A 57,671-nucleotide genomic window follows, 5' to 3' on the forward strand; every position below is an offset into this window, starting at 1 on the left:
AACGCGCAGCACCGCATGTTCGTACGCTTCATCCAAATCTGTATTTACAAGGAAATCCGCAAGATGCGTCGCAGGCGTCGCATACAAATACACGTCGCGGAAAATACCGCTCATCCGCCAAAAATCCTGATCCTCCAGCCAGCTCGCATCGCTCCAGCGGTATACTTCCACCGCAAGTTTGTTCTCGCCTTCAACCAGGTATGGCGTCAAATCAAAATCCGCTGGCGTAAACGAATCCTGGCTGAAACCGACGAAATCCCCATTCACCCACACGTAAAAAGCGGACTCTACCCCTTGGAAGCTGATGTAGACCGGCTCATTTTCCCAACTTGCAGGCACCGTGAAGTTGGTCGCATAGGACCCTACCGGATTATAGTTCACCGGTGCAAACGGCGGCTTCAAATCCTCATGGCCAACCCATGGATAAATGACGTTCGTATACTGCGGGTAGTCGTAGCCTTGCAACTGCCAATGGGAAGGCACCTCAATGTCCTTCCATTCGCTGCAATCGTAATCGCACTCATAGAAGCTTTGCGGTCTGCCCTGTGCATTCTCCGCCCAGTGGAACTTCCACTTGCCGTTCAAAGATTGATAGCGGCGCGAAGTTTCACGAACGCCAGCCAAAGCTTCTTCTTCCGTATCGAAAGGCATTAACGTGGCATGCGCAGCCACTCGGTTCAACTGAAAAATCTCGGGATTGTTATTCCATTCCGGATACCCGTTCACAGGGGGTGTATATACAAATTTCTTCGCCATTTTATTAATTCCTCACTTTGCTGGTTAATTGCATATTCTGCGCCAATACCCTTATTGTACAAGACCGTATTTTCAAATAATATATAAGATACGACGCATCCCATATCAAAAAATGAAAGTGATGATGGCGCCAAATGACACTGGATTACCGCAAATTTTTCGTAATTACCGGCAGTGACCGCAAGCTTCCCTTAATTCTGGAAACGATCGGTTTTGAAAACCACCAACAAGACATGGCTCGCGAGGAAGGCTATCCTTGCTTTCATTGGCTCCAGACCGTGAAAGGCACCGGCGGACTCCAGCTGAAAAGCGGCCCCGTCAAGCTCGGCGAAAATCAAGGCATGCTCCTGCCCGCAGGCGTCCCTCATGTATACAATGTTCCCGATACGACATGGTCGACGTGGTATTTAACGTTTGATGGGGCGCTTGCCGCCTCCATCGTCATGGCGCTCGAGCTGCCGCTCTCCACGCCGATATCCTGGGGAGCCGATACGCCGCTGGCCTCCATTCACGACTACTATTACGACAAATACCATGACAGCCACGATTTCACCGGCACCAGCGGCTCCATGGAGGTGTACCAATTCCTGACGCTGCTCAAAAAACACGGCTACGTCAACCGCAGCGCCTCGATTTCCCAAAATCACGAGCGGCTGCTGCCCCTTTTGCAAGCCTTGGAACACGCCTACGCGCTGCCTGAAACCGGACTCGCCTGGATGGCTGAGCAGCTCGGCGTCTCCCCGCAGCACATGAACACCTTGTTTCGTCGTGCGTTCGGGCTCTCACCGTACCAATATCTTCTCCAGCTGCGTCTGCAAAAATCGAAAGAAATGCTCATCGCGCAGCCCGGCCTCACGATTCGGGACATCGCCGAACGCACCGGCTTTCTGGACGCGTCGCATTTCATCTCGACCTTCCGCAAGTCGGTCGGCCTGACACCTGATTTGTTCAGGAGCCAGTACAGCAAGTGAGGCTTGTACTAGGAACTGGGAAGGCCCTCCGCTTGGGCATCAAGCCTGCCAAAAAGCAGGAATTTGCCTCTTCCTCCGTCGGATTGGATGAGATGCCTGCGAATGCGCAGGCATTTTCGGCGAGAGCCCTCTTTTGGAGCTAATTCGGCCTAAAAACCTGCCTTATCGCAGGCATTTTGGTAAAAACGCTAATTTTTTGAAATATGCCTGCCTATTCGCAGGCTTTTGCCTGATCTCCTGGGCAAGTACCTGATTAGCCAATCATGCCGCTGCGTAACACCCACGATGGATGGAACTTCGCGCGGCGACCGCTCGGCATCGAGCTATGTCCAGGGGAGTGACGCAATCGGCAGAAATCAAATTTGTCGTGTACAGCTCTCACTCTTAATCTGACGACATTGACGAGCTCCCTCCCCCACCTTGACACCAAAAAAGGCGCGCACATCGCTCCCGCCATGTGCACGCCTTCCTTTAACCGCTTATTTATACTTCTTAATAAACGCAATCGCCTTCGCAATGTCCGCTTCCGGCTGGTCGCCCACTTCCCGCTCAATCGTCAAGTAGCCCTTGTAGCCGATGTCCTGCAGCGCAGCAAAATACCGATCAAAATCGACGCCGCCCTCGCCAAGCGCCAGCTCGCGGTACGAGCTGCCCGCCGCCGCTTCCTCCGCAATCGCCTCATGGCTCATCGGCTTGTAGCCGAGCGCGCCGTACACCTCGCGCGGGTCGACTTCGCGCAGGCGAATGCCGTCCTTCACGTGCGTATGAACAATGTAATCGCGCAAGGTGTAGACGCCCTGCACCGGATCGTCGCCGGTCACCATGACCATGTTCGCCGGGTCAAAATTGACGGACACGCCCTTGGTGGACAAATTGTCCAGGAAGCTTTTCAAATGGGCCGACGTTTCCGGCCCCGTTTCCACCGCAAAGTACGCGCCCAGCTTGCTCGCGTACACGCCAAGCTCCTCGCATGCTTCGAGCATCGTCTGATAGACACCGTCGCTCTTCTCCTGCGGAACAACGCCAATGTGCGTCGTCACGACGTTCGTACCGAGCTCGACCGCAAGATCGAGAATGCGCTTCGACTTCTCGACTTTCGCCGCGTTCGCTTCGCGATCCTGGAAGCCATGGCCGCCGAGATCGCCGCACAGCGCCGAAATATGCAGTCCGAGCGATTCGATATACGCTTTCAGCTCTTTGCGCGCCTGCGGGGTCAAATTAGCCGGATCCATCTCGCCGGAAACCGCATAAATTTGCACGCCGTCAGCGCCCATCTCCTTGGCTTTGCGCAAGCCATCGCGCAGGCCAAGCTTCAAACTGTCTACCATAATGCCGATTGGATTCGAAATCATCGCACTCTCTCCTTCTCCACTGTGAAATTAGCCAAGCTCAGCCCAAATTCTGCGAATATTGTCCAGCCCGATGCGCGTGCCCGTTCTGCATTCTTCCATGCCTTCGAACTCCAGTGAGATGTAGCCGTCGTAGCCGGAGTCCTTCACCAAGCGCAGCACATCCGCCATCGGAATGTCGCCGTGCCCGGCAATGGCGCCGCGCAAATAGGTGCCATGCGTGGAGCGGAACCAGCCTTCACCGAGCGGACTGCCCGCAGGGCGAACGTAGAAATCCTTCACATGTACGATGGACGCGAACGGCAAATTGTTTTGTACGGCAGCGACAGGTTGCTCATCCACGCACAGGAAATTGCCGATATCGAGCGTCGTCTTGAAATTGTCGCGGTCTACTGCATGAATCAGCGCCTGCACGCGATCGCTTTGCTGAATGAAGAACCCGTGATTCTCGACAGAGGTCACGATGCCATACTGCAACGCGTAATCCGCGATCTGACGGCAAGCCTCCGCCAGCTTCGGCAACACTGCGTTGAAATTGCGGATGGACAAATCTTCGCTGCGCGCGACGTCGTGCCGCATTTTCTTGACGCCCAGCCGAGCGGCGATGTCGACTTCTTTTTTAACCCGCTCGATCTCCTGCAGGTAAGCCTCTTCCGTATCCGTCAAGAAATTTGCGCCGATCGCATAGTTCGAAATATCAAGCCCTCGCGAAGCCGCCTTCTCCCGAATCTGCTCCGGCAGCTCGGGACTTCCGATCAAATCAAAGCCAAGCGGCACGATCTCAACATGCTCGCCGCCTTGGTCCGCGATCCAGTCGATTACGTCCATAATCGTCATTTGTCCTGATTTTAACGCTTGAAATAAACTGTATGAGCTAACGCCAAGCTTCATGCGAAACTCTCCTTTTCTGTTCAGTGGATGGCTCCGCTACAGGCGGATTTCCTGTCCTTTCGCAGCCGATTCATAGATGCCGCAAAGGATTTTCATCATATTAATCCCATCTTCGACCGGGCTGATCGGCGTTTCGCCGGAAAGCACACACGAAACGAAATGCGAGATTTCATTTTGGAACGCGCTGTTAATCTCAATGGATTTATTGTTCGTTTGCGGCGACACGTTCGTAATCGTATCCAGCACCTCGGTCACAAACGTCAGCTCCGGCTCCAGCTCCACGCCGCCTTTATCGCCGTACAGCTTCACGGAAATCTCGTCCTTTTTCGCATGCAGTGTAAAGCTGACGTCGATCATGAGCGACGCGCCATTCTCAAAGCGGATAAGCGCATTCGCCAAATCCTCCACCGTGTTGTGCTCGGCATCGTAATCCGCTGCTTTATAGAAATTCAAGTTCTTGATGTTGGCGCGGTTGCCGAGCTGACGATACGTATTGCCGCTGACGGATACCGGCTTCGGTCTACCCATCAAATACCAGCACACGTCGATCACGTGGACGCCAATATCGATCAGCGGGCCGCCGCCGGAGCGCTCCACGTCCGAGAACCAGCCCCCGGGATTGCCGAGGCGGCGCAAGCAGGACGCTTTGGCATAATAAATACTGCCGAGCTGACCGTTGTCAATAAAATGCTTCGCCAACTGCGCATTCGTATCGTAGCGGCGAACGAATCCGACTTGCAGCGTTTTGCCTGTTTCCTGCACCGCCTGCCCAATTTGAAGCGCTTCCTCAACGGTTTTGCACAGCGGCTTTTCCACTAATACATGCTTGCCCGCGCGCAGCGCCGCGATGCTCAGCTCCGCATGCGTGTTATTCCACGTGCAGATGCTGACCGCATCGATCTCCGGATTCGCCAGAAGCTCACGATAGTCTGTATAAATATGCGGAATGTTATACTTGGCCGCCTTGCCCTCCGCCCGCTCTCTGTTCAAATCGCACACGGCGAACAGCTCCGCCTGCTCTTCCTTCACATAAGACGCAAAATGCAAATCGGAAATGGAACCTGCCCCAATCACGCCAATCTTCAGCTTGTTATTCATCGGAAAGTGTGCCTCCTTCATTCATTTACTCTTCTAAGGTAGCACGTCCTCTCGGAGAGATGAATACATAGAATACGCAGGTTCATGGACTATATATCTAAAAGCATTTTAAAACAATCGTTTTGTGCTATTCATAATCGATTTGAGATCTAACTTGCATAGCTCGCAGCGCTTACAATATAAGTATGAAACATAACGAAACGGCAGACAAACACACTGCCGACCTGGAGGGAATTGCGATGATTACGAAAGGAAACCCATTCTCGCTCGACCAATATCAAAAAGAAGGCTACAGCGGCCCGATGCAAGGACTGACCCTGCAAGAAGCGGACACGTACTATCAGCATTTTTTCGATGTGCTGGAGCAGTCCAAATACGAGCCGGGTCCGACCAAAATGAATCTCTCGGCATGGCACCAACGCCATCACTGGGCGTACCAGCTCGCTACGCATCCGAGCATTGTCGGGGCGATGAAGCAAATTCTCGGCGACGACATCGTGCTGTGGGCGATGCATTTCTGGTATAAAGAGCCGAATAACGACAAGTTCATTCCATGGCATCAAGACATCAATTATTGGCCGATGGAGCCGGCGATCAATGCCACCGCCTGGGTCAGCCTCGGCTGGTCGATCCGGGAGAACGGCTGTCTGCGCGTCATTCCGGGCACGCACAAATCGATTGTCGAGCATGTATCTACCGGCACCAATGCCAGTGCATTTGAACAAGGCTTGCCGGCAGACGCGATCGACGAGTCCAAAGCGGTCGATTTGGAAATGTCCCCTGGACAAATTGCCTTTTTCAATGAAGCAACGTTCCACGGATCGGAGACGAACCGCTCCAACATTCCGCGCGTCGCGTTCTCTGTCCGCTATACGACGCCGGAAGTCAAGTTCAAGATGGACGAGTGGGGCGGCGATACGACCCGCATTCGCACTTATCTCGTCAGCGGCGAAGACAAATTTAAATTAAACGAGGGCATTCAAGGCATAGTGCCTGTACCTGAAAGTTAAGCAAACGTGCTACAATAATGGATATGCTCATTATTAGACCAAGTGCGAGGTGGCTGTTTCATGAACTCTTTTCAACTGATGATAGAATCTCTGGCGATCCGATTTCTGCACATCATTCAATATCCGCTGGACTATCGCTGGGGGAGCAGCCGCCGCACGCTTCGTCATACCGTGCTTTGGTACGTTCATCGTGGGAGCTTTCACCTGGAAATAGGCGACACGGCCTATCGCTGCGCCGAAGGGCAGGTATGCATCCTTCCGGCCGGCAGCCTCATCTCCTTCCGTGCTGTCTCCGATGAATTGCTGCTCACGAGCATCAACTTCGACGCGGAAGTGACGATGGTCAGCCACCGCAGCTGGGCGCAAGTGATCAACGCGCCTGTGCTGTTTGAAGGAACGTACCGCCACTTGGAACCGGTGCTGCAAGAAATGCTTCTGCACGCGGATAAATCAGCGCCATACGTGCACCTGCTGCAGCAGTCCGCGCTGCTGCGCATCCTGTATGAACTGCTGCACACCAGCACTGCCGGGGAATCTTTCTTCGCCTATACGCATGCGGACACCCGCATCCATACGATCATTCACTTCCTGAATGCGCATCCGCACCGCATGCCAGAAATTAAAGAGCTTGCCGAGCTTGTGCAGCTTAGCGAATCGCATCTTCGCAAGCTGTTTATCAAGCAAACCGGACAAGCTCCGCTTCATTTTGTACATAGCCTCAAAATCGAACAAGCGAAAAAGCAGCTGACGGCCAGCTCTAAACCCGTATCGCAAATCGCCTACGAGTTGGGCATCGACAACGCCAACTACTTCTCTCGTATGTTTCGTTTAAAAACCGGCCTCACCCCGTTGCAATACCGCCAGCAGTTCGGTCTGTGGCTGAACGATTAGCCGGTACTAGCGCGCCGTCCCGCCGTTTTCCAACGTCATCGTAAAGCTCGATTGCTTCCCTGTCTCCGCCGCCGTCAAATCGATTAAAAAGACGCGCTCACATTCGTCGTGATGACCGGCATGCTCCTCCATGGAGATTGACGCCTTCAGCTTTGCGGCATCATAGCGCAGCACGCGGCTTTTTCCCTCGGCTTCCAGCCGAATCTCCCCTTCTGCGGCAATGACCGGCTGCACAAGCGTGACAAAGCGTTCCGTAATCGCAGCCCCCGGCGTGCTGAACGTGAACGTATCCGTCAGGGTCAGCTTGCCTTCCACTTTATCCATCGCAAACTCCCGCTCCAAACTTTCCAGGCCATGAACCGTATACGCTTTACTGATGTCCAGCTTAAATCGGTCCTCGGTATCCGAAAGTGCGACGTTCAGCACTTGACCGGCATATGCCCGTCCCGCCTGTTGGAGCTCGCCGTTAATGATCGGCACGTTATGCCCCGCCGAGCTGTTGCATAGAATCGAATACCGCTCCGGTCCGAAATAGGCTTTCGTATATCGCCCCGATCCCAGATCGTCAAGCCATCTCACGCCGTCCGCCAGCCAAATGAAGTTGCCAATATCGTTATGATTATGCGGCTCGTCATTATGACCGCCTTTCGCTGCAAAGCTGACGGTCTGCTCGCCGGACTGCCATCTTGCGATCATCCACTGAGCTTCCGGCAGGAAGTCCGTGCCGAGCGCCATCCCTTCCCGCTCCCTCAGCAGCGGCTCATTCAGCCAAGCCACGCTGCGTAGCGTCTTGGCATAACGTCCGCAATGGTCGATCGGCGCTGCCAAAGGCTCAAGGGCAGGTACCCGGATGTCTGCAAACTGCTCGCCCAAGCGGCTGAAAATGCCCGGCTCCACGCCGCCGGTCCGCGAGCAGTCCGAGAAGTTCGCCACCTGATTCCCTTGCAGGAAGCAGCGCTGCGGAAACAGTGCAATGCGGCGAACTTTATCTGAAGTCTGCAGCAAATCCACCTTGCCGCCTGTCCGCTGCTTAAGCAGCTCCGAGAAGTAAACATAATAACCGAACCCGTAATACCAGTAATTCAAGCCTTCCAGGCAGGCGCCTTCATCGGTGAAGCCTTCCAGGAAGCACTCCATCGCATCCATCACCCGGGTCAAAATCGGCATCAGCACCTTGGAATCCGGAAGCAGGTAGATGGCGGCCATGCCCACGCTGCCGGCGCACACGGCCGACCAGTTAATGTCGCTCGTTTCCCACCAATACGCGCGTTTGACGCTCATATACGGAGTAACGACTCTGCGCATCGCTTCCCTGCGCGCACGGTTTACGACTTGCGGCTGCAGCCGGTCGCCAAGCAAATGGCACGTTTCGCTAAGCGCATGCGCCGTCTCGGCGGCGAAAAGGTCGATATGCTTGTCCTCTTCTCCTTCAAGGGCTGCATCATGGTTGCCCAGATGGGCCGGCAAACACCAGGTGAACTCGTCGCATATCGCCCAAATTGTATCTTCCAAGGCCGCAATATACGTATCTCCCTCATCTTGAAGCGCAGCGACAGCCAGCGAAGCCAAGCGGCGGCGGCGGTCGAAATACACGTGCTCAAATTCAATGCGCGTTCCCTGCGTACGATACAAATCAAATAAACGAAAAGGCAGTGCCTTAATCGGCTTCGTGACATAACTGTCTGCAATCGGCAAAATCTCGTCGTAAACAGCGGCAAGCAGCGGGCTTGCGTCTCCCGCCTGACGATTAGAACGTTTCAACTTTGCTTCTTGAAAAAGTGCAGCATGCTCCGCTTCATGAGCAAGCAGCGCTTGCAAGAATGATCGGCTGTTCATGGGCATCACCTCGAAATTTTTTCAGTCCTCTCTTACTATAATCCGATTCCAAGGAATTCACTAGCGTTAATTTTGACACAAATGTACGCAATTTTAACTTCTATCCCCCCTGCCTGCTTTGGGTCATAGTCGCCATCAAAAAGAAAAGCCGAGCCTCACAAGCTACCTCGTGATCTCGGCTTTGTTGCTTATGCAGTTCGAACGAGCGTTAATTCGTAATAGGCATTTAACAGTTTATCCAGTTCAATTGAAAGTTTCAAAACAGTTTCAGACAAGAGTCCATAAACGCGATAGGCAAGATTCAGCTCGTTACGCTTTGCTTCAATCTTTTGTTCCAAGTCACCCATTTGACCCATGTTGATCCCTCCGTATTTGAAATTTCCTTCCCGTGGATAAGTTAACCGTTATGTTGCCTATATCATAACTTAATATTGTTAAGAAAATATTAGCAAATGCTGAAAATTACCTATATTTGAAAATTTATTTAATGCCTGCAATTTTACCAACCGTTCACTACAACGCAGATGTCAGGTTGACAATTGTACGACTGCGCCTCCAGGAATCTCGACAGCATCGCCTTCCGCGCTAATCCAGACGGAAGTGGCCGACGGATTGTGAACGATTCGGCTGTCCGCGGAGAAACGAAGCCTGCCAAGCGCCTGCATATACGCTGCAATCTCGGCATTGGTCGCATACCAGATGTCAGCTTTGCCTCCTACTTTTTCCCCGAAGTGATCGATAAGCTCCCAATTGTTGTCATTCTCGAATTCGTAGCTGTGGCCCCATACATAGAACAGTGCCATGCGGGTATGCCGCTGCTCAAGCTGGACAAACTTGTCTGCAAGCTCAACCATCATCTTGTGATGGCAAGTCGGGTGCCAGCGGAGAAAATCTTTCGGCATATGGAAGCCTTGATGACTTTCCACGGTACGCGCATATTCGATGCCAAGCGTCGGCAGCATGGCGACGACTGCGTCGGAATGCGTGCCGAACGGATAGCTCATGCCGCGAACAGGATACCCGACAAGCGCCTCAAGCGCAGCACGGTCGTTCGAAATCTCATGAACGACCTGCTCCGCTGGCGATTGCTCCAGAAAAGGATGATCGATGGTGTGGGCCGATACCTCATGGCCTGCAAACAACGACTTGACTTCTGAAGCGGATATATAGCCTTCTTTACCTAAAAAACCGCTGTTCAAATGAAACGTTCCTTTCAGTCCGTATTCATTGAACTTGTCAACTAATCGGCGATCGTGGATTCTTCCGTCGTCGAAGCTTAACGTCAGTGCTTTCGTCAGCCCGTTCGGAAACCGATCAAAGCGAATACGCAGCATGTAGATTGCCCCCTTGAAACGTTTTAAGACCGATTCTCTCAGTCTACCAAAAATTTCATTTCAAGGGTAGCTGTTTGGGATAAATTATGAGAGCCACGCCGCCAAATGCTGTTTCACAAACTCGTCGTCATTCAGTTCGGGATAGTCGCGGTACATGCGGTCGATTTCTTCCGCTTGGCCTGGTGAGAGCTCCTCGTGCGGATTCAAGCACCATGTGCCTTTCATCAGTCCTTGACGGCGCAGCACTTCATGAATGCCCGGGATGCAGCCGGCAAAGCTGTGCGACGGATCGAAGAACGCGGCGTTCGTTTCCGTGACGGCGATGTTCCGCGTCAACCACTCGCGGTCAAGTGAGGCGTTGTCGCGCACCTGCTTGATTTCTTCCAGCAGTTCAACCGCTCTGCGCGTCCAGACAGCCCAGTGGCCGAGCAGGCCGCCGACGATGCGTTTTTCCACCGTTTGGCCATCCACTTGGAATTTATAGACCGTGAGCAGATCGTTCACGATGTTGTCGTCGTTGCCTGTGTACAGCGCGATCTCATCGCGTCTTGGCGAATAGCAGACCGCGCGCGCGACGTCGATGGTCTGGTAGCGGTTGAACGGCGCCATCTTGATCGCGACAATGCCCGGGATGCGGGCGAACTCTTTCCAGAAGTCGAAAGAGTAGATTTTGCCGCCGACCGAAGGCTGGAGATAAAAGCCGATGACCGGCATTTTCTCTGCGATGCGCGCGGTACGCTCGAGAATTTGCGCTTCGCTGTAGGCATTAAGGCCGCCCATGGACAGGAGGCCAGCGTCATAGCCAAGCCCGATTGCCGTATCGGCTTCGGCGATGGCTTGCTCGGTCGGGCCGCAGATGCCCGCCACTTTAATAAACGGGCGAGCCAGCTTCGCGCGATCGACCTCTTCGGAAGCCATGCGCAGCACGGTTTCAAACAGATTGTGCTGCGGCTCGCGGATTTCGAATTGCGTCGAGTGCACGCCGACTGCAATGCCGCCGGATCCCGACGCCATGTAGTAGCGGGACAGCGCGCGCTGGCTTTGCTCATCGAGCTGCCGATCGGCGGTGAGTGCCAGCGGATGCGCCGGAATGACAAGCCCGCCGTGCAGCGCTTCGAACTGCGATTGTGAGAGTTCTGGTCGCTTGGTCATTTAAAATTTCCCCTCCCGCTCCTGGAAATGCGTCGGCTTGTTGATCGTGCTGCCGCCATTCAGCGTCCACTCGGCAATCCAGTCCAGCATCTGGCCAAGGGATACGCTTGGATAGCCGAATTCCTGCATGCATTTCGACGCATTGCTGAGCAGCGCGGTCTCGGACTCTTGGCCGACGAACGTCGGCTCGATGCCGAGACGCTTACCGAGCTGCTCCGCTGCGTAGCGTACGGACACGGTCTCCGGCCCCGTTACGTTCAGGAAGTTCGCCGGGCTTTGCGCTGCGGCCAAGGAACGGATCGCGATTTCATTGGCATCCCCCTGCCAAATGCAGTTGAAGTGACCCATCGCCAGATTGATGGCGCGGCCTTCTTTGAGCGATTTGGCGAGCTCGAGCAGGACGCCGTATCGCAGGTCGATCGCGTAATTCAGACGGTAAATCAACACCGGTGTGCCGTTCTTGTGGCTGTAGTGCTCGAACATCCGCTCGCGGCCCAGACACGACTGGCCGTACTCGCCGATCGGCGCAGGGCTCATGCCCTCGTGCGCACCGCCGTAAGTAACCGGCGTAAACGGATACACGTTGCCCGTCGAGAACACGACGATGCGGGAGTCTTTATATTTTTCAGCGACACGTCCTGGCAAATACGCATTCATCACCCATGTAAAATGCTCCTTGCCCGTCGTCCCGAACTTCGTTCCCGCCATGTAGATCACATTTGGCACGTCAGGCAGTGCTTGCAGCGCAGCATCGTCCAGCAGATCACAAGCGATCGTCTCTACGCCGTAGGCTTGAAGCTCATCTTTGAGACCCGCTTCGGAAAAGCGTGAGACGCCAATCACTTTCTTATCGACGCCCGCCTCGCGAATCGCATTCATGGCAAGTCTCGCCAGGCTCGGTCCCATTTTGCCTCCGACGCCAAGCAGCATAATATCGCCTTCCAACTCTCGCATAAACTGAACCAGTGCCGCCGACGGCTTTGACATCGCCGCATCCAAATCTTCCAACGTTCTCATCGTTATCGTCTCCCTCTTCTGTATCAAGTTCGTGTGCTCTGAAATTAGTATACCTACGGCGAATGTTAAAAGACAAATCTTTAAAGTGTCTTTTAATGAGGGCGTGATGAGGGGAAGGGTGGAATGATTGAAGTTTGGAGACACGCTTCGGTGGCAGCTGGCTGGGGGCTGGGGGCTGGGGGCTGGGGGCTGGGGGCTGGGGGCTGGGGGGCGTGGATTCGATGGCTTCTGAGGGGCATGGGCGTTTCTGTGGCGGTTCGATAGTTGCTGCGGGGGCATGGGTTCGATGGTGGATGGGGGCATAGGCGTTTCTGTTACGGTTCGATGGTGGATGGGGGCATGGGCGTTACTGTGACGGTTCGATGGCGGCTGGGGGGCATGGGCGCTACTGTGACGGTTCGATGGCGGCTGGGGGCGTTACAGTGGTCTCCAACTAATCAAGCGTGAGAACCTACAAAACCTGCAGGTAAAATGCTTCAAACAGGGCGAATCGGAGCAAGATCCTGCAAAAACTACAGCAAAAAATCGAGGCCGCCCCCTTTATCCGAGCTGTTTTCCTCAATTTCAGCAAAAAGACATGTACAAAATGCAGGTCATGCTTTCATTTCGGCGTTAATCTTCCACATTTGCTGTAGGAAATGCAGTTCATCGCATGAGGAGAGGCCGGCTGCCGCCTCCAAGCAATGCCACAGCAGTGCGGCTGCGGGGCAGAGAGCAGTACTGCTGCTTGGGCGGATAGCCACGCGTACGCGGGGTGGACAACGGCGCGACTGCAAGCGGCAGCAGCACGGACTCCTCCCACGGCGACTACTCGCGCCAGAGATGAGCACGTCGGCTCACACCTGCTCGCCGGTGAACTTCTCCAGGAAGATGAGCCGGAACGTCTGCTTCGGCCGGCCTTTCGGCACTTTAATATAGCCAGTGATCGTGATCAAGCCATGGTCGATCCACTGCAGCAGCAGGCGATGCGTGCTTCGAACGGTGATGCCGAGGATGCTGGCGAGCTCATGCACCTCGAAGTCGAGCTTGCTGGTTCGGGCGACGGTCGCCATGAGCCGGCTGAGGTAGGAGGAGGTCATGCCGGCGTCCTCCGCGCTTTTGAGCAGAGCGGGATCGGTCACCGACAGATCCCGCGCGAGCGGGTCCGCCATCTCCAGCGGACCGATGAGGGTCTTGTCCTCGCGCACGATGAAGCACGTGTTGCCGCCCGCCTCCTTGCAGCGGCGGAGCGCAAGCCGCGCGTGGGTGCCCGCCTCGTTCGCGCTGCGCCCGAACCCGATGCCCATGCTCAGCGACAAGCCCATCGACTTCCACACTTCGCGCGCGAGGGGCACGGATTTGTAGCCGACGGTTTCCCGTTCAAAGATGCCGCGTGTCGTAAAAAACAGATACTCATCCGCCCCCAGATGCGTCAAATAGCCGTCAAGCGACTCGACGTAGTCGATGAGGTTGCGGTGAATGTCCAGCTTGAAGCGCTGAATATCGTGCTCAGAGCCTTGCTGCTGCAGCTTTTTGCCGAAATCGTCGACGTTCAGCATACCGACGAGAATTTGCGCTTCCTTGCTGCGGCGGGTTTCCGTAGACAGCAGCGCCCGCTCCAACGCAACGGTGATGTTCCCTTCCGTGGGCGTGATCCATTCGCACGGCACGTTGTCTTGCGCGAGGCGGTCTGCCACTTCTTTTTCCGTAGTCATCGCGCCTGCGCTCTTCCCGCTGCGGTACGCGTCCAGGTGAAACGCGATCAGGGATTCGGCCGACGGATAAGGCCCGCTATCAAAAACGAGAAAATTCGCGGGATTTTCGCCGATTTCTTTGACATGCTTGGCGATAGCCGAAGACGTGAAGGAATCGATCGTAAACTGCATGACGCCGGAGCTGCCTGCTTGCGCGCTTTTGAGCCTGTACAATGCACTGTACAAGCCCGTATCGGTTAACGGTAGCATATGGACGGGGAGCGAAGTCAGCACATGATCTTTGACTTTGCGATACAGGCCAGGCCCCGTTACGAGGAGCACCTCTACCTCGGTGAGCAGCTGCTCCGCCGCCATCGGCGCCTCCTCCGTGGAACACACCTGCGGGACGGGATGCAAGGACGGAAACGACGTGGCAATGACGCCTAACACTTTATGGACAAGGGCATCAGGCCCCACAAGGCCGATCGCAATCCGATTGGGAATATCCATGAACATACGCTCCTTATGTACGAGGGTAGCCGAGAACCAGCGGACCCGCTGCCCGGCTCAGATATGTCCAGTATACGCTTTTGGCCAACTAAAAGACAATTCTTTTTCACGTCTTTAAATGAATAGGAATGCCCCGCCTGCGCGTCTCTTTCAGGGAGGCGAGTTGGCAGATGGCATAAAGCCGATTCGAATGCAGACGTTCCGAAACGCGCCGAAAAAAACGCCGCCTATCATGAGGCGACGTCTAACGGATTATTCAGTTGACTTGAACATTTTGGACACGGCGCCGATCGACCCCAGCGTGCTGACGACGTCGGTCGGCAGAAAAATGGTAGAGGCGCTGCCTTTGGCCATTTCGGACAACGACTCAAACGATTTGTACGTCAGCACCTGCGACGTTAACCCCGCTTCGTTCAGCGCTTCGATCCGCGAGCGCTCCGCATTCGCGACGAGGCGGATCGCTTCGGCGCGCCCCATCGCCTCAAGCTCCTGCGACTTCTGCTTCGCCTCGGCGTCGAGAATCTGTCGACGCTTCTCGGCTTCCGCAGCCAGGACAACAGCGGACTGCTGCGCTTCCGCACGGAGCACGGTCGCTTGCTTTTCGCCTTCCGCCTGCAGGATGCTTGCCCGTTTTTCCCGCTCCGCACGCATTTGCTTTTCCATCGAGGTTTGGATGTCAATCGGAATCTCGAGCTGAAGAATTTCGACGCGGTCGATGCGGACGCCCCAATTCTCGGACGCGTTGTCCAGCGCTTGCCGCAGCTCTGCTTGAATGCGGTCGCGGTTGGACAAGATTTCGTCCAGCTCCATCTTCCCGATCGTCGAGCGCAAGGCGGAAGCGACGATATTATGAATGCCCTGCACGTAATTGGCGATGCCGTAAGTTGCCAGCTTCGGATCGACAACCGAATAGAACGTTGCCAGTTCAACGCCGATCGCAACGTTGTCTTTGGTAATCACGGATTGCGAAGGCACTTTTTCCTGCTGGATGCGCAGGTCGTGCCGGCTCCGGATGCTATCGATGAGCGGAATAATGATGTTGATGCCCGCGTTCAGCGTTTTGTGGAATTTGCCGACGCGCTCGACAATCGCCACCGTTTGCTGCGGAACGATACGAATCCCTTTGATCAAGAAGACGCCGACCAAAATAATGAGAATCAGAACCACAATTATGCCGACCATGCTACACCTGCCCTTTTTTCACATAGAGTTTGGACACTTTGACTTCCTCAATCGTCACAACTTCCCCTGCCGCAATCGGCTCTTCGGCAAACGCGCTCCACAACTCCGTATTTACTCTGACAAGTCCGCCTTCCCCTGGTACGATTTCGCGAATAACATGCGCTTTCTGCCCGACCAACTGACTAACGCTCGGCAGCGTTTCTTTGGACGCGGGAATGAGCTTGCGGCCCAAGGGCATTGCAAACGCATACAGCAGGAAAGCCGACACAGCGAATAGACCAAGCTGCACCCACACGGGTGCATGGAGAAGCGACGCAGCCATTCCCAGCAGCCCGCTGATACCGAGCACCAGCATGTAGAACGTGCCTGTAAACAGTTCCAAAATGACAAAGAACATAGCGACAATCAGCCAAATCAACCAGAGCACCTTGCAGGCCACCTCCCTTGTTCAGCAACAAGTCCACACTTACAGGTGTATGATGGGAAAAGGAGGAGTATGTCTGGGTTGGCGGCGTAAAGCGCATGATAGCAGCTAGCGTGCAGTGGAGATGTCGGGGAATGCTGAGAGGAACGTCATGTCGCTATTTGCACAGATTCGGTTGATTTGGGCAGCAGAGGGAGTGAGACGACCTTAATTGCGTCATTTTAAGCGAAATGGACGGCCCGGAGCCCGAATAAGATCACCTCGTTCCGCTTCTGGCTGGATACTGTGAATTTGACTGAAATAGCGGCATGTCGTTCCGTTAGTCCGCCTATTGGGAAAGAACTGGCCCGGCTCACCTCGATGCGCAAGCACGAAGACCGTTACTCACTCGAATCGCATAGGCATTTACCCCAAAGATAAACGACTTCGTCGTCCTCAACGGGACGGGAGCGTTTACGGATGGCATAGAACAACTTCGAGGATACGCTTTCCGATATGCGCAAAAAGACCGCCCTTCACACGAGGACAGCCCACTTAACGCTTGCCAAACCGCCTTTCAGCCCAGCTCCGCCTGGGCAAACGCCATAAAAGCGAGCAGCTCCGGATCGCTCGCGAACCCGCCTTGCGCCAGCTTGTCGCTGCCGCCGCCGCTGCCGCCAAAGCCTGCCAGATGCGCTTTGAAAAACGCGCCGCAACCCACTGCGCCCTTGCCGTTATGGGCGAGGACAATTTTATGGTCCAGCTTGGTCGCCAGCAGGACAACCTGATCCGTCATTGCGGTCATCTGCTTCGCCAAGCTCTGCAAATCCTGCAGCGAGTGATCTTCGAAGACGCGAGCGACTAGCCGTGCACATTGCGCCTCCTGCAGCAGCTCCTTCGCCATGTAACCGTGCAGCCCCTCTTTCAAGCGGGCAAGCTCGGCTTCAAGCGCTTTCTGCTCCCGCTCCCACTTGTCGAGGCGGCTTTCGATTTCGTCTTTGCCGGTTTTAAATCTCGCGGAAATCGCTTGAAGAATGCGCTGACTTGCCGTGAATTCCGCCAAAGCGCGGTGCCCGCAGAGGAAATACAGCCGCAGGTTCCCTTTCTGCTTCTCCGTCTTGAGCAGCTTGATCAAGCCGATCTCCCCGGTAGACGACACATGCGTGCCTCCGCAGGCGTTGTACTCCACGTCCTGCATCTCGACGATGCGGATGTTCGCCGTCAATTTCGGCGGCTTGACGACCGGCAGCTGCGCCAGCTCTTCCTGCGAAACGAAATAGCTTGAGATCCGCAAGTTGCGATAAATACGCTGATTCGCCTCCGCTTCGATCGCCGCCAGGTCGCCGGCCGTCAAGTCCAACCGATCTACATCGATGGTGCAATAATCAAGCCCGAGGTGAAAGCTGACCGTCATCGCCTGCACCAGATCCCGGCACACGCTGGAGAGCAGATGCTGCCCGCTGTGCTGCTGCATATGATCGAAGCGCAGCGGCCAATCGATCCGGCAATCCACATCCGTCTCCGCAGGGAAATGCGGCACGAGATGCAGCACGTCGGCTCCTTCCAAGCGCACGTCCAGCACAGGGACGCCTTGAATTTCCCCGCGATCACACGGCTGGCCGCCGCCATGCGGGTAAAACGCCGTCCGGTCCAGCACTACAAAAAGACCGTCGTCACGGGTTATTTTTTGAGCAATGACAGCCTTCCATGCCGTCGTATACGCAGATTCGTAATAAAGCTTCGTTGTCATGCGAATTTCCTTTCCAGTCGGAGACATGAGGGTTTGCTTGCCTATGTCCTACCATCATTCCATCTTCCGAAAAGGTTGTCAAATTCGCACCGTCAAGCTTTAACGAAGACGGTTTTAATTTCAGTATAAAACTCAATAGCCGCCTGTCCCTGCTCGCGGGAGCCGGATGAGGAAAATTTCATGCCGCCAAACGGCGCTTGCAGCTCAACGCCTGCGCTTTCCGCATTCACCCGCACCAGACCGGCATCCATGTCCTGAATGAAAGTGAGCATTCGTCCAATATCCCGCGTAAAGACCGAGGCGCTAAGGCCGTACTGTACATCATTGGCAAGGCGTAGCGCTTCCTCAAAGGAATCGACTTTCATGAGCGCCAGCACTGGGCCGAAGATTTCCTCCTGCGCAATCGTCATCTCGCTCGTGATGTCTTCAAAGACGGTCGGCTCCAGGAAATAGCCGTCTTCCAGGCCTTGAACCTGCCCGCCGCCGACCAGCAGCCGCCCGCCTTCCTTAACCCCTGTACGAATGTACGACAGCACGGTGTGGAACTGCTTCTCGCTGGCGCATGGCCCCATCCAGGTATCGCTCGCAAGTCCATCGCCGACTCGAATTCCCTCGACCTTCTGCAGAAGCTTCCGCTTGAACTCGTCATAAACGGCGCTGTGCACGATGACGCGGCTTGTTGCAGTGCACTTCTGTCCGGTCGAGCGCAAACCACCGCTGACCGTTGCTTCGACGGCAAGCTCGAGATCGGCGTCCTCGGCCACGATGATAGGATTTTTGCCGCCCATCTCCAGTTGGTATTTGGCCCCTCGGGCCAGTGCGGCGAGCCCGACTTGTTTCCCGACGCGACCCGAGCCGGTAAATGTAATCCCGTGGATGCCCGCATGCGCCGACATCCCACTTCCAATCGCTTCCCCGTCGCCGGTCACCAGATTAAGCACGCCGGCAGGCAGCCCTGCGGTGTGGAAGCATTCGACGAGCAGCGCAGCGGTCACAGCGCTTTCCTGCGCCGGCTTAAACACGACCGTGTTGCCGAAAATCAAGGCCGGCGCGATCTTCCACACCGGAATCGCCACTGGGAAATTCCATGGCGTAATCACTCCGACCACGCCGAGCGGCGCACGCGTCGTGAACATCAATGCCGCGCTGTCCGTAGACGGAATGACGTCTCCATTTCGGCGCATGCCCTCGCCGGCGTAATAACGCAAAATCGCGACGCCGCGCGCGGTCTCGCCTTTCGCCTCCGGCAGCGTTTTGCCCATCTCGCGGGTCATTGCTTCCGCGATTTCGTCCAGGCGGCGTTCCAGCTCATTCGCCGCCTTGAACAGCAGGTCCCCTCTCGCGGGACCTGCGAGCTTGCGCCACGGCAGCCGCGCAGCTTCGGCGGCGTTCACCGCCGTGTCCAGATCGGCGGCGGACGACTTTTGCACGCAGCCGACGATGTCATGTCGGTTCGCAGGGTTAAAGCTCGACTCCGTTTCGCCGGTGGAAGCCGACTGCCACACACCGCCGATATAGTTGAGATAGGTTCTCACCTGAGCATCTTGCGCCATCGCTTAGTACCCCCTGCCGTTATACTCGGTGACTGCGGCCAGCAGCGCTTTGACATAGCCAACCGCATAGGACCAACCGACCCAGCCGATGCCGGATGGGGAGGAATTATACGGGGCGCGGTCCATCTCGAGCGTTGTAATATGATCGGGGTTGATGCAGCCGGTATAGCCGACTTTGTGCAGCGCCATCAAAATTTTTGGCATATTCATATGCCCTTCGTCCAGCAGCGCCTCCTCAAATGCGCCCGCTGTCGCCAGGCTGCCGCGAATATTCCGGAAATGAACGAGGAAAATACGGTCTTTGCGTCCGTAGTGGAAAATTTCATCCAGGACAAGCGGCGTCCCGCCAGCTTCCCCGCGCGTCCCTACGCAGTACACGAGCCCTACGTTACGGCTCGGGAACGCATCGATCACCCGATTCAAGCCGAGACCGCCAAACGTCGTATTCGGATGCGGCGTGTCCGAAGGGTGGACCGCCAGCTTCACGTTGCAATCCTCCGCAAGCGGCACAAGCTTGGCATACACAGCGTCAAAACGCTGCCACCACGTTTCAAGCTCCGCCACACTCGGCGGCTGCTCGCGAGGGTTCCGCGCTTCCCCTCGCACAAGCGCACCACCACGATGCACAGCCGTATAGTCTTCGGACATACGCGGAAACACATCGCCGGCAAACCGCTGCCGCACTAGCGTAATCCCTGCTTCGCCGAACGCTTTGATCGCGTTTGCGCCATGTTCGAGTTGGATCTCCGCGTCCGGCTCGCCCGCCATAAAGCTGCTGGAAATGTCCGGCAGCGTCACCCGGTTGATCTCCATGCCGAAGGAGCGGATTCGCTTCCTGAGCTTCAGCAGACCGTCAAGATCCGGAAAGCCCATCTCTTTCACACCTGGAAAAGAAGAGCCGCGCGTAAAATCGATGCAATCCACGCCAAGCTGGCACATTTGTCGCAAATCGCTGTCTGACAGCTCGGTCGTCGGCACTTGAATGGATACTTTCATCATGATTCGTTCCTCCTATGCGTTAGTAATAGCGATAAGCTCATGACTGCGCTGAATGATGGCTTCCAACTGCGCATAATGCGCTCGTTCAACTGGAATCAGCGGAGCGCGAACGGTCAACCCGACAGGTATGCCAACAATTTCCATGCCGGCTTTAATGAGCGAGACCGCGTAGCCTTTGCGCTGTTGACGAATCCGATGAATCGGCAAAATGATTTCCTGGTAGATCTGCTGAAGCATCGCCTCGTCGCCAGCCAGCAGACATTCGTAATATTTACGAGAAACATGCGGGATATAGTTGGAGATCGCCGAAGAGTACGAACGGTAACCGATCGCGGAATAGGCCGGCATCGTCAGTTCGGCGAGCGGCATGCCGTTCATCCACTGGAGCCCCTTTCCGATGACCTGCACAAATTCAAGATTCAGCTCAAAATTGCCAAGACCGTCTTTAAATCCGATCACATTCGGGATTTGCGCCAATCTTTCCAACGTAGACAGCGTGAATACCGCATTGTCGCGCTGGTAGACGATGACCGGCAGGCTCGTAGAGCCGGCAATCGTCTGATAGTACTGAAACAGCCCCTCTTGTTCAGGTATAATTAAATAAGGTGGCAGCAGCAGCAGGCCGTCGGCACCGAGCTTCTCCGCCAATTGCGCGCGCTCCACCGCATCGCGAATGTTGCCGCCTGCGCCTGCAAACACGGGCACCCTGCCGTTCGTTTCACTAATCGCCGCTGTGAGAAGCTGTGCGTATTCGTGAACCGTCAGTGACTGAAATTCACCGGAGCCCGCGCCGACAAATATGGAATCCAAGCCATGGCTGACGAGGAATCGGACATTCGCCTGGAAGGCATTTTCATTTACTTGCTCCCGATTGTCAAACGGGGTAACCGGAAATCCCATAATACCGGCGAGCGAAATCGTATGTTCCTGATTCAATGCAAACAGCCCCTTTACAAGTTTTCTATTTCATTATAGAAAACCCTTTCAAGGGGCGTCTTTATAAAATCATGCCGTATTTTTTAAAAATTCCGTGCTATAATGAACGTCAATCTACCCAAGGAGCGAATCGTCCCATGCTGAATCCTACCGTATGTTCCCGCAGCAATCTGTATTTGAACCAGCATCTGGTGCAGCTCAAAGGCCAAACCGCTTCGCTGTTCATTCACTATTGGGGGGCCAAACCTCAGCATAAGGGCAATAGCCCGCATACACACTCTTTTTTTGAAATTTGCTACGTGCTGGACGGAGCGGGTGTCTATTATCATGACGGCGTGACGTATCCGCTTCGTACGGGTACACTGTACTGCTCCAAGCCCGAGAGCCGGCATTATATTCAAAGCGCTGAAGGGATGCAACTGCTGTTCTTTGCACTGGAGCCGATTGAAGCGGAATGCAGCGAGACCTTTCTCAGCGATTTTCGCCAGCTGTGCGGGCACGCTCACTTGTTTATCCCCAATGCCGACCAGAGTGCTCCTGCTCTGATCTGGCAGGCTCTGCTTCTGCAGGCTTCGCAAGCCAACGAGCGGAATCAGGAGCCGATTGCCCTGCTGGCCTATTCCCTCGTCCTGAGTTGTCTCAATTTGTTCCAGCATCATTCCTTTTCGCCAGATCCGGCGCTGCTGGCTGTCGTATCCGAATATGCCGGCACGCTCAAGCAAGCAAGGTCGTACATCCAAGCCCACTTATCGGAAAAAATCGCTATCGGCGATGTCGCTCAGAACGTCCATCTTTCCGAACGCCAGCTATCCCGATTCATGGCGGAGGAGCTGGGCCAGTCGTTCCCCTCCGTCGTCAAAACCGAGCGCATCAAGCGCGCCGCTTATTTGCTAGGCTACACGGATTTGCCGCTAAAGCAAATTGCCGAGGATACCGGCTTTGAAAGCATTCACTATTTTACCCAAGTGTTTACCCGCGAAATGGGAACGCCGCCAAGCGCATTCCGAAAAAAATGTTTGAATACCGAAGCCGTGGACGCCTTCATCCATACCTACTTGGCGCAGGTCGCCAAGCGTTATCATAAAGATTAGGCGCGCCGGCCGCTACTCCGCCCAGATCTGGCGCTCCGTAGTCACGGTTTCGCCAGTTGCGATCGCTTGCTCCATCATCATGCCCAAATAATGGTCCTGCGATGCCTCCGCCAAACTGTAGAAGCTCGGCCCGCCCGCCGCATACTCCGCCATGCGCTGCAGGCAGTCGGCAATCGCAATCTCGTCGTCGTACAGACGCGCCGGCGCAACTGGATTCTCGTACACCCAGCGCTCCCCGCATAGAATGCCCTTCAAATAATAGCCCTCAGGATTCTCCCATTCGCCTTTATTGATGCGCTGAAGTTCCAGCCGCTGCTCCGAGCAATCCGCCTGCTGCACAAGAACCCGCTGATCCCAAATTTCCCCGCGCTCTCCGCGCACGTTCAAATGATTGGACCTCGTCCAGGACCGATGCTGGTCTTTCGTCCAATCGTAAATGCCAAGCCGATCGCCAAAATCCAGCCACGCCATATCTCTCTGCAGCGGAATCAGCTTGTCCTCCGTCGGCGGGCCGCTGCGTGTCGGGCCGTTCACCCATTGCGAGCTAAAACGCGTGCCGCGAATAACGGCGTTCTCGTACGTGACGCCCAGCATTTTGCGCATGAGGCTGATTGCGTGGTAAGTCTGGGAGATGGACACCGTCGTCTCGGTAATGCGGCCCAGCCGGCCCGAGCGGATCAGCGCAAGCCGTGCCTGCTGGACGGGATGCAGCCAGTACTGCTCGGCAACCTGGACCTTTGCCCCGCGCAGCGTCAGGCGCTCATGAAGCATTTGCAACCCGTCAAGATCGGGTGCTGGCGGCGTTTCGGACAAAGCCGGAATGCCATGCTCGGCAAGCTGCACGAGGTAGTTCGGGCACTCCGCCCAACCGACAGAGACAACCGCAAAGCTCGGGCGTTCTTTCGCAAGCAACGCCTCCAGCGTACGGTAAGTAGCCACGCCCCATTGGGCTTCCATCGCTCTGCCTTTCGCCTCGTCACGGACGACCAGGCCGCTGATCCGGAAGCGTTCGGGCAGCGCCGCCGCAATCCGTAAAAAATATTGGGCGCGAAACCCCGCCCCGCCGATAATGCTGAATGGAATTGCCATACAATCCGCCTCCTCATCGTTAAGCACTCCTTCTATTGTAGCCCCTTCGATCGCCCCCTGTCGACTTCCTCTCATGGACTGGCTGTTTGTGACAAACTGTAAAACTCTTACTGATTTTCTAAATTCGCCGACAAATTTCCTGATACTTCGCAGCGCGATCTTGATAAGTTAAGCTTAAGCACAAAATTAACTGGACGGAGGGTGTCCACATGATTTCTCTGAATGATAAGCCCATGCATCTCGATCAATTCGCCAAGCTGATCCAAATGGACGAACATCGACTATCCCGCATCTGTCAAGGGATTGAGAACAATGGCTACGTGTTCAACCGCAACGAACAGGGGCATATCGATTTGTCGGAGAGAGATATTACGGTTGTTTTAAGCTTTTGCTTGTAAACCTAATCGGGGTCTTCCTAAAAGGGAAAAGCCTCTCGCTTTGCCAAGCCGGCAGAGTGAGAGGCTTCTTTAAATGTCTACGATAGCTCTTCGTAATCCCAATAATCAAAATCCGCATGCAGACGCGTTCCCCGCAAATCCTGCGCGCACAAGCCCGCGAACGCTCCCGTGAACGATAGTTTCCCCCGGTAGCTGTCGGCGAGATTGCCCGAATAGAGATCAGGGCCGATCGGCAGCCAGTTCGAACCGTCGAGACTATAAGAGAACTGAATGCGCTCAACTTTCATCGTCGCTTTCAAATGCACACGCTCGCCTTCCGGAATCGGCACGTAAGCATCCAGCTCGGCATACTGCCCTTGGTCGCTGACGATAATCGCCAGATGCTTGCCGTGCTCCTCATCCCGGGAGATGCGCAGATAATAGTGGTCGGCATCGTCGTAATAGAGCACAAGCCCCGCCATCTGGGTAAAAGCCTCCGGCTCGTAGTCCACACACGTGCGGACCTCGCACTCGAAGCTCTCGATCCGCCTGGCCACCAGGCTCTGTTGGTGCAAGGACATCAGCGACTCCCGGCCTCTCAGGCGCAGGAAGCCAGGACGCTCGGTCAAGCTGAGCCACGACGACGCCATTGGCACCCGCAGCGAATGCCAATGCACGCCAAGCGTCGGCGCGTCAAAATCGTCCCGCACCGGCTCTGGGGCGAACGGATCCGGCGGCAGCGAGGTGTCCGGGATCGCGAGCTGCGGCTGCTTTCCGCCGCCCGCGAGGCGCAGCCAGCCGTCTTCGGTCCAGACGACCTTTTGCAGCGACGTCTCCCTGCCCAGCGGACTGAGTCCGCTTCCGTCAGGCAGCGGCCGCAGGCAGATGAACACCATGTACCAGTCTCCGTGTTGCGTCTCGACCAGCGAGCCATGTCCTGCATTTTGCAGCGGATGCTCCGGCGACTCTCGAGTTGTCATCAGAGGATAGTCGGGATCGACTTCATACGGCCCGTCAATCGACGTTGCGCGCATCAGCGTTGCCGCATGCATCGGACCTGTGCCGCCTTCAGCCAGCAGCAAATAATAGTAGCCGTCCTTGCGGTACACCATCGGACCTTCCGTTACGCCAAGATCCGTCCCCTTCGTCACCAACTTGATGTCGCCGATCAGTTTGCCCTCCTTGGGGCAGAACTCCTGCATGACGATGCCAGCGAAGCGATTCCGCCCCTGCCGGAAATCCCATTGCATATTGAACACATATTTGCGCCCGTCCGCGTCATGGAACAGGAAATGATCGAAGCCGCTGGCGTTCAAATAAATCGGTTCCGACCAAGGACCTGTGATCGACGGTGCCGTTACGACGTAATTGTGCAAGTCTTTGTAGACGCCTTTGCGACCGACCACATTCGTGAAGCACAGGTAGAAGGTGCCGTTATCATAGCTTAGCGATGGCGCCCAAATGCCGCCGGAGCTGGGCACGCCGCGCAAATCAAGCTGGCTCACCCGGTCCAAGGGGCGGGTTAACGGCCGCCAATGCTTTAAATCTTTGGAATGATGAATGACTACGCCGGGAAACCATTCGAACGTGGATGTGGCGATGTAATAGTCGTCGCCGACCCGAAGAATCGAGGCGTCCGGATGGAAGCCGCGCAGAATCGGATTGTGAATCATATGCTCGCTCTCCTTTGCCGGGAAACCTCTACCACAGGTACAGATCGTTTCCTTTTAATTTGAAAATCGCTTCCATAAAATAGTAATCGCCATAAATGATCGCATGATGGTGACTCGCCGCATGGTAAGCACCGGAACCGTACTGCAAGATGCAATCGCTGTTCCCCGTCCAGTCGCTGCGGGCATCCAAGGCTTTAAGCAGCTTCATCGCCGCGTCCAGGTAGAGCGGCTTCTCGTACTCCCCGACGACCTTGGCCATTTCGATAAGTCCGCAGGCCGCAATCGCCGCCGCCGTGTCGTCCTCGCGCTTCGGCTCCTTCGGCTGCCGGAAATCGACCGGAATAACGCCATCCGCCGGGATATTCGCGATAAAATAGTTCGCAATCCGCTTCGCGGTATGCAGGTACTCCTCCTTACCTGTATGGATGTAGCTCATCATAAAGCCATACAGCGCCCATGTCTGGCCGCGTGTCCAGGAAGAGCCTTCCTCGTAGCCTTGGCCGCCGTATGTTTTCACGACGCCGCCGTTAAACGGATCGAACTCGACAATATGATTTACCGAGCCGTCCGGGCGGACGAACGCCGTCATCGCCGTATCGGCATGCTTCATCGCGATTTGCTTGAAGCGCGGATCGCCCGTTTCCTCGGACGCCCAGTACAGCAGCGGGATGTTGAACATGCAGTCGATGATCGCCCAGCCGCGCGTATCGGATCCTTCCAGATCGTTCCAGGCGCGGATAAAGCCGCCCGCCAGATTAAAGCGCCCTGCGAGCAGGTTGGCTGCGTGCAGCGCTCTTTTGCGCGATTCAGGATTCTTGGTTACGCGGTAGTTCGCCACGCTCGTCGGCAGCCACATAAACCCGACGTCGTGATGCAGTCCGTAGTAATCCTCGAAACACCGATCCAGCTCCGTCTCGGAAAACTGGGCAATTTCTTTATACTTCTCGTCGCCTGTTTCATGATGCATCAGCCACATCATCCCACCCCAGAAGCCGTTCGTCCACCAGCAAATGCCGTCGGTTTCAGTGCCTGTCGGGTTGTCCACGATGCGGTTGTCGTGCGTCCCATCAATCGTCGTATATGGAATTTTGTTTTTTGATTTTTCGCTGACCCACGCCATTTTCGTTGTGAGCTTGCCAACTACGTCCTGCATCCAGGCTTGTTCTTGTACGTTTAACATGCGATATGTCCACTTCCCTTTTGAGATTGACCTGCTTGGTCGTTGTTCAACCAGTGTAGTTCATCCGACTTGGGAAGAAAATGCAGTTTTTAAAGACGGACGTGCGCTTTTTTTGTGACTTTGCGCGCTAATGAAGTCGGCAGCGGTACGGCCCTCACGGCGCAGAGCCTCCTTTCAGCTGGCTCTTGTACTCCTGCGGCAGCTTGCCGTAGCACTTTTTGAACATATCGCTGAACTGCCGAGGGTTATGGTAGCCGACCTGCTCCGCAATCTCGTACACGAGCAGATCGGTTTGCAGCAGCAGCCGCACGGCGTTTTTCATGCGCACGTTCGTCACATACTGCTTGAAATTTTCCTGCGTATGCTTCTTGAAAAAGGAGCTGAAATAATACGGGTTCATGAACACCTGCGCGGCCATGCTTTCGAGCGTAATGTTCTCGCTGTAATGCTCCTCAATATACTCCTTGATCATGCGCAGCTGCTGCGCTTCGCGGCTGCCGCCGGAGGCCCCGATTCCTTCGAGAATGTCCATAATGCGCGCGGAAATAAAATCGGCCAGATCCGCAAAGCGGTAAAACTGGTGCATCGTCTGCAGCCATTCATTCCGCTGCTCCGACGTCACCTGAAGCGGCACGCCGATTGCCGTCAACTCCTCGAGCAGTTCTGTTAAAATCGAGTAACCGTTCAACACAGCCGTCTCCTTGATCCCGCGGCTGCTCTGTGCAATCTGCACAAACAAGCGGCCGCAGCGCTCCTGCAGCAGCTCTTTATCCTTGGCCACGACCGCTTGAATAACCGCTTGCCGGGCTTCCGTCAACGCTTCTTCCGAACCGGTAGCCGGCTCGTTCTGCGACCACGCCAACACGGAGCCGGCTTCGAGGAAATAGGCAGCGCCCGCAGCGTCAACCGCCGACTTATAGGACTGCCGGAGGTCCTGGAGGTCGGACACCGGTCTGCCGATACAGATCGTCACATGGATTTTTAGATAATATAAAATCTTGTCCCGCATTTCCCGCGCCAGCCGCTGCAAATCGTCTCCAGCGCCCCCATGATTCACGATAACGCACAGATTCTCGGCCTTGCGCAGCACGAGTCCGCCGCCGTATGGCTGAATCAGCTCCTCCGCCAAATTGGACACGGCAAACACGAGCAGTCGTCGCTCATGCTCGCCCCAACGGCCATCCTGCTGCTGCAAATGCTCCAGTTCCAGATACAGCACGGAGAAATTGGGAGCCTCCAATTGCGCGTCCAGTGCCGATAGCCTCCGCAGCGCTTCTTCCCGTCGGATTTCTCCCAGCGTAAGCCGGTCGAACAGTTCTTCGAGCTGTGTCTTTTTATCCTTCTGTTCATAGACCGCCAATTTGCCCTTTGACGACTCATCTTCGTGCGCCTCTTGCAATTGGGTCAGCGCTTTATGCACCGCGTCCAGAAGCAGGCTCTTCTCAATTGGCTTCACCAAATAATCGACGGCGCCAAACGCAAGCGCATCCTTGGCATAGGAAAACTCTTGATATGCCGAGATGAAAACAATTTTCGTCCGCAGCTGCCTGCGCTGCACTTCCTTGATCACATCGATTCCCGTGCCGTCCGGCATCGAAATGTCGGTTACGACCAAATCGGGCTGCTTCTCGTCGATCTGCTCCATCAAGCTTCGGCCTGTCATGGCTTCGCCCACGATCTCAATACCGAGCTCCTGCCACGGAATCAGCTTCTTTAATCCTTTTATAATGATCGGTTCATCGTCAGCCAGAATGACGCTTCTCACGTGCGCTCACCTCTTTCGTTAGCGGAATTACAAGTCGGACTGTCGTCCCGATGCGCTCGGAACTATTGATCTCTACCCCAAAGTCTGCCCCATACAGCGCCTGTACACGCTCATGAACATTGATCAGCCCAATGCTGCTGCCCGTGTCCAGCGAACTGCTGTCGGCCAGTTTCTGTCTGACCGCCGCCAGCTTTTCCTCATTCATGCCGACGCCGTCGTCATCCACCGTAAGGCTGAGCAGATTGTCAGGTAATTTCTCAATCGTAATGCGAATGGTGCCTTTGCCCTGCTTCGGCATAATGCCGTGGTAAATCGCGTTTTCCACCATCGGCTGCAAGCTCAGCTTCGGAATCGCACAATCCAGCACCTCGCTGTCAAAGCGGAAATCAAGGCCGAGCCGATGCTCGCCGTAGCGAATGACCATCAACTGAAAGTATTGCTCGACATTCGCCTTCTCCGCACGCACCGTCACCGTCTCTTCACCATAGTCCAGCACATACTTAAGCTGATGGGAAAGGGACAAAATCATATCGCCGACCTCGTTCGCATCCTCCGCGACCGCGCTCATGCGAATAACCTCCAGCGTATTGTACAAATAATGCGGACGTATCTGGCTTTTCAGCGCATTCAGCTCCGCCTGCTTCTGCTTGATTCGCGCAACGTAGACAACGTCGATGTATTCCTTGAGCCGTCCCACCATTTTATTGAAGCCGTGCGACAACAGGCCCAATTCGTCCGCTGTCTGCACGGTCACTTTCGTATCGAAGTTGCCGGATTCCACCTTCGCCATTTCCCGCGTAATGCTGCGGATCGGATTCGAGAATCGATTGGAGAACCAGATCGCGACCGCGATAAGCGACACGATGCACAGACCGATAACCAGTGTAATTGTCTGGATCAACTGATCGATTTTGAAGAACAGTTCTTTTTTATAAAATTCGCCGATAACCTGCAGATGATTCTCAGGCGCTTCCTGCTGCAGATGCAAAATATCCTCCGACACCTTCCCCTGATAAATCGTACCGATGAGATCGGGCTGATTGCTGTACAGAATACTGCCGTGCTCGTCCACGACATACACCGTATCCCGCTTGTTCAGCACCATCTGCTTGAAAATATCATGAAAAGCACCCAGCCCCACATCCATATAAAAGGTGCCCACCAAATCGCCCTCGACCTTCGAGGCTCCGAGCACATCCGTTAAATTGCGCGCAAATGTCATCACTGGCTCCGTTTCTCCAAGGTAGTAGTCCTGTTTATGTGTCGGAAAAAAGGAAAGCTCGTTGCGATTGAGCTCCATTTGCTGCCGCCATTCGAAGCGAGGAAATTGATACCGGTAGTCGAGGGCTACGTTATTTTTCGTCATCGTTTGAAATGCCCCGTCCGGCAGGACGAAGAAGACGCTTTGCAAATCGCGGTCCGTATACAGCACCGTCTGTAAAAAGTCGTTGATCGTCATCGTCAGGCGAAGATCCTTGTCTCGCGTTTGCGCGGCGATCGCTTGCCCGAGCTGACCGTACTGCCCGCTGACGCCGTAAGAATACATCAGCTTGGAGATGTTGTTGTACTTCACGAACATATCATCCACATTGCGGCTCGCAAACAGCAGCATCTGCTCGTAATTGTTCGTCGCATACCGCTCCATGAAGCCACTGAACGTGCGCAGCGAAATATAGCTCAGAATGAGCAGCGGAATAAGCCCCACCGTAATGAAGGAGAGCGTAAATTTGGCGAAAATGCTTTTGTGAAGCCGAAAAGGGTTGGATTTCATGCGGCAGCCTCATTCCATGCGTCGGGATATGATTATTCTAACAGAAATCACGCTTGATTCTCCTATTATAAGCTCGCAACCGCTTTTTTTGGAGTGCAGCAATTTCATGTGGAGGTGCAGTTTTTTAAGATGTGACTGCTTATCTGCGCCAAAAAGAGCGCTATCCACATGGGACAGCGCTCCGCATTCATGACAAGGAGGTTAATTATGGCCGATGTCTGTGCCGCTCGGTGTGCCTGCACCAAGCAGGTCGCTGCCGGCAGCCAGCTTCAAGAAATTGCCCAGATTCGGGGAACCGTCGGCGTTGCGCGTCAACGTCGGGGTCAGGCTGACAAAGTCCGCATCGCTGGCGAGAAGGCCTTTGCCGTTCGTGCTTTTGTTATTCTTCCACCATACGTTGGTGCTGGACACGTCTGTGCCGCTTGTTTTATCGCTGGACGAGCCCTTGTAGGACAGGTTGTTCGTGAACACATGCGTACCGGCGTCAAAGGCAAAATTACTCTGCCCGTTGCTGAACGACGTGTTGTTCGTCAGGGCAATCGAGCCTGGATTGCTGTTATAGGTGAAGCCGTGCTTTTTGTTCAAATACGCCACAGAGTTGATGACGACGTGGTTCACGGCAATTTTTTCGCCGCCCAACTTGAAGCCGTTGCCGTCGCTGTTGCTTGTCGAATTGCCGTCGGACGTCTGCCCGTTATGGTGCGCTACGCTGTTCTTAATCGTAATTGTACCGATCGGTCCTGTTTCCGATTTGGTATATAAATCCCAGCCGTCATCCGTGTTGTAGGCCGAAATGCAGCCATCGAACACGTTGCCTTGCCCAACCGTCAGCTTCGCGGCAAAGCCGTCCGCATCTTCTCCGTTATCCGGGTCGTAGTTGTCGTGCGAGTACGTGTTCTTAATCGTATTGTTCGCCGGCCATTCGCTGTTCGCTGCCGTTGAGGCGTAACGGCCGAGCTGCACGCCAGTATCGCGGTTGTGGTGAACGTCCAGATTATCCAGCACATTGTTGTTGCCGGAGACATATACGCCGTTGTCGGCTGCGCCTTTCACTTCGAGCCCTTGAATACGCCAGTAGCTGCCGTCTACTTGCAGCCCGCGATTATTCAAGGACACATCGGACATGTTGTACGATTGCGATGAGAAGTCCAGCACAGGTTTCTCGGATCCATACGGCATGATCGTCTTGAGCGCTCCCGTCGTGCCGTTGTTGGTGCGGGCGATCGTGATCTGGCTGCTGTAGCTGTAGGTGCCGCCGCGCAGATAAATCACACCGCCAGGCGCAACCTTACTCAGCGCTGATGTCAGGCTGGTCGGGCTGGCAAGCGTGCCCGGATTGCTGTCGGAGCCACTCGGCGAAGCATACACCGCACTCGCGCTTGGCGGCGGCGTTGGCGTTGACGATGGCGATGGGCTAGGCGATGTAGACGGAGTTGGCGTCGTGCTGGTTGTAGGCGAAGGCGTAGTCGTCCCACTTGATCCGTCCGATACCACGACTTGATCAAAGCTGACAGCCGCTTTATACCCCACGAGACCAATCCCGCCGGATGTCAGACTCGTATCTGTGGCGGTAAGCTGCAGAGTGCCGTTCACGTACATACGCAACGTGGAGCCGTTCAGTTCCAGCTTCACGCTGTACCAAGTGCCCGCCGTAAGCGGGTAGTCCAAGGTTGCGAGCGTTGTTGTGGAACCGCTTACTTTTTTCCTGATCTCAAGCTTGCCTCCTCCGCTGTTATACAGCGAAGCGGCATAGAAGTTGTTGCCATCCTGATAACGGCCTGCTACATAGGCGCGGTTCGTACCGTTCCAGTTGTCTATTTTAACGTTCGCTTCTACCGAATAATTCGTCCAGGTACTGCTGCCCGCCGACGCGCGCCCTTCACTTGAACTGGTCTGCCTGTAGACGTAGTTGCTACCGTCTTGCACGACAGACCATGCACCGTTCTGGGTTGTCCATCCCGATGCATCCCCATCGTCAAAATTGTCACTAAATACATTCGCCGCAAATACAGATGGAATGAGCAGCATACCCGCCAGTAAGGAAGATGTCGCGAATGCCGCAATGATATGATGATGTGCTAATCTAAGCTTTTTCATGAATCAATCTGCCTCCTTATAATCGTAATTCGCCAAACAAGCCGTATTCCCATTCACCTCCAACCTCTGATGATCTCCCGGCCCGCAGAGAACTTGATTGTCGCCAACTCCCATCCCGACTATATCCAGTCTTTCCCAAGTGCGGCAATAATCATTTTTACATAAATTAACTTTTGCTTATAAAATCAATCCCTTTCCGACACCGATAATCTTTACTTCAGGTGATAATCAACTGATCAGCTCTTATGAAAAAAAAGAACAAGCAGCCCCTGCGGCACTTGCGCACCCGGTCCCTGCTTGTTCTCGGTATCAATGAAATGTCGGAAATTGCGTTTGATAATTGGTGAACTGCGTTTTCGCCTGTTGAATTTCCTGCTGATCGGCGACTTTCATTTTGTACCAGCCCTTTTGAAACATTTCGTTAAAGATCTGATACTGCGTGTTATGCGTATCGCTCAAAATCGATTGCATCGTTTCGTGCAGCTTTGGATTTTGCATTTCCAGCAGACCTGTATTGTAGCCTGACGACAAATACTTTTCATTGGTCAAAATCTCATTCAGAAAATCGCGATCGTTCAGCTCCGGTCCCTTGACCTGCGGAAGCTGGCCCGTCTGAGGCATTGCGAGTTCAAGACTCATCCCTATATCCCTCCTGTAAGTGCCTCAAAGCTGCTAGTGCAGCAATTGAAGCAGCGAATTGTAGTGGTTCAGATGCTGCTGTCCGGTTTGCTTGATCAACGCTTGAATTTGCGGATCCGTGCACCGGTTCGCGGTATCATTGCATTTCTTCATGGCAAGCAGCTCCCAGGACAAAAAATCTTTCACATAAGAAAGTTCCTTATCGGTCAGCACATTGCGATCGGATGTCATTGGATTTTGCTGAGACTGACTGTTCGGCATGTCGGCTTCCTCCCTTTCTCGTTGACGATGGACTTGCTTCATCTACTATGTGCCGCAGGGTGCCCTTTTATCCATCAGGAGGCGCCAGAACGCAAATAATCCGCGCTGTGCGCGCGGAGGGATTTCAAGTTGATGACGGGCTGCCATGTCGTCTCCGAATCGAGCAATGCTCCAGGGTGTCGGCATCCGGCACGAATTCAGCAAGCTTACGCATAAAATAGCATGATTCCGGAAAATGATGATCGAGAAAGCGCAGCGTCGCCTTCGAGAGCAGCTCGGTGTTCTCGTATTCAACGACAATCCGCCCCACGAATGCGTAAAAGGCTTTGACGGTTTCGAGCACTTGCCTAGCGAAATGCGTCTCGGCTGGAAAGCCCGGCGGCGTAAACCGCAAATAGCCTGTCATTGCGCGGTTTTTTACCATGTAGGAGGAGAACTGTGCGGCAAACCGATCCGTCTCCGCCCCAAGCTTTTGCTCCACCGGGTCCAGCAGACCGTGCAGCAGGACGGCGTGGCCAAGCTGGTCCTCCAGCCACATATCCAACAGCTCCGTAAGTGTTAGCGGTATGTCAGGAATGCCTCGGACCCAATACGAGAGCTGCCGCAGGTACTCCTTGTTCTCATTGATCGTGCCGTTGAAATACGACGGCGTCAGGTTCAAATTGACCTTATTCCAGATTCGCAGATGCTGCATATGGCCTTCCAGCCGACAGTAGGCATCCGCCAGCGGGTACACGCTTTGGGCAAACACCTGCATATTCGGCGACTCCGCCCCTTCGAGCGGTAAAAGCCCCTCGGCGTGCCGAATCGCATCCCGAAACAATGGGAAAAATTTTTCCGCCTCCTGCCACCATCTTGTCTCGGACGGCGATAAAAAATCTCTCAAAAAATGCGCATGGTCATCCAGCACCTCAAGCCAAAACAGATGCTCCTCCTTCAATGTTATCGGTTGCATCTTACGTTGGCGCCCCCTCTCCTTTTCAATTCCCTTACCTAAATGTATGTCAGGAAATTGAACAGTAGAAGGTAGGCGGCGTCTACGGCAGCCGTGGCTCTGCGCTCGTATCGGAAGCAAGTGCCGCGGAGCGTCTTTTCTTGCCTTTGACCCAAGCTGCAAGCGGATATAGGAAAAACAGCACTTCCATGCACAACGCGTAGCTCGACCATGAGCTGTTAAAATCCTCCGATAGTTCAATCGGATTTTTGGCAAGAATCAGCGAAATGGAAATGACCATAGCTGCCAGCGGGAAGGTAATCGTTTTATGGTTGCGCAGCGACAGTGCCTGCGAGAAGATTAAGGTGCCGAGATTGAAAATAATCGCAAGCTTGATAAAAAATCCGGTGAACCAGATCGAAACGATCAACGCGTCGATATTATGCAGGAAATCTCCCAGATGCATGAAGCCCGTCAGCTCCAATGCAGGATAGACAAGCGCCGCGGAAAGCTTGGGCCCGAAGAAAAACATCATCATGAGAAACTCCATGATCAGGATATATGTTCCTGCCATGGAGCCGAGCCAAATGATTTTACGGATGTTCTTGACTGGATTGAACTGCGGCGCAATATAAGCCAGCATAATTAATTCGCCGTACCATGGAATGAGGGTATACGTTTGCTGCCAGATCACCTTCCAGTCATGAATGCGGATAAACTCGTGCCACATCGGCGAGTCCATCGCATTTACAAAGAACAGCGGCTTGAACGCAAACAAACCACCGATCACCAGAAAGCATCCCTGAGCAAATCGAAATACAAAGGCCACACCGGATTGTGTGAGCGCGACGACAGGTACCATCACTAGAATCGCGACCGCGACGGGCGGCGTCTCCCGCAAATAGATGGGCATAAAGAAATCGGTAAACTCCCGCAAAATGAATGCGCTTAAGTGGAGATAAAAAATAGCTACCAGCAGCAGCACGGCCTTATGGACAAATTTGGGAAGGAGCCTACCGCCATACACCCCCACATACTGGGTCGGCAATCGCATCGCAAAGCGCATCCCCAGCGTCGTTATCGCCGTACCGCCGATCGCAGACAGCAGCATACATAAGCCGCCGTCAAAGGAGGCGATTCCCGCCAGCGGCGAGAGCAGGAAAGCAATTGTCGTCGAGAATACGAATACAAAGATAAGCCCACCAAGCTGCATACTCGTTACTGTCCCTTGGTTATTCAATCTCGACGCCCCCTCGATTACATTAACTGCCCATCATAAAGCGCTGCATCGGTTCAAAGAAAAACCGAATGGCTTTGTCCGGATTCACCCAATTCGGCATCACAATGCAAAGCACGCCTAGCAGAAAAGAGACACTTGTGACGGAGAACGCCACTTTCCTTTCTTTCGCTTCCACGTTGTGCCGCTTCATGAGAACTAGTTGATAACTAACAATAACCACATAGCTAATGATGAGCATCAACATGGTCCTCAGCTCCTCCTACATGTTGGCCGTTCGGCTTACACCTGTACCCCGAAGGGTAACTTTCATGTCAAACTCAAGCTTCATATGCGCATACATTTGCTCTCTAGGATTATCCGACCATGCCTGCCAAAGCTTTGGGTATTTGTACTTGATTTTCTCGCTCCACTGAAAAGTATCCGCCTGCTCGGATTTGGCTTTGTCCGCCGCCCCGCGAACCAACTGTTCGATGCGCTGGTTAATGACCGCCTCCATCTTCTTGATATTCGCGATTGAGGTCAGATTCATACCGGATTCAATTGAAATCAGATCGGCATTGCCTTTAATTGTCACGTGCAGCTTCACATCGCTTCCTTCGCGAACGGCATAGACCTCATGCCTCACATCTTCAAGCCTGGCGCTGTAGACGCCGTCGTTCCCCGGAAGCTGTCCGGTGATCAGCATTTCAGGAACCCGATTATTGAGCAGCAGCAGCCCCAGCATCTCCTCGTTGGAGAAGCGGTCAATGACTTTACTGTCCTTCATGATGGCCGCACCGCCAACCCCTGACCACTTCACTGTTTTCCCTTCGGTGAACAACTTCATTTCTTTCATGCTCAGCTCGGGAATGTAGGAATCACCCAAATTATTCCATATGCTGTATAGCAATTCGCGAATCCGAATGGGCGGAACCTGCTTCATGTGGGCCGCTTCGCGCCACACTTCCGTAGGGAACCGTTCGAAGATCGAGTCGAGCTTAGCCAGATTTTTCGCCATGCCATTGAAATAGAATACGTAAATCGGCAGCCTGAAATCCGTAGCCCGGATCAGATGGTCAAAGAGCGGCTTCAGCCCTTTTTTAGCAAATCGATCACCAATGATAACGACCTGAATTTGTCCCCAAGTGACCGTACGAGGCAAATCTCGTTGAATGTGCTGCAGCGCTTCCGCGACATCCTTCCCTACTCCGGTGATCAGCACGAACGGCTTGGTACTCGGAACATTGGAGTTCAAGCCGGTGGAGATCCGATTTGGCAGCATAAACAATGTCGATACCTCCGTCTGGCCTTTTTCGTTCAGATCGACAAGCATGGCAGAGACGAACGTGCGGTCGTTTAATTCTTGCTTGGACCAACAGCCGGTTAAGCCTGCCATGAGCGCAGCGAGAAGGCTAATCCTGAGAAAAAGCCGTGTGACATGTCGCAGCATCGCCGATTCCACCACCTCTTGCTCTTATTTCTTGCGCAGCCAGAACGTCCACGGAAACCGGCCGACCGCATCCTTCATCCCCTCCGACTTGTACGGAATAAACGGCGATAAATACGGCGTGCCGAATGAGTTCAATGATAATAAATGGATGTAAATCAAGATAACACCGATCAAAAGACCTAGCAGCCCGAACATCGAGGAAATCATCAGCAACGCAAAACGAAGGAAACGAATCGTGAGTGTCATTGAAAAATGGGGCACGACGAACGATGAGATCCCCGTCAACGCCACGATGATGACCATCGGCGCACTCACGATCCCGGCTTGCACCGCGGCGTCGCCGATCACGATGGCCCCGACGATGGAAATGGTCTGCCCCATCGTCGTCGGTATGCGCTGGCCCGCTTCCCGCATTACCTCAAACGTTATTTCCATCATCAATGCTTCCAAGATGGCTGGAAACGGCACGATATCCCGGCTTGCTGCCAAAGTAATCAACATGTTGTACGGCAGCATTTCCGGGTGATACGTTGTGATCGCGACGTAAGCCGAAGGCAAGATCAGACTGACGCCAAAGAACACATACCGAAGGATGCGGACCCAGCTGCTGAAAAAGTATCGTTGATAGTAGTCTTCCGCCGACTGCATGAACGCGAGCAAGGTGGCCGGCGCGACAAGATTGTTCGGCGTACCGTCGGTCAATATGGCGACGCGCCCCTCAAACAGCGAGGAAACGACCACATCGGGGCGTTCCGTATTGAGCATTTTCGGAAAAGGCGAGGTAAGGCGGTCATCCAACACTTCTTCGATGAAGCCGCTGCCCGAAACACGTTCAGTCTGAATGTTCTGCAGTTTCGTCCGAAGCGTATTGACGAGTTCGCCGTTATCTTGTCCCTTCATATAAAGGAGCATGACCATCGTGCTGGACTCGCTGCCGATCATAAATTGCTCAATGTTCAAATTTTCGCTTTTGATTCGCTGCCGAATGAGTGAAAGGTTCGTCCAAATGTCCTCAACGAAGCTTTCTTTGGGACCGCGAATCGTTTTCTCATTCTCGGAAACGCTGACATCCCGTTTGGCCTTGGCGGCAAATGGGAACAGGATGCCTGCCGTTTGACCCGAAATGCACAGCAGCGCATGACCGCACAGCAAGCCTTCGAGCGCTTCTTCCGGCGTATGTTTGATGAAATAGGTGGTAGGAAAAAAAGTGCGCGTTTGATAAATACTCGCCAGCCGCTCCTCGACGCTTCCTGAGAAGGAGCGCATCATCGGGCGAAGTACATGGGTCTGCAGCATCTCCAAATCAATTCCATCCAGCAAATAAAAGATGGTGCAAACAAATTGCTCCCGCTCGATCCGCTGGGCAACGATGTCGGGGCGATGCTGCATCCTTTCGCTGATCCACTCTGTCAGTGCCATATCTTGGGCTTCCTTTTTGGTCGTAGTTTCCTCCATCATCACCCAAATTATACATGAACGCCTACATGTGAATGGCAGAAAATACAAGGTCAATGATTTCGCCTCTAGCTTGATTCAGAAAACCAAGCGAGGTCATCTGCAGATGTTCGGTGGAGATGCAAGCAGTCAGAAGAAGCTTATCCCTCACATAATACATCGACAGTTCGTAAGGCGATGAGAGGCTTTTAATCGTGTCACCGATATTCGTGTGTTTAAACGACTCGGGCAGTAAGATGGCGTAAATCAAATAGATCGGCTCCTGCGGAAAATGGGTCAATTGAAAAAACTCTCTATACGTCGAATGCACGGTGGATGTCCAACGAAAACCGAATGGATAGTCTTGCTCTTCCTTCCAGTGCGGTTCAAACTGATCTGTCAATTCAAGAAATTGCTGACGGTAATAGTCAATAAGATTCATTATGCTCCCCCCTCTATGTCCACCTATCGTAACGGGGATTTGTTTGAGAAAATCCGTTGTAATCTTTAGGAAAACATGATTTTCCTTCACACATCGCTAACGAAATTAGGAGGTCGGAACCATTCCCCGACTTAAGACGGGCTTCATAAACCGCCGCAAGTCCGTTTTCGCAGGACTTTCCGAACGCTACAATAGGAACATAAGCAAATGAAACAAATCGTTAATACACTTTCAATCCAAAGAGGAGATGTTTAAATATGAACAAACTATTTAGATCGACAGCGGATGCTAAAGTAACAGGTCTTTGCGGCGGTATCGCCGAGTGGCTGGGCGTGAATGCAACGCTCATTCGTCTGCTCGTGGTTCTCGCGGCGCTAGGCAGCTTCGGCACCGTGACCATTCTGTACTTCGTCGGCTCCATGTTGATTCCGAAAATGCCGTACAGCCACTTTTAATAGGACCGTGCGCACGCAAAGAGGCCGACCGGCAACATGCCGATCGGCCTTTTTCTAAATAAAACTGTCGTTTTAGTTGAAATTCCGATAATAGGTTTGCGCAGCTTGGCTCAGCTTTTTCCGGTAATCGCCCGGGTTCATGCCAAATCGCTTCGCGAATTGATGGCTGAGATACGGAGCGTCTCCCATGCCGCAAGCCTCCGCGATGTCCGCAAGCGAATCGTCCGTATTTTCGAGCATTTTCTTCACCTTCAATAACCTCAGCTCCCGCAGCATTTCCATTGGATTCATTTGATATTTGCCGGCAAACAGCTTATCGAGATAACTAGGGTTCAAATGCACCAGCTGCGCGAGGGTATGCCTGGAAATCTTCTCCTTCACTGAGGCGTGCAGATACGTCATCACCTGCTCCAATCGCTCATCGTTCTTCCTTTTGGTGATGCGTCGGTTTATTCTTCCGGCTCGGTCCCAATTATCTAGCAGAAGATGCACAAGTTGCATACCGAGACCTGACAGCTCAAGGGCGCGGAAGATGGCGTCCTGTCTTTCCCAAGCGGCAAGAAGCTTGCTAAAGATGTCCGCAAAAGCATCAGGGTCCTGCAGCGTCATCACTTCAGGGATCGGATAAAGGTCGAATAGATCGACCTGAAAGCTGTTCGTCACTTGAACAAACAGCCATTGATGCGTGCCGGGCGTCAACGATGACTCCCCGAAAGGAATGCCGGGCGCATGCAGCATGACTTGACCGGTACCTGCCTCTTGTGCGAAACTTCCGTCGGTTACCCTCAAATGCCCCTTGGCGATGTAGCTGACAACCCAATAAGGAAACATTTTACTCTCAAAGCTAACCTCTTCGTAGGAAACTTCCTCCACTCTGAAAATCCGAACCTGCCAATTGTCATCGAACAGCTTGTTATCGACTTGCACCCAGCTTCCCTCCGTCTGTTGCAGGCTAGACGACTTCCGCTTTCACCTCATCTTTGGATTGAAAAGAAGTATAGGCGGGCTTGCCGTCTCTCGCGATAATCGGACCATTACGGAACAAGGCGCCGGTTGTGGGATTCACTGAACCTTCCACCGAGAACTGAATCACATAGCCTTTGCGGATCTTCTGGCTGCGATTCGGCGTACTGCGATGGAACAGCAGGGAATGAAATGCAACCATGCTGCCTTTTTGTAGTTCCACAGGCGTTCCCTCTTCATCCCCATCATAGCATACTTGCCCGATCTCCGTTCGCACATGCTCCACAAAACCTTTATGATGCGTTCCTTCTTGAATCCAGATACAGCCGTTCTCAATGGTCGCATCTTCGAGTGCGAGCCAGCATGTGACATAGTGGACAGGTTCGGTCGGCACGTACCCGTTATCCTGATGCCAAGGAAAATCACGATCAGCCTCCGGGCGTTTATAGACCGATTGATCCCAGTACAGGCGAATATCCGGTCCGAGAATCGAAGTCGTAATGTCAACGAAGCGGTCATCCGCAATAAACCGCTGAAGATCGGGATGCATGAAATTTAAGCCTGACGTGAAATTGATTTGCTTGGGGATGCTGTTAAACTGCGCACCTTTGGCGTTCAACTGCCGCTCTGACTCCGCATCAAATTCGTCGATGATCGTGCAAACCCGATCCATTTCCTCCGGTGTAAACAAGTTGTCAAAACGGATATATCCTTTTTCTTTGTACTGCTCCAATTGCTCCGTAGTCAACATCATGAAAAGACCTCCTCTAATGGTTACAATTGCTCTTCGTTCCTCTTTATTATCGAGAAAATACGACGAGGCGGCAATTTGCGAAATTGAGGAGTTTATTGTGTTTTCTACGCTTTTTTATATGGATTGAAAGGAAAGGCTGCAAAGCGTCCCTTATAGCGATCCGACCGATCCGTCTGTCATTGTAGGGGCATGGCGTTTGCCTGCGCCATTGAAAGCGGCATGACGCATGTCACGACACGACCGTCAACATGGACATGAACGCTCCGTTCGGCGGCGAGAAAGCGTCGAGCTTGCGGCTTGCCCGCGAGAACCTGCATTTCCTACATTAAATTCAGAAAAATGCGGGGATTTTGTGAAAGATCCTGCATTTCCTACAGCTAAATTGCCGATTGCCCTCTGATTATCACGGAAAAGGGGGGCATATGCGAAAATGACCTGTAGGTTTTACATGATCATTTCGGATTGAGACGGTTTATGGAGAATTTAATGTATGTTTTACAGGTAAACGTCGGAAAGAGAGTGATCGCAGCTTCAAGGAGCTCCCCTTGAGAAACGCAGCAGCAGCAACACCAAAAGGCTATCCCCTCCCCCTACGGAACATTGAGCAGGATAGCCTTTTTTTCGCCTGCGTCTGAGCTACCAGGCGGCGAGCCTTGCTGGCAGCGGATCGACGGTCCATGCCATGCGGTCGGCCAGCAGCTCCATCATGCGCAGCTTGATCACCGCATAGGCAGGGTCGTGATACAGGTTCTGGAACTCGGCCGGATCCGTAACGAGGTCGTAAAGCTCCCCCTCCCGGGAGGAGTGGACGCGGACGAGCTTGTAACGGCCGTCGAACACCATCGTGCATTGCGGCGGCAGCTCCGGGTGCCACGGCTGGGCGTTGTAGTATTCGCAGTAGACGCTGTCGCGGTGAACGTCAGTGTTCACTGCTCCTGTCAGCAGCGGCCATAACGATTTCCCTTGGATGCCCGGGTACAGCGGGAGTTCTGCTGCCGCGAGCAGTGTTGGCGCGAGATCGACCAGCTCCACCAGCGCTTTGCTGCGCTGACCGGCTTGAATCGTGCCCGGCCACGCGATTATTAAAGGTACACGCACCAGCTCCTCATAGAAGTACGGGCCTTTCCAGTAGATGCCGTGATCCCCCAGCATTTCGCCGTGATCGGACATGAAAATGATGATCGTATTCGCAAGATCACCGTGTTCCTCGAGATCCGCCAGCAAGCGGCCGACCTGCGTATCGAGTTGCTCCATCATCGCCCACTGCGCCGCGCGGGCCGCGCGGTGCTCCAGTTCGGTCATGTCCCGGAACCGGAACATGGGAACAAAATTATACGCACTCTCGCTATCGATGCGCTGGTAATGCGGCTTGTCGGTGAGCTCTCCCTCCTGATACTTCGGCAGCGGGATCTGTTCGGACAGCTTCATATACTTCTCCATCAATTCCTTCGGCGGATCGAACGGATGATGGGGGTCGAAGTAGTTCAGGGAGAAAAACCACGGCATGCCGTGCTTCCGGCTCGTCCGGATAAAATCGAGCGACTTGTCCGTGCACCACGTGCCCTGCCGCTCCTCGGAATCGTTGCCGTAGAACGTCTGGCGAACGCCCGGAATCGGCTCCCGCTTCAGCGATGAGCCCTTCTGGTCCAGCCACTGGAGGTATTCATCCATCGGCCACGTGTTGTTGCCGCCAACGGAATGCGACCAGTGGAACGCATGGTAGCCATCGTCGATGCGCGCCTCTTCGATCGGGCACACATCCGGGTGGCACGGGGCGAGATGCAGCTTGCCGGCCAGGCCGCACACGTAGCCCTGCTCGGCAAACAGCTTCGAGACAAGCTTCTCGTCCGCCGGAATCTGCTGCCCATTCTGGCGGCACCGCGTCGTGCGCGAATAGCGGCCCGTCATAAAACTGGCGCGGCTCGGCGTACACACCGGGCTCTGACAGTAAGCGTGCTCGAACAGCACACCCATCTCCGCGAGCCGATCGATGTTCGGTGTATCCACCAGCTCGTTGCCGTAGCACCTGAGCGTATCCGTCCGCTGCTGGTCGGTACAAATCCAAAGGATATTCGGTTTCATCGCAACACATCTCCTCTTGAAAAAGACATCAGGGAGAAGCAGCCTTCCGCCGTTTGCCCCCTGAATAAGCTCTACACGATTACACTTGTTTCAATCGCAAAACATTCCACGACATCGGCGCAAAAGAAGCCGTGTACCGGCCGCCGTCCACACGCTCCGCGCTGAACTGCTGCGGCACGATGACGTTCGGCTGCGCCGCCGAGTTGAAAGCGCCGGCATCGTCATGCTGCATGACGATGCGCTCGCAACAGACGTAGTCACCGAAGCCGCGCAGCTCGAGCGCGATCTCCAGCGTGTCGCTCGCGCTGCGGTTCACCGCGAAGACAGTGATGTCCCCGCTCACTTCGTCCAGTACCGCGACGGAATCGAGCAGCGGGGCGTCGCTGAAATCGCGCGTCGACGTCACCGGCCCCTCCGCCATCACGTTCAGCGCGATACCGCGGCCGTACAGGGAAGCGTGCAGGTACGGAAAGTACACGCTCTGCTTCCAAGCCGTGCCGTCCCGATCGGTCATGATCGGCCCGAACACGTTCACGAGCTGCGCGAGGCAGGCGATCCGCACACGGTCGCTGTGCTTCAGCAGCGAGATCAGCATGTTGCCGAACACCAGGGCATCCGCCATGGAGTAATTCCCTTCGCAGAGCGCGGGGGCGTGAATCCACGGCTCCACGTCATTCTTTTTCCATGTGCCCGGCACGACGTTCCACTCATCGAAAGAAAGGTGCATCACCTTGTCCGAGCGTTTCTTCGCTTTAACGTAGTCGCAGGTTGCCGTAATCGCGTCGATGTAGCGGTCCATGTTCACGGCTTTGAGCAAATAGTTGTCGAGATCTTCCTCTTTATTGTCCAGGTACATGTGCACGGAAAGATAGTCCGCGTACTCGTAGCACAGATCCATGACCGTCGCATCCCACTGTGGAAAGGTCGGCAAATGAATGCCGGAGGAGCCGCAGGCCACAAGCTCAATCGAAGGATCGATCCGCTTCAAGACCTTGCCCGTCTCACGAGCTAAAGTCCCATAATCCTCAGCGGATTTGTTGCATATTTGCCAAGGGCCGTCCATCTCGTTGCCCAGGCACCAGACTTTGTAGCCGTACGGCGCTTGCCGGCCGTGCTGTTTGCGCAGCTCGCTCATAGCCGTGCCGCCGGCGACATTGCAATATTCCAGCAGCTGCGCCGCCGCTTCCACACCGCGCGTGCCCAAGTTCACCGCCATCATGACGTCGGAACCGGCGCGCGCCGCCCAGCCGTCGAACTCATCCAGCCCGACTTCGTTGGGCTCGATGCTTTTCCAGGCGGCGTCCATCCGCACCGGACGCTCCTCTTTCGGGCCGACGCTGTCTTCCCAGCGAAAGCCCGAGACGAAGTTGCCGCCGGGATAGCGGATAATCGGCACCTGCAATTCCTGCACCATTGCCAGCACATCCTGCCGAAATCCTTGCTCATCCGCTTCCGCATGCTGCGGATCGTAGATGCCCCCGTACACGCACCTGCCCATATGTTCAATGAAGCCGCCATAAATGCGCGGATCGATGCGGGAGATGATATAATCCCGATCAATGACCGCCTTGCCCTTCTGTATCGTCAACGCCATCACTCCTAAGTTTCTCTATCTAGGGGGACGGTGCCTCCCTTATTTCTTCACTATCATGTTCAATGCTTCTTGGTACTGCATCTCCAGCTTGTCGATGCCCATTTTCTTCAGTGTATCGACGTATTTGCCCCAATCATTCAGGGACGCCTCGCCGAGGATAAACTTCGCCTGCATTTCCTTAATATACGTGTCGATGTCCGTGCGAAGCGCCGTAATCTGATCCTGCTTCTCTTTGGACAGCAGCGGCAGCGCGTAATAATTTTTGCTCACATAGTCTTTCACGGTCGCGAAATCGGTCGGTCTTGTCGTACCCTCCATCATTGGCGCAAGCTGCTTCTCGGTGTAGTAGCCGAGCTCCATGCCGCCAGGCCAGATGGTGCGCGCGCCGATGTCAACGGCAAAGCCTTTGGTGCTGTTTAAAATTTCCGGCTTATAGTGCAGTGAACCGTCCGCCGCTTTCGTATACGTGTCGCCTTCCTGACCGCCCATGTACAGGAGCGTTGCGCCTTCGTCGCCGTAGAAGTAATCGAACAAGCGCATCGTCGCTTCCGGATTTTTGTTCGCTTTCGTAATCGCCGCTTTCGCGCCGCCGGTATTCGTATCCTGCCGCATATTCCAGAGTTGGTCGCCGTTCGGGCCTTTGAGCGGAGTGATGCCTTTGTAGTCCTTGGCGAATTTGCCGGCGTTTTGCGCTGTTAGCAACGGTGTGAAGCCGACGCGATTCGCTGCCAGCTTGCCGAAGTACAGCTGCTCCGTCTGCGTGAAAATCTCCTTGTCCATCAAGCCTTCCGCATACAATTTGTGCGTGTATTCAAGGAGCTGCTTGTATTTGTCGTCCGTCACCCAAATATGCGCTTTGTTGCTGGCGTCGACATTGACGTAATAGTCCAGATTGCGGTCGAGGCCAAACATCCCCTCCAGACCGCGCATCGCCCAATCCAGATTGTGCGCGGTGTACGGAATTTCATCCGCCGTGCCGCTGCCGTTCGGATCTTTATCCTTAAACGCTTTCAACATCGTGTACAGCTCATCGCTCGTCTTCGGCGTTTCCATGCCGACTTTGCTCAGCCACGTCATATTCAGCATTGGGAAGCGCGGAACGCCGAGAAGTGTGTAATCGATAATGCGCGGAAGCGCATAAATATGGCCGTCAGGCGACGTGATCGCCGCTTTGAACTCGGGCTTTTTATCCAAAATCGCCTTCAAATTCGGCGCGTAGCTGTCGATCAGCTTTTCCAGCGGGAGAAGAATGCCTTGCGAGCCGTATTTGGTGACATCGGCTTGCGGCAGCACGCCTTTCAGGAAGAAATCCGGCAGATCGCCGCTCGCGATGGACAAGTTCACTTTCTCCGTCGCATCCTGCGGCGCAGGCGTAATCCAGTCGATGTGGATATTCGTTTTCTCTTCCACCTGCTTCCACAGCGCCATCTGCGCATAATCGCCAAGCTGGGCGTCCTTGCGGGAGAAGCCTTTCAGGGTGATTTTATCTTTGACAATCGGGAACCCGGTCGCGCTGATACCGGATGGAGCCGCTGTCGGATTCGCCGACGATTGGGTAGCGGAGCTGTCCGAGCATCCCGCCAGAATCGCCGTCACAAGCACGACGGCGCAGACGGAGTAAAGCTGTTTGGGCATAACTTTCATGGATTATGACCTCCCTGGAATGATCCTAGTGAGGGCGCGGATGTCCCGCGTCCCTTTAGCCTTTTACAGAACCGACCAATGCGCCTTTCACAAAGAAACGCTGCATGAACGGGTACAAGATGAGCATCGGCAAGCTCGCCACGACAATGATGGCGTATTTGATGCCTTCCGCTTGAAACAAACGATCGGTAAAACCGTTATCGAGTGTAGCAAAATCGTCGATCTTCGACGAGATCAAAATGTCGCGCAGCACGAGCTGCAGCGGGTATTTGCTCGGTTCCGAGAGATAAATGAGCGCTTGAAAAAAGTCATTCCAATGATACACCGAATAATAAAGCGCGATGACGGCCAGAATCGGTTTGCAAATCGGCAGCACGATGCTCCACAAATAGCGGGTGTTGCTGCAGCCGTCGATGAACGCGGATTCCTGCAGCTCTTTCGGCATCGTATTGATGAAATACGTCCGCATGACGATCAGATTGAACGTCGAGATTGCTCCGGGCAGCACCATCGCCCAGACGGTATTGACCATCCCGAGATTTTTCACGACGAGGTACGTCGGAATCATACCGCCCTGAAAATACATCGTAAAGATCAGCACGCCAAAAATCAACTTCCCGCCCTTCAAATCCGTGCGCGACAGCGGATACGCCGCAAGCACCGTCAAGATGACGTTAATCGCCGTGCCGAGCACGGTGTACAGCAAGGTGTTTCCATAGCCGGTCCACACGCTGGGGTTCTCGAATACTTTTTGATAGGAGCTCAGTGTCAGTCCTTCCGGCCAGAACATAATCTTGCCCTGCGCGACGAGCGAAGGGGCGCTGAACGAACTGCTGAGCACATTAATGAGCGGCAGCAGCACGAAGAGCGTAATCAACACAATCAAGACGTACAGGATAAGGCCAAACCAGAAATCGGCATCGTTCGTTTTGCTTCGGTTCATTGCCATCCTCCTCCTTTCTACCAAAGACTGTTCTTCGTGAAACGCTTGATGACCGTGTTCGCGGTAACGAGCAACGTCACGTTAATGAGCGTATTGAAGAGACCTACGGCAGTAGACAAGCTGTAGTTGCCCTGCAAAATACCGGTGCGGTACACATACGTCGAAATGACGTCGCTCGCCTCCAGATTGAGGGGGTTCTGCAGCAGCAAAATCTTTTGAAAGCCTACATCCAGCAGGGAGCCGATTTGCAAAATAAACAGGACGATAATCGTGGAGAAAATGCCTGGCAAGGAAACATGCAAAATACGTTTCAATCGACTTGCGCCATCGATCGTCGCCGCTTCGTACAGCTCCGGGTTAATCGAGGCCAGCGCAGCGATGTAAATGATCGCGTTCCAGCCGGTATGCTGCCAGACGTGCGAGATGACGTAAATCGTTTTGAAGTACGCAGGATTCGTAAGTAGGCTTGATTTCTCCGCTCCGAACCAGGAAGCGACGGTGTTGATCAGTCCATCCGGCGACGTAAACACGTTAATCATCCCCGCCACGACAATGACGGAAACGAAGTGCGGGAAGTACGTCACGTTTTGGATGAACTTCTTGAGTTTCAGCCAGCGGACTTCGTTCAGCAGCAGCGCCAGCAGAATCGGCATCGGAAAGCCGACGACCAGCGCGTACAAGCTGATTTCAATCGTATTGGAGAGCAGCCGGCCAAAATAATAGGAAGAGAAGAACCGCTCAAAGTGCGCGAAGCCTACCCAGGGGCTGTCCCAAATGCCGAGCGAAGCCGAAAAGTCTTTGAAAGCGATTTGCAGTCCGTAAATCGGCTGCAATTGAAAAATGACGTAATACGCAAGCACGGGCACCAGCATTAGGTAGAGATCATAGTTGCGCAGGTACGCTCTCCAACCGGAGCGGCGCTTCGTGCTCAGCGTGGATATGGATTCGCCGGTGTGCGGGGAAGCCGTATTGCCTTGTGATGCGTTCATAGTTGTCGTTCACCTCCTTCCGGCTAGCTCGCTGTATGATTGCATTATGCCGAAAAGGGGCGTGAATCGTAAATATGTGAAAATACACAGGAGATGCAAACGCTTACATGAGGATGATGCCGCACATTCTTACCCTTTGCGGAGCTGCGCGGCGGCGTGGAGGGTGCTTCGGTAGCGGGCGAGGTGGGCGGTGGCGGGGAGAGTGATGGAGAGAGAGTAATGGGATGGTGATGGTGATGGAAAGAGTAATGGGATGGTAATGGGGATGGAGAGAGTAATGATGACGGTGATAGTGATGGACAAGATAATTCTTGCGACTATAGCGACTACTTAGGCACCTATGCGGGTAGAGGGATGCTCGACGCACGAATTCCTGCAAATTTGGCTACTGCTCAGACACCAGTCGGGGTGAGAGCGCGCTCGGCACATAGATTCCTGCAAAAAGGCAGGAATCTTCCGCACAGTAGGTGTTTTTAGCAAAATGCCTGCGATAAAGCAGTTTTTTGGGGCGGAAGCCACTCCAAAAGAGGGTCCGCGGCAATTATGCCTGCTTTTTTGCAGGCATTCCATCCGATCGGCAAGGAATAGAGGAACATTCCTGCCTTTTTGCAGGCTTCTAGCCAGGGCGGCCCGATTCGAACGCCGATTGCGCTCCCCGCTCCGTATCAGGACAGGATGCTCGCTGGCGAGAACCACTCCCCGATCAGCAGCAAGTACACCCAAAAAAGCCATCCCCCGGTCTGCGCCGAAAGACAGCTTTTTCCTTCCACTCTACTTCTCATCATCCAACTTACAGGAATCAACGGGGGAGGGGGAGTCCGCAATACGCTGCTTGTTGTAATCCCCGGCGTCTGGTCCCCCCGCATGCCACTTGTGGTATTCCCCCAGCGTCTAGTCCGCCGCATGCTGCTTGCGGTAGTCCCCCGGCGTCATCCCCTCCGCCTGCTTGAACATGCGGGAAAAGCTCGGGACGTCCCAATAGCCGATCTCCACCACTAAATCCTTGATGCTGCGATCCGTCTCCACGAGCCCTTTTTTGAACGCCTTTAGCCGCAGCTGCTTGAGATACTCCGTGAATGTGAGGTTCGTTTCCTGCTTGAACATTTTGCTGAGATACGAAGTCGTCATGCCAAAATGCTCAGCCACCGCCTCCAGCGACAGCGACGCATCCGCAAAATGCCCGTCAATATAACTGACGATCTGGGCGATCAGGTTCTCGTTCTTCATGCTTTTGGCTTGCAGCGCATGCTCGCACAGCTTCCCGCTCAGCGTCAGCAAACGATTCTCGAGTTGCTCAACGGTCTGAAATTGCAGCAGCTTGCGAATGTCTGCCTGCAGATCGCGTGCTTGCAGTTGGTTCACCGTTTTAATCACCATATTGATCATATCGTAGTAGATGCAGCGCACCATATCCAGCGATTGATCCATGACGGCGATGCGCGCGAACAACTGCCGGATCGTTTCTTCTGCAAGTGCGGCATCCCCGTGGAGCAGACATTGCGACAAACGCACCTGCTCCTCGAGCGGATACCAGAACTGATCCTGCGACGTCGAGAAAAACTCATCGAAGAAGATCGCACGTGCGCTGTCCTGATGCGGAAAATATTGAATAACGCCTTTCGCTTCCATCAAGGAGCGATGAATATCCGCCAAATCGTCGTAGATCCCTCCGATGCCGACGATCGGCTGCACAGGGTAACGCATCGCGGCCAGCTCGTTGCGTTCGCTCAGCTTCTGCGCCAGCATGCGCTTGCCTTCCATCACGTTCTCCAGCGAGACGATGAACGCGACGGCATCTTCCTGATGCAGCTCGACGCCCTTGCCCTGTCCGCCGGCGAAGGTGATCGTCTCGTACGCGGTGGCGAGCGCTTCGCGCGTGGCCGGTTCCATCTCGCTGCGGCTTTGAAAATGGACATAAGCAACCACGTACTTATGCCCTTTCCAGCCCGCAAGCTGTTTGATCTGCACCAACTCCGGCGCTTCGAGCGGGGTGCCGTCCAGCAGCCTGGAATACCAGAGCTCTTCAATCAATGGCCCTTGCTCATGCAGCTTGGTCGCCAGCTGCCGATTCGTTTCCATCGTATGATCCACGGTGTGCTGAATAACTTCCCATTCGCCTTTCGGCTGTTCGGACGGTTCGCCCGGACGGGCTATGGCGGAAATGTTGAACAGCAGCTTGCGAATCGGCGCATAATTGCGCCGGCTCATATAGATGGCGCCGAGCACGGCAGCCAAAGCAACGGCTGCCAGAATGACGATCATAAACGTGCGCAGCTGATTTACGCTGTGGAAGATGTCATTTTTCGGCACAATCGAGATCAGGCTCCAATGTGTCTTCTCCGACCGGGCCACCAGGTACATGTACAGCTCGCCGTCATACGTAAAATCGTACATGCCAGGCGTCTGATGCTCCTGCATGAGCTCTGTTAGCTGTGCCAACGAGATGCTGATGCTCTTATTATCGACAGACAGGAATTTGCCCGCTTCATCCAAAATAAACGTATCGCTGTTCGAATTCCCAACCACCTGCTGCACAGTATCCGTCAGCGTCGAAGCCTCAAGCGCAATCGCTACGACGCCAAGCGGATTCGACGAGTACAGCGGAATCGGCACGAACATGGCGATCGTGTTGCTCCCAGAGAATGCGCCGTGCCCGTCTTCGGAAACAGCGCTTTCAATGCTCTGTGTCGTGGCTGCGTTCAGCTGATTCAGAAAATACATCTTATCCCAGCCGAAATCATTGAACATATATTCTTTGAACGAATCCGTGGAATAGCTGCCCGATGAAGTATGCAGCAGATCCGTCCCACGGTAATACAGGAAAATTTCGCGAATCAGCGGATTGCCGTTCCGAAATTTTTTAATCTCGGCCGTCGTTTCAATCGCACGGTAGCCTTCACTGACAAAATACGGCGACAACTTGCTATCCATGGAAATCTGCAAAGCGACTTTCTGCAGGTTGGCGATGCCGGTATCGAGATCCAGCTGCGCCTGCTCCAGCTTGTTCATATGAAAGCTTGTAATTTCCTTCTGAAACTGGCTTACCGAATTCATGTACAGGACGCAGCCAAGCAGGATGACGGGAATGAATCCGATCAGCAAATAGGAGAGCAGGTATTTGTACAGCAAACTTCGCTTTCTCATGGTGTTCACTCCCGTTCGTCTTGAAATGACTGACCGCTAGGCGAGCAGCTTCTTCATAAATAGGTTGCTTAACTGCTTGCGCAGCTCGGCCACGACCGCGATATGCTCCATCGCGTCTATGACATTATAAAACTCTTGCGGATCGTTCGCCAAGTCAAAAAGTTCATAGAATTCTCTGCCCATTTTGACGACATGCACATATTTGAAGCGCCCGTCACAGACCGTGGCGAATCCTTCTCCTTCGCTGTACGTGTAAGCGTAGCCGCCGCAAGCGATGCTTTCCTGAAAATCGCGCCCGTCCGTCGGCGGCACTTCGGCGCCTGCTGTGCGCAGGCATGTCGCCATGATGTCCGTCAGCATCACCGGCGCAGCCGTTGCCGTCCCTTCGTGCTCGCCCGGATACCGCACGATGAGCGGCACGTTCAGCACGTCCTCGTAAGCACAATCACCTTTGCCCCACATGCCGTGGTTGCCAAGCATTTCGCCGTGATCCGCCGTAAAAATAACGAGCAGATTGCTGCCGTATTTCGCCTCGGCCGCCGCCAAAATATGCCCGATCTGATCGTCGATCAGGGCGACGTTGGCGTAATAGCTTCGGCGCAGCTCATGCCAGTACGCTTCGCTGTAATTGACGCAAGCGTTCCCTGGCGCCGGGCCCGCACCGTCCACGACGCCGCGGCCGTTGCCATAGTAGCTGCGGTGATGGATACGGTTCGGATCGCTGAACTCGCCGTCCAACAGCACACTTGGCTGATCCTGGCTCATATCGACCCGGCTGAAATAAGACGCCGGCGGATCGAACGGATAGTGCGGGCCGCTGAAGGAAACCCAGGTGAACGTTGGCTTCGCAAGGTCATTACGCTCAATATATTCAACCGATTTCCGGCCTACCCAGCTGTCCGGATGCCACTCTTCCGGCCCCGGAAACGGGAACACCTTCCGGTTCCCTTCCACGTCCCATGTGGCGTCGCGGTACGCCTCCAGATAACCGGCCTGATCCAGCTCTTTGGCGTAATCGTCGTAAAACCACACCGACACTTGCTTATCGTCCTGCAAATCAAGATGCTCGATGCCGAGCCGCATATACGCCTCGCGGAAATGATCGTAAGGCAGCGTAATGTCCGGCCGCGTTGCGTCGTAAGGCACAGGAATGAAGTGGCATTTGCCGTGAACGCTCGTCGTGTAGCCATTCTTTTGCAGCTCGTTGAATAGATTCGGCATATCCGGGCGCAGCTCGCAGTCGCGGAAATTGCTGTACGCCCCTGTGTTATGGGGGAATTGACCCGTGGCAATGGAGCAGCGGGATGGAAAACACCAAGGGCTGACGGTATAGGCGCGGTCGAAACGAATCGAGCTTGCCGCCAACCGATCGAGATGCGGCGTTTGTACCGCTAGGTTGCCGTACAGGCTGAGCGAATCCTTCCGAAGTTCATCGGCGGTAATAAGTAGAATATGAGGGGCTGTCATGCGGATCATCGTCTCCTTTAGGTTGTCATATTATCGTTGATTCGTCGTCGGCAGCAGCCGGTCTCGCAGCAGATTCGCGAGAAACGGACTCTCTGCGCTCAGCTTCTGGTACAGCATGCCGCGCATCGCCTGCAGCGGCTCCACGTAAGCCGGGTTGCCCGCTGCGTTCATATTTTCATAAGGGTCCGTCGTAACCTCATACAGTTCCTCAATATCCCGGTAGCGGAAAATATACGTCCAAGCAGCCGTCCGAATCGAAAGATTCACGCTGTCCGTCTGTGGATCAAAGCCGGTTAGCGGCGTGTACACGCCCTTCCCGCTCTCCTCGCCATTCCACTTGAACGTCTCGGCGAGCACGCAGTCGCGATGCTGCTCAGTACGGCCGGCGACCACGCCCGCGAAGGAGCGTCCGTCAATGTCGGCCTCGGCCGCTAACGGCACGCCAGCGAGTTCCGCCAGCGTTGGCACGAGGTCGTGCAACTGTACGAGCGCGTTCGACTGGCTGCCCGCCGCCGCACAGCCGGCGCCGGCGATAATGAGCGGCACGCGCAGCGCCTCCTCATAGTGGAGGTAGAAGCCCTTCTCCACCAGTCCGTGCGCGCCCATCATATCGCCGTGATCGGAGACGAACACGATGATCGTGTTGTCATAAAGGCCCTTCGCTTGTAAATCGCTCACAATATCGCCGACCTGATTGTCGATCAAGGTGCAGAAGCCCAGATAGTGGGCGATGAACCGCCGCCACTCTCCCTCGTCGCAATGCGCCAGATGCTTGTAGTACCTGGATTCGAGTACTTCTGCCGGCTTACCTTCCAGTCCGGCCCGGAAATTCGGCGGCAGCACCACATCCTCCGGCGCAATCAGCGTATCGTAAGGTGCTGGGACGACCATTGGAAAATGCGGCGCATTGAACGAACAGACGGCGAAGAACGGCTGATCCTCGGGGCGTCGATCCAGCGCAGCCAGAAACTGCTGCGTCTGCCACACTTCCAGATAATGCTCCAGTGCCACCTCTGCCCGGCCGCAAGGCGCCTTGCCCGGCTGCTTCAGCAATTCGGCGTCCGCCGCCGTCAGGTTTTCGATATTGTTCGGCAGCAGCGTATAACCGTTCGCCTCTGCATATTCGCGGTACGGGAGAATGTATCTCCCGCGGTCGATGCCCCCCGGCGAAGCCGGAATGGCTGATAGATCGGTGAAGCCGTACCGATCCGGTGACGTACCCGGCACATGCCATTTGCCGGTATAGATGGTGTGGTAACCGGCGTCGCGGAACCGGTTCACGAGCCCGTCGTCCGCGATGTCCGCGCGGATGTGGCGCCAGTTCCCCATGACATGATGGTCATGGGGCATGCGCCCGCTCCACAAGGAGGCGCGGGCCGGACAGCAAAGCGGATAAGGTGTGTAGCACCTATCCAGAGACATTCCCGCTGCGGCGAGCGCGTCCAGATTCGGTGTTACCGCCGCAGGATTGCCGTGAAACCGCAGCGTATCCCAGCTCTGTTCGTCGCTCATAATGATAACAATGTTCGGTTTGCTTGAAGATGCAGATGCAGTCATGTTGTTTCCTCCATACATTAAAAAACAGCTACATCTAGTGTAAACAATGGGCTATGGGAGGGGTATATGCGAAATATCTCACGATTGGAAACGCTTCCATTTCGTTGATAAACCGAATAAAACCTGCGACAGGCAGTCTCTCGACTGCGCAATCACGGGTTTTCTCCGTTATGCTTATTCTTTGACGGCTCCAGCGGTCAAGCCAGCCACCATGTACTTTTGGAAGAACAGAAATAAAATCACGATCGGAATCGTCGCCGTCACGCATACTGTCATAATATTTGCCCAGTCATAGGCCACCTCGCCCATGTACCGGATCGAAATGCCCGGATTCAGCGTACGCAAATTGTCTTTGTTGATGAGCGTCAGCGAATAAAGCAAATCGTCCCACGACAGGATGAACGTGTAGATGCCGACGGAGAAAATCCCTGGCTTCGACAGCGGAAAAATAATGCGGAACAATATCCCAAACCGGCTGCAGCCGTCGATTTTGGCTGCTTCTTCGAGCGAATGCGGGATGTTGTCGAAGAACACCTTGATCATCCAGATCGAGAACGGCAGCGAAGCCGTCGTCAAGGCGATGACCAGACCCGCGTGTGTATTGAGCAAGCCGTACGATTTGTACATCGCGTACAGCGCGATGAGCAAGGAAACGACCGGCAGCATCTGCGTGGATAAGATCGCGAACATCAGGGCATTTTTAAATTTAAAATGAAACCGGGAGAACCCGTAACCTGCAAACATCGCGATCAGCAGCGTGATCAGTGTCGTGCTCAAGCTCACGAACAGACTGTTGCGGTAATAGATCACAAAATAGTTGTCCGAGAACAGCTTCACATAGTGGCTCAGAACGGGCTTCTTCGGCACCCACTCCGGCGGAATGTTGAAGAGCACGGAATTGTCTTTAAACGACGTGACAAACATCCAATACAGCGGGAAGATGAGGAACAGGACGAAAAGGAGCAGCCCGACGTACTGTCCGAGATTAGGCAGCTTGCTTTTGCTTGACAGCGCGGATTTTTGCATGCTTCTTCCCCTTTCCTGATGCTGGCGCATCTTCGCCCAATGCGAACAGCTTGTTGTAGAGACCGGAAATGATCACCATAATTATGAGCCACAGTGCGCCGATGGCCGCGCCTTTGCCCAAATTCATCTGCACGAACGCCGCTTTATAGCTGTAAATGGCGAGCGTCGTCGTCTTGTTCAGTGGCCCGCCGCCCGTCATGATCCAGAAGAGCGGGAACATTTTGAAGTTCTCGATGATGGAGATTAACGTTATCGTCTTGATGTTGTTTTTCAGCAGAGGCAGTGTTATGTTCAGCAAAATCTGTCTGCGATTCGCGCCGTCAATCCGCGCCGCTTCGTACATATCTTCAGAGATGCCCTGCATGCCCGCGAGCAGCATTGTGCTCATGAACGGCAGTTGGCGCCAGAGCGCGGTCACGATGACCGCAGGCAGCGCGAGATCCATATTCGTTAACCATTCCTGTGGCTTGTCGATGATGTGGAACTGCTGCAGCACATAGTTAATCAAGCCGTATTGCGGCTGGAACAACCACATCCAGAGCAGCGCCGACACAATCGTCGGTACAATCCACGGAATGAGAATGAGCGTGCGGAAAAATTTTTTAAACCGTATCGAGCTGTTCAGAATGAGCGCCAGCGACATGCCCAGCACAAACTGGACGCCGACGATGCAGACAACATACGTTAACGTGACGCGCAGCGCGGAGAAAAATTCCCCATCCTGCAAAATTTCTTTATAGTTGGCAAAATTGTTCCAAGGTTGACTCTTCATGCTGAGCAGCGATACTTTAAAGAAGCTCATATAAATGGACTTCACGATCGGAATGCCAATCGTAAAGAGTAGCATCGCAATCGCCGGCAAAATCAACACGAGTAAAAAAGCGCGATCCTTCGCAAGCTCTGAAAGTCTTTTTCCTTTCATACCGTAGTCACTCCTATCCGGGTAAGGTGGGAGACTCCCCTTCGGAATAGCCGTAGGAAATCTCCCGCCAGATGGTTGTCGATTATTTCAAAGATGTTTTCAGCTTCGCATCCAGCTCTTGCGCAGCTTTCTCCGGTGGAGCGGTATCGGTCGACACTTTCAAGAGCGCATCGGCAATATCGATGTAGGCTTGCTCCATGCCCGGATGATTTTTCGGCAGCGGCTGAATGTTGTTCATTTGCTGCATCAGCACTTTGTCAAACTCGCTCTCGGTGAACATGGAGCTTAACGACTTGCGCGCGGAGATGACATCGTTCTGTTTGTGGTAGATGGAGATGGCGTCTTTATCCGTCAAATATTTAATGAAATCGGCTGCCGCTTGCTTATGCTTGGAGTCCGCCGAGATGACCAGACCATGTGCCTCGCCGATGGACACACTCTTGCCGGTCGTGCCTGCTGGAATCGGAGCCGCACCCCACACTTTATCGAACTCTTCGCCTTTGCCGCTCAGATTGCGGAACACGGCTTTGCCGTAGTTACCGTCCACATACATGCCCAATTGGCCGATGGAGAACAAGTTCCGGAGATCCTTAAGCTTGGCGCCGGATGGGCCGATGCCGTCTTTCACCAAATTTTTGTAATAATTCAGCGTGCTCACCATTTCCGGTGTATTCGCGTTCACTTTGCCGTCCTTATCCAGGATCGAGCCGCCGAAGCTGTACAGATTCCGCATCGCAATCTCACCGTTAATCGCCAATTTATCGGTCGGCTCGCCGAAGCCGTAAATTTTTTGACCGCTGTCGGTTTTCAGATTGGCAATGATCTTCGCATCCTTAAGCAGTTCATCCATCGTGGCAGGCGCTTTGTCTGGCAGGCCGGCTTTTTTGAAAATTTCTTTATTATAGTAGAGAATGTACGGCGTCGGCGCCCAAGGCACGCCCATCAGCTTGCCGTTGTACGAGAAATCTTCTTTAAAGCTCGGCATAAGATCGTCGACGTACGCTTTGCCCATCAGATCGTCCAGCGGCGTAATGATGTCGGAAGCGGCATAGGAGCCGAACCATGCTGGGAACGTTTGAATAATGTCAGGTGCGTTGCCGGTGGAAGCCATAACAAACGTCTGCTGTTTAATATCGGAGAAAGGAATTCCGACAAATTCGATTTTGACATTCGGCGTTTTCGCTTCATAATTTTTCACCATTTCTTCCAGCGCGCCTTTGGTCGCTGCTTCGCTGATACTCCATGAGGCGAATGTCAGTTTAATCGGTTCATTGCTTTTGCCGGCGTTGGCTGCTGTGGAAGCTTCGCCTCCTGTGTCTGTGTTGTCCCCGCAGGCGGTCAGCGCCCCCATGACTAATACTGCCGAGAGCGTCAGGCTTGCCGCTTTTTTCATATGCA

The 57,671-nt window shown here is 54.2% G+C and carries 50 protein-coding genes and 1 pseudogene (2 of these 51 cut by a window edge); 7 read left to right on the forward strand and 44 right to left on the reverse strand.

Features of this window, described 5'->3' with window-relative positions:
- A protein-coding gene (locus ABE504_RS07995; RefSeq protein WP_430086814.1) for a glycoside hydrolase family 2 TIM barrel-domain containing protein crosses the window boundary here: on the reverse strand, positions 1-756 show its beginning. It extends 2,394 nt beyond the left edge of the window; 756 of the gene's 3,150 nt are visible here — the first part of the coding sequence; the start codon lies at positions 754-756; its stop codon lies off the left edge, out of view.
- Between the two features lie 134 nt (positions 757-890).
- Between ABE504_RS07995 and ABE504_RS08000 the strand changes: the two genes are divergently transcribed.
- The gene (locus ABE504_RS08000) at positions 891-1,727 is read left to right on the forward strand and encodes an AraC family transcriptional regulator (RefSeq protein WP_430086817.1); all 837 of its coding nucleotides are present in this window, start codon (positions 891-893) and stop codon (positions 1,725-1,727) included.
- A gap of 479 nt (positions 1,728-2,206) precedes the next feature.
- Here ABE504_RS08000 and ABE504_RS08005 read toward each other — a convergent pair whose 3' ends face one another.
- Genes ABE504_RS08005 through ABE504_RS08015 form a run of 3 tightly spaced genes read right to left on the reverse strand, consistent with a single transcriptional unit; the run spans position 2,207 to position 5,065 of the window.
- Positions 2,207-3,079, reverse strand: coding sequence for a sugar phosphate isomerase/epimerase family protein (locus tag ABE504_RS08005; protein ID WP_430086820.1), 873 nt, complete (start codon positions 3,077-3,079; stop codon positions 2,207-2,209).
- Between the two features lie 27 nt (positions 3,080-3,106).
- Positions 3,107-3,967 carry a sugar phosphate isomerase/epimerase family protein gene (locus tag ABE504_RS08010; RefSeq protein WP_430086823.1) on the reverse strand — a complete coding sequence of 287 codons (861 nt, stop codon included), beginning with the start codon at positions 3,965-3,967 and terminating at the stop codon, positions 3,107-3,109.
- Between the two features lie 36 nt (positions 3,968-4,003).
- A complete protein-coding gene (locus ABE504_RS08015) occupies positions 4,004-5,065 on the reverse strand; it encodes a Gfo/Idh/MocA family protein (RefSeq protein ID WP_430086825.1) in 1,062 nt (353 codons plus the stop codon).
- Between the two features lie 239 nt (positions 5,066-5,304).
- On the opposite strand from ABE504_RS08015, the gene ABE504_RS08020 reads away from it, so the two are divergent.
- A complete protein-coding gene (locus ABE504_RS08020; RefSeq protein ID WP_430086828.1) occupies positions 5,305-6,075 on the forward strand; it encodes a phytanoyl-CoA dioxygenase family protein in 771 nt (256 codons plus the stop codon).
- Between the two features lie 60 nt (positions 6,076-6,135).
- Complete coding sequence (locus tag ABE504_RS08025) at positions 6,136-6,966, forward strand: helix-turn-helix domain-containing protein (protein ID WP_430086831.1); 831 nt, start codon at positions 6,136-6,138, stop codon at positions 6,964-6,966.
- Between the two features lie 6 nt (positions 6,967-6,972).
- On the opposite strand, the gene ABE504_RS08030 is transcribed toward ABE504_RS08025, so the two are convergent.
- The 5 genes from ABE504_RS08030 to ABE504_RS08050 form a co-directional block, all read right to left on the reverse strand.
- Positions 6,973-8,802, reverse strand: a complete 1,830-nt coding sequence (locus tag ABE504_RS08030) for a hypothetical protein (protein ID WP_430086833.1) — start codon at positions 8,800-8,802, stop codon at positions 6,973-6,975.
- 188 nt (positions 8,803-8,990) lie between these two features.
- Complete coding sequence (locus ABE504_RS08035) at positions 8,991-9,158, reverse strand: Spo0E family sporulation regulatory protein-aspartic acid phosphatase (RefSeq protein WP_430086836.1); 168 nt, start codon at positions 9,156-9,158, stop codon at positions 8,991-8,993.
- A 171-nt stretch (positions 9,159-9,329) separates the two neighbouring features.
- Positions 9,330-10,136: a polysaccharide deacetylase family protein gene (locus ABE504_RS08040; RefSeq protein WP_430086839.1), complete on the reverse strand. Its 807-nt coding sequence runs from the start codon at positions 10,134-10,136 to the stop codon at positions 9,330-9,332.
- 84 nt (positions 10,137-10,220) lie between these two features.
- A complete protein-coding gene (locus ABE504_RS08045; protein WP_430086843.1) occupies positions 10,221-11,288 on the reverse strand; it encodes a dihydrodipicolinate synthase family protein in 1,068 nt (355 codons plus the stop codon).
- Positions 11,289-12,305 (reverse strand): NAD-dependent epimerase/dehydratase family protein, encoded by a 1,017-nt coding sequence (locus ABE504_RS08050; protein WP_430086846.1) that lies wholly within the window; start codon positions 12,303-12,305, stop codon positions 11,289-11,291.
- Between the two features lie 123 nt (positions 12,306-12,428).
- On the opposite strand from ABE504_RS08050, the gene ABE504_RS08055 reads away from it, so the two are divergent.
- A complete protein-coding gene (locus ABE504_RS08055) occupies positions 12,429-12,569 on the forward strand; it encodes a hypothetical protein (RefSeq protein WP_430086849.1) in 141 nt (46 codons plus the stop codon).
- Positions 12,570-13,141: 572 nt separating this feature from the next.
- Here the strand turns inward: ABE504_RS08055 and ABE504_RS08060 are convergent.
- The 7 genes from ABE504_RS08060 to kdgD form a co-directional block, all read right to left on the reverse strand.
- Positions 13,142-14,488, reverse strand: coding sequence for a hypothetical protein (locus ABE504_RS08060; protein WP_430086852.1), 1,347 nt, complete (start codon positions 14,486-14,488; stop codon positions 13,142-13,144).
- 252 nt (positions 14,489-14,740) lie between these two features.
- A complete protein-coding gene (locus ABE504_RS08065; protein ID WP_430086854.1) occupies positions 14,741-15,670 on the reverse strand; it encodes an SPFH domain-containing protein in 930 nt (309 codons plus the stop codon).
- 1 nt (position 15,671) lies between these two features.
- The gene (locus ABE504_RS08070; RefSeq protein ID WP_430086857.1) at positions 15,672-16,097 is read right to left on the reverse strand and encodes an NfeD family protein; all 426 of its coding nucleotides are present in this window, start codon (positions 16,095-16,097) and stop codon (positions 15,672-15,674) included.
- Between the two features lie 553 nt (positions 16,098-16,650).
- Entirely contained in the window at positions 16,651-17,823 is a 1,173-nt protein-coding gene (locus ABE504_RS08075; protein ID WP_430086860.1) for an alanyl-tRNA editing protein, read from the reverse strand.
- Positions 17,824-17,915: 92 nt separating this feature from the next.
- Positions 17,916-19,376, reverse strand: a complete 1,461-nt coding sequence (gucD, locus tag ABE504_RS08080) for an alpha-ketoglutaric semialdehyde dehydrogenase GucD (RefSeq protein ID WP_430086863.1) — start codon at positions 19,374-19,376, stop codon at positions 17,916-17,918.
- Positions 19,377-19,379: 3 nt separating this feature from the next.
- Complete coding sequence (locus ABE504_RS08085) at positions 19,380-20,375, reverse strand: mannonate dehydratase (protein ID WP_430086865.1); 996 nt, start codon at positions 20,373-20,375, stop codon at positions 19,380-19,382.
- 12 nt (positions 20,376-20,387) lie between these two features.
- Positions 20,388-21,311 (reverse strand): 5-dehydro-4-deoxyglucarate dehydratase, encoded by a 924-nt coding sequence (gene kdgD, locus ABE504_RS08090; protein WP_430086867.1) that lies wholly within the window; start codon positions 21,309-21,311, stop codon positions 20,388-20,390.
- A 137-nt stretch (positions 21,312-21,448) separates the two neighbouring features.
- Between kdgD and ABE504_RS08095 the strand changes: the two genes are divergently transcribed.
- Positions 21,449-22,402 carry a helix-turn-helix domain-containing protein gene (locus ABE504_RS08095; RefSeq protein WP_430086869.1) on the forward strand — a complete coding sequence of 318 codons (954 nt, stop codon included), beginning with the start codon at positions 21,449-21,451 and terminating at the stop codon, positions 22,400-22,402.
- A gap of 12 nt (positions 22,403-22,414) precedes the next feature.
- Here ABE504_RS08095 and ABE504_RS08100 read toward each other — a convergent pair whose 3' ends face one another.
- Positions 22,415-23,491, reverse strand: coding sequence for a Gfo/Idh/MocA family protein (locus tag ABE504_RS08100; RefSeq protein WP_430086871.1), 1,077 nt, complete (start codon positions 23,489-23,491; stop codon positions 22,415-22,417).
- 209 nt (positions 23,492-23,700) lie between these two features.
- Between ABE504_RS08100 and ABE504_RS08105 the strand changes: the two genes are divergently transcribed.
- Positions 23,701-23,889: a hypothetical protein gene (locus ABE504_RS08105; RefSeq protein ID WP_430086873.1), complete on the forward strand. Its 189-nt coding sequence runs from the start codon at positions 23,701-23,703 to the stop codon at positions 23,887-23,889.
- 77 nt (positions 23,890-23,966) lie between these two features.
- On the opposite strand, the gene ABE504_RS08110 is transcribed toward ABE504_RS08105, so the two are convergent.
- The 14 genes and pseudogenes from ABE504_RS08110 to ABE504_RS08175 all read right to left on the reverse strand — a co-directional run bounded on the left by ABE504_RS08110 (position 23,967) and on the right by ABE504_RS08175 (position 38,733).
- On the reverse strand, positions 23,967-25,541 hold the full coding sequence (locus ABE504_RS08110) for a glycoside hydrolase family 43 protein (RefSeq protein ID WP_430086875.1): 1,575 nt from the start codon (positions 25,539-25,541) through the stop codon (positions 23,967-23,969).
- Positions 25,542-25,569: 28 nt separating this feature from the next.
- On the reverse strand, positions 25,570-26,721 hold the full coding sequence (locus ABE504_RS08115) for a glycoside hydrolase family 88 protein (protein WP_430086878.1): 1,152 nt from the start codon (positions 26,719-26,721) through the stop codon (positions 25,570-25,572).
- 154 nt (positions 26,722-26,875) lie between these two features.
- The gene (locus ABE504_RS08120) at positions 26,876-28,486 is read right to left on the reverse strand and encodes a response regulator (RefSeq protein ID WP_430086880.1); all 1,611 of its coding nucleotides are present in this window, start codon (positions 28,484-28,486) and stop codon (positions 26,876-26,878) included.
- Entirely contained in the window at positions 28,464-30,257 is a 1,794-nt protein-coding gene (locus tag ABE504_RS08125) for a histidine kinase (protein ID WP_430086882.1), read from the reverse strand. Before ABE504_RS08125 ends, ABE504_RS08120 begins: the two co-directional genes overlap by 23 nt.
- A 201-nt stretch (positions 30,258-30,458) precedes the next feature.
- A complete protein-coding gene (locus ABE504_RS08130) occupies positions 30,459-31,751 on the reverse strand; it encodes a right-handed parallel beta-helix repeat-containing protein (protein WP_430087431.1) in 1,293 nt (430 codons plus the stop codon).
- Positions 31,752-31,757: 6 nt separating this feature from the next.
- Positions 31,758-32,354 (reverse strand): annotated as a pseudogene (locus ABE504_RS08135) (LamG-like jellyroll fold domain-containing protein); the annotation flags it as partial.
- 309 nt (positions 32,355-32,663) lie between these two features.
- The gene (locus ABE504_RS08140) at positions 32,664-32,993 is read right to left on the reverse strand and encodes a spore coat protein (protein WP_430086884.1); all 330 of its coding nucleotides are present in this window, start codon (positions 32,991-32,993) and stop codon (positions 32,664-32,666) included.
- Between the two features lie 33 nt (positions 32,994-33,026).
- Entirely contained in the window at positions 33,027-33,254 is a 228-nt protein-coding gene (locus tag ABE504_RS08145; RefSeq protein ID WP_430083101.1) for a hypothetical protein, read from the reverse strand.
- A 124-nt stretch (positions 33,255-33,378) separates the two neighbouring features.
- Complete coding sequence (locus ABE504_RS08150; RefSeq protein ID WP_430086886.1) at positions 33,379-34,209, reverse strand: DUF2935 domain-containing protein; 831 nt, start codon at positions 34,207-34,209, stop codon at positions 33,379-33,381.
- An 82-nt stretch (positions 34,210-34,291) separates the two neighbouring features.
- On the reverse strand, positions 34,292-35,428 hold the full coding sequence (locus ABE504_RS08155; RefSeq protein ID WP_430086888.1) for a GerAB/ArcD/ProY family transporter: 1,137 nt from the start codon (positions 35,426-35,428) through the stop codon (positions 34,292-34,294).
- 22 nt (positions 35,429-35,450) lie between these two features.
- Complete coding sequence (locus ABE504_RS08160; protein WP_430086890.1) at positions 35,451-35,672, reverse strand: hypothetical protein; 222 nt, start codon at positions 35,670-35,672, stop codon at positions 35,451-35,453.
- Between the two features lie 15 nt (positions 35,673-35,687).
- Entirely contained in the window at positions 35,688-36,857 is a 1,170-nt protein-coding gene (locus ABE504_RS08165; RefSeq protein ID WP_430086893.1) for a Ger(x)C family spore germination protein, read from the reverse strand.
- A 24-nt stretch (positions 36,858-36,881) separates the two neighbouring features.
- Positions 36,882-38,276 carry a spore germination protein gene (locus ABE504_RS08170; protein WP_430086896.1) on the reverse strand — a complete coding sequence of 465 codons (1,395 nt, stop codon included), beginning with the start codon at positions 38,274-38,276 and terminating at the stop codon, positions 36,882-36,884.
- Between the two features lie 61 nt (positions 38,277-38,337).
- Positions 38,338-38,733: a hypothetical protein gene (locus ABE504_RS08175; protein WP_430086899.1), complete on the reverse strand. Its 396-nt coding sequence runs from the start codon at positions 38,731-38,733 to the stop codon at positions 38,338-38,340.
- Between the two features lie 257 nt (positions 38,734-38,990).
- Between ABE504_RS08175 and ABE504_RS08180 the strand changes: the two genes are divergently transcribed.
- Entirely contained in the window at positions 38,991-39,188 is a 198-nt protein-coding gene (locus ABE504_RS08180; RefSeq protein WP_430086901.1) for a PspC domain-containing protein, read from the forward strand.
- Positions 39,189-39,260: 72 nt separating this feature from the next.
- Here the strand turns inward: ABE504_RS08180 and ABE504_RS08185 are convergent, their stop codons facing one another.
- The 13 genes from ABE504_RS08185 to ABE504_RS08245 form a co-directional block, all read right to left on the reverse strand.
- On the reverse strand, positions 39,261-40,115 hold the full coding sequence (locus ABE504_RS08185; RefSeq protein WP_430086904.1) for a helix-turn-helix domain-containing protein: 855 nt from the start codon (positions 40,113-40,115) through the stop codon (positions 39,261-39,263).
- Positions 40,116-40,140: 25 nt separating this feature from the next.
- Positions 40,141-40,905 (reverse strand): phytanoyl-CoA dioxygenase family protein, encoded by a 765-nt coding sequence (locus ABE504_RS08190; protein ID WP_430086907.1) that lies wholly within the window; start codon positions 40,903-40,905, stop codon positions 40,141-40,143.
- Positions 40,906-41,541: 636 nt separating this feature from the next.
- Entirely contained in the window at positions 41,542-42,987 is a 1,446-nt protein-coding gene (locus tag ABE504_RS08195) for a sulfatase family protein (RefSeq protein WP_430086910.1), read from the reverse strand.
- 79 nt (positions 42,988-43,066) lie between these two features.
- Positions 43,067-44,575, reverse strand: a complete 1,509-nt coding sequence (locus tag ABE504_RS08200) for an alpha-N-arabinofuranosidase (protein ID WP_430086913.1) — start codon at positions 44,573-44,575, stop codon at positions 43,067-43,069.
- Between the two features lie 45 nt (positions 44,576-44,620).
- The gene (locus ABE504_RS08205; RefSeq protein WP_430086915.1) at positions 44,621-46,225 is read right to left on the reverse strand and encodes an extracellular solute-binding protein; all 1,605 of its coding nucleotides are present in this window, start codon (positions 46,223-46,225) and stop codon (positions 44,621-44,623) included.
- A 55-nt stretch (positions 46,226-46,280) separates the two neighbouring features.
- On the reverse strand, positions 46,281-47,168 hold the full coding sequence (locus ABE504_RS08210; RefSeq protein WP_430086918.1) for a carbohydrate ABC transporter permease: 888 nt from the start codon (positions 47,166-47,168) through the stop codon (positions 46,281-46,283).
- 17 nt (positions 47,169-47,185) lie between these two features.
- Positions 47,186-48,157 carry an ABC transporter permease gene (locus ABE504_RS08215; protein ID WP_430086921.1) on the reverse strand — a complete coding sequence of 324 codons (972 nt, stop codon included), beginning with the start codon at positions 48,155-48,157 and terminating at the stop codon, positions 47,186-47,188.
- 891 nt (positions 48,158-49,048) lie between these two features.
- Complete coding sequence (locus tag ABE504_RS08220) at positions 49,049-51,301, reverse strand: helix-turn-helix domain-containing protein (RefSeq protein ID WP_430086924.1); 2,253 nt, start codon at positions 51,299-51,301, stop codon at positions 49,049-49,051.
- A 36-nt stretch (positions 51,302-51,337) separates the two neighbouring features.
- Positions 51,338-52,768: a sulfatase family protein gene (locus tag ABE504_RS08225; protein WP_430086926.1), complete on the reverse strand. Its 1,431-nt coding sequence runs from the start codon at positions 52,766-52,768 to the stop codon at positions 51,338-51,340.
- 30 nt (positions 52,769-52,798) lie between these two features.
- The gene (locus ABE504_RS08230) at positions 52,799-54,325 is read right to left on the reverse strand and encodes a sulfatase-like hydrolase/transferase (protein ID WP_430086929.1); all 1,527 of its coding nucleotides are present in this window, start codon (positions 54,323-54,325) and stop codon (positions 52,799-52,801) included.
- A 174-nt stretch (positions 54,326-54,499) separates the two neighbouring features.
- A complete protein-coding gene (locus ABE504_RS08235; RefSeq protein ID WP_430086932.1) occupies positions 54,500-55,351 on the reverse strand; it encodes a carbohydrate ABC transporter permease in 852 nt (283 codons plus the stop codon).
- Entirely contained in the window at positions 55,311-56,273 is a 963-nt protein-coding gene (locus ABE504_RS08240) for a carbohydrate ABC transporter permease (RefSeq protein WP_430086934.1), read from the reverse strand. Before ABE504_RS08240 ends, ABE504_RS08235 begins: the two co-directional genes overlap by 41 nt.
- A gap of 82 nt (positions 56,274-56,355) precedes the next feature.
- Positions 56,356-57,671, reverse strand: partial view of an ABC transporter substrate-binding protein gene (locus tag ABE504_RS08245; RefSeq protein ID WP_430086937.1) — the 3' portion only. The gene runs 1 nt beyond the window's last position; the window shows 1,316 of its 1,317 coding nt (coding positions 2-1,317); its start codon straddles the right edge of the window (only 2 of its three bases are visible, at positions 57,670-57,671); it ends in the stop codon at positions 56,356-56,358.

Source organism: Paenibacillus oryzisoli, assembly GCF_050467285.1.
GTDB classification, from domain to species: domain Bacteria; phylum Bacillota; class Bacilli; order Paenibacillales; family NBRC-103111; genus Paenibacillus_E; species Paenibacillus_E oryzisoli_A.

What these genes read in the sequence shown, in the direction of transcription:
- ABE504_RS08000 (WP_430086817.1), top strand. Translation starts at nt 891, where the DNA reads ATGACACTGGATTACCGCAAATTTTTCGTAATTACCGGCAGTGACCGC.
- ABE504_RS08005 (WP_430086820.1), bottom strand. Translation starts at nt 3,079, where the DNA reads ATGATTTCGAATCCAATCGGCATTATGGTAGACAGTTTGAAGCTTGGC.
- ABE504_RS08010 (WP_430086823.1), bottom strand. Translation starts at nt 3,967, where the DNA reads ATGAAGCTTGGCGTTAGCTCATACAGTTTATTTCAAGCGTTAAAATCA.
- ABE504_RS08015 (WP_430086825.1), bottom strand. Translation starts at nt 5,065, where the DNA reads ATGAATAACAAGCTGAAGATTGGCGTGATTGGGGCAGGTTCCATTTCC.
- ABE504_RS08020 (WP_430086828.1), top strand. Translation starts at nt 5,305, where the DNA reads ATGATTACGAAAGGAAACCCATTCTCGCTCGACCAATATCAAAAAGAA.
- ABE504_RS08025 (WP_430086831.1), top strand. Translation starts at nt 6,136, where the DNA reads ATGAACTCTTTTCAACTGATGATAGAATCTCTGGCGATCCGATTTCTG.
- ABE504_RS08030 (WP_430086833.1), bottom strand. Translation starts at nt 8,802, where the DNA reads ATGAACAGCCGATCATTCTTGCAAGCGCTGCTTGCTCATGAAGCGGAG.
- ABE504_RS08035 (WP_430086836.1), bottom strand. Translation starts at nt 9,158, where the DNA reads ATGGGTCAAATGGGTGACTTGGAACAAAAGATTGAAGCAAAGCGTAAC.
- ABE504_RS08040 (WP_430086839.1), bottom strand. Translation starts at nt 10,136, where the DNA reads ATGCTGCGTATTCGCTTTGATCGGTTTCCGAACGGGCTGACGAAAGCA.
- ABE504_RS08045 (WP_430086843.1), bottom strand. Translation starts at nt 11,288, where the DNA reads ATGACCAAGCGACCAGAACTCTCACAATCGCAGTTCGAAGCGCTGCAC.
- ABE504_RS08050 (WP_430086846.1), bottom strand. Translation starts at nt 12,305, where the DNA reads ATGAGAACGTTGGAAGATTTGGATGCGGCGATGTCAAAGCCGTCGGCG.
- ABE504_RS08055 (WP_430086849.1), top strand. Translation starts at nt 12,429, where the DNA reads ATGATTGAAGTTTGGAGACACGCTTCGGTGGCAGCTGGCTGGGGGCTG.
- ABE504_RS08060 (WP_430086852.1), bottom strand. Translation starts at nt 14,488, where the DNA reads ATGGATATTCCCAATCGGATTGCGATCGGCCTTGTGGGGCCTGATGCC.
- ABE504_RS08065 (WP_430086854.1), bottom strand. Translation starts at nt 15,670, where the DNA reads ATGGTCGGCATAATTGTGGTTCTGATTCTCATTATTTTGGTCGGCGTC.
- ABE504_RS08075 (WP_430086860.1), bottom strand. Translation starts at nt 17,823, where the DNA reads ATGACAACGAAGCTTTATTACGAATCTGCGTATACGACGGCATGGAAG.
- gucD (WP_430086863.1), bottom strand. Translation starts at nt 19,376, where the DNA reads ATGGCGCAAGATGCTCAGGTGAGAACCTATCTCAACTATATCGGCGGT.
- ABE504_RS08085 (WP_430086865.1), bottom strand. Translation starts at nt 20,375, where the DNA reads ATGATGAAAGTATCCATTCAAGTGCCGACGACCGAGCTGTCAGACAGC.
- ABE504_RS08095 (WP_430086869.1), top strand. Translation starts at nt 21,449, where the DNA reads ATGCTGAATCCTACCGTATGTTCCCGCAGCAATCTGTATTTGAACCAG.
- ABE504_RS08100 (WP_430086871.1), bottom strand. Translation starts at nt 23,491, where the DNA reads ATGGCAATTCCATTCAGCATTATCGGCGGGGCGGGGTTTCGCGCCCAA.
- ABE504_RS08105 (WP_430086873.1), top strand. Translation starts at nt 23,701, where the DNA reads ATGATTTCTCTGAATGATAAGCCCATGCATCTCGATCAATTCGCCAAG.
- ABE504_RS08110 (WP_430086875.1), bottom strand. Translation starts at nt 25,541, where the DNA reads ATGATTCACAATCCGATTCTGCGCGGCTTCCATCCGGACGCCTCGATT.
- ABE504_RS08115 (WP_430086878.1), bottom strand. Translation starts at nt 26,721, where the DNA reads ATGTTAAACGTACAAGAACAAGCCTGGATGCAGGACGTAGTTGGCAAG.
- ABE504_RS08125 (WP_430086882.1), bottom strand. Translation starts at nt 30,257, where the DNA reads ATGAAATCCAACCCTTTTCGGCTTCACAAAAGCATTTTCGCCAAATTT.
- ABE504_RS08140 (WP_430086884.1), bottom strand. Translation starts at nt 32,993, where the DNA reads ATGAGTCTTGAACTCGCAATGCCTCAGACGGGCCAGCTTCCGCAGGTC.
- ABE504_RS08145 (WP_430083101.1), bottom strand. Translation starts at nt 33,254, where the DNA reads ATGCCGAACAGTCAGTCTCAGCAAAATCCAATGACATCCGATCGCAAT.
- ABE504_RS08150 (WP_430086886.1), bottom strand. Translation starts at nt 34,209, where the DNA reads ATGCAACCGATAACATTGAAGGAGGAGCATCTGTTTTGGCTTGAGGTG.
- ABE504_RS08160 (WP_430086890.1), bottom strand. Translation starts at nt 35,672, where the DNA reads ATGTTGATGCTCATCATTAGCTATGTGGTTATTGTTAGTTATCAACTA.
- ABE504_RS08165 (WP_430086893.1), bottom strand. Translation starts at nt 36,857, where the DNA reads ATGCTGCGACATGTCACACGGCTTTTTCTCAGGATTAGCCTTCTCGCT.
- ABE504_RS08170 (WP_430086896.1), bottom strand. Translation starts at nt 38,276, where the DNA reads ATGGCACTGACAGAGTGGATCAGCGAAAGGATGCAGCATCGCCCCGAC.
- ABE504_RS08175 (WP_430086899.1), bottom strand. Translation starts at nt 38,733, where the DNA reads ATGAATCTTATTGACTATTACCGTCAGCAATTTCTTGAATTGACAGAT.
- ABE504_RS08180 (WP_430086901.1), top strand. Translation starts at nt 38,991, where the DNA reads ATGAACAAACTATTTAGATCGACAGCGGATGCTAAAGTAACAGGTCTT.
- ABE504_RS08190 (WP_430086907.1), bottom strand. Translation starts at nt 40,905, where the DNA reads ATGATGTTGACTACGGAGCAATTGGAGCAGTACAAAGAAAAAGGATAT.
- ABE504_RS08195 (WP_430086910.1), bottom strand. Translation starts at nt 42,987, where the DNA reads ATGAAACCGAATATCCTTTGGATTTGTACCGACCAGCAGCGGACGGAT.
- ABE504_RS08205 (WP_430086915.1), bottom strand. Translation starts at nt 46,225, where the DNA reads ATGAAAGTTATGCCCAAACAGCTTTACTCCGTCTGCGCCGTCGTGCTT.
- ABE504_RS08210 (WP_430086918.1), bottom strand. Translation starts at nt 47,168, where the DNA reads ATGAACCGAAGCAAAACGAACGATGCCGATTTCTGGTTTGGCCTTATC.
- ABE504_RS08215 (WP_430086921.1), bottom strand. Translation starts at nt 48,157, where the DNA reads ATGAACGCATCACAAGGCAATACGGCTTCCCCGCACACCGGCGAATCC.
- ABE504_RS08220 (WP_430086924.1), bottom strand. Translation starts at nt 51,301, where the DNA reads ATGAGAAAGCGAAGTTTGCTGTACAAATACCTGCTCTCCTATTTGCTG.
- ABE504_RS08225 (WP_430086926.1), bottom strand. Translation starts at nt 52,768, where the DNA reads ATGACAGCCCCTCATATTCTACTTATTACCGCCGATGAACTTCGGAAG.
- ABE504_RS08230 (WP_430086929.1), bottom strand. Translation starts at nt 54,325, where the DNA reads ATGACTGCATCTGCATCTTCAAGCAAACCGAACATTGTTATCATTATG.
- ABE504_RS08235 (WP_430086932.1), bottom strand. Translation starts at nt 55,351, where the DNA reads ATGCAAAAATCCGCGCTGTCAAGCAAAAGCAAGCTGCCTAATCTCGGA.
- ABE504_RS08240 (WP_430086934.1), bottom strand. Translation starts at nt 56,273, where the DNA reads ATGAAAGGAAAAAGACTTTCAGAGCTTGCGAAGGATCGCGCTTTTTTA.